This is a genomic window from Cupriavidus sp. 01L45 (assembly GCF_056399885.1).
This window is the reverse complement of record NZ_JBFTSG010000015.1, coordinates 55,673-112,351: the sequence shown is the minus strand read 5'-3', so window position 1 is coordinate 112,351 and position 56,679 is coordinate 55,673. Positions and strand designations below refer to the sequence as shown.

The 56,679-nt window shown below is 65.1% G+C and carries 54 protein-coding genes and 1 tRNA gene (1 of these 55 running past the window's edge); 47 read left to right on the top strand and 8 right to left on the bottom strand.

What is annotated here, in order from left to right:
- The 29 genes from AC1DT6_RS12755 to AC1DT6_RS12615 form a co-directional block, all read left to right on the top strand.
- A protein-coding gene (locus AC1DT6_RS12755) for a hypothetical protein (RefSeq protein ID WP_441630157.1) crosses the window boundary here: on the top strand, positions 1 to 141 show its 3' portion. Its footprint begins 66 nt before the window's first position; 141 of the gene's 207 nt are visible here — the last part of the coding sequence; its start codon lies off the left edge, out of view; the stop codon is at positions 139 to 141.
- A gap of 204 nt (positions 142 to 345) precedes the next feature.
- A complete protein-coding gene (locus AC1DT6_RS12750; protein WP_441630155.1) occupies positions 346 to 1,590 on the top strand; it encodes a branched-chain amino acid ABC transporter substrate-binding protein in 1,245 nt (414 codons plus the stop codon).
- Between the two features lie 202 nt (positions 1,591 to 1,792).
- On the top strand, positions 1,793 to 2,065 hold the full coding sequence (gene rpsO / locus AC1DT6_RS12745) for a 30S ribosomal protein S15 (protein ID WP_035868720.1): 273 nt from the start codon (positions 1,793 to 1,795) through the stop codon (positions 2,063 to 2,065).
- Positions 2,066 to 2,525: 460 nt separating this feature from the next.
- Positions 2,526 to 4,730 carry a polyribonucleotide nucleotidyltransferase gene (pnp, locus tag AC1DT6_RS12740; RefSeq protein ID WP_276285619.1) on the top strand — a complete coding sequence of 735 codons (2,205 nt, stop codon included), beginning with the start codon at positions 2,526 to 2,528 and terminating at the stop codon, positions 4,728 to 4,730.
- A gap of 190 nt (positions 4,731 to 4,920) precedes the next feature.
- Positions 4,921 to 5,925: an NAD(P)H-quinone oxidoreductase gene (locus AC1DT6_RS12735; protein ID WP_441630151.1), complete on the top strand. Its 1,005-nt coding sequence runs from the start codon at positions 4,921 to 4,923 to the stop codon at positions 5,923 to 5,925.
- Positions 5,926 to 6,085: 160 nt separating this feature from the next.
- Complete coding sequence (gene tpiA, locus AC1DT6_RS12730; protein ID WP_441630149.1) at positions 6,086 to 6,823, top strand: triose-phosphate isomerase; 738 nt, start codon at positions 6,086 to 6,088, stop codon at positions 6,821 to 6,823.
- Between the two features lie 46 nt (positions 6,824 to 6,869).
- Complete coding sequence (gene secG, locus AC1DT6_RS12725) at positions 6,870 to 7,247, top strand: preprotein translocase subunit SecG (protein WP_045238150.1); 378 nt, start codon at positions 6,870 to 6,872, stop codon at positions 7,245 to 7,247.
- A gap of 206 nt (positions 7,248 to 7,453) precedes the next feature.
- Positions 7,454 to 7,538: transfer RNA gene (locus AC1DT6_RS12720), tRNA-Leu, on the top strand.
- A gap of 164 nt (positions 7,539 to 7,702) precedes the next feature.
- Complete coding sequence (locus AC1DT6_RS12715; RefSeq protein WP_006156838.1) at positions 7,703 to 8,062, top strand: NADH-quinone oxidoreductase subunit A; 360 nt, start codon at positions 7,703 to 7,705, stop codon at positions 8,060 to 8,062.
- A gap of 6 nt (positions 8,063 to 8,068) precedes the next feature.
- The gene (locus tag AC1DT6_RS12710; RefSeq protein ID WP_006156837.1) at positions 8,069 to 8,551 is read left to right on the top strand and encodes a NuoB/complex I 20 kDa subunit family protein; all 483 of its coding nucleotides are present in this window, start codon (positions 8,069 to 8,071) and stop codon (positions 8,549 to 8,551) included.
- A 1-nt stretch (position 8,552) separates the two neighbouring features.
- Entirely contained in the window at positions 8,553 to 9,152 is a 600-nt protein-coding gene (locus tag AC1DT6_RS12705) for an NADH-quinone oxidoreductase subunit C (protein WP_045238149.1), read from the top strand.
- A 9-nt stretch (positions 9,153 to 9,161) separates the two neighbouring features.
- On the top strand, positions 9,162 to 10,415 hold the full coding sequence (locus AC1DT6_RS12700) for an NADH-quinone oxidoreductase subunit D (protein WP_441630146.1): 1,254 nt from the start codon (positions 9,162 to 9,164) through the stop codon (positions 10,413 to 10,415).
- A 200-nt stretch (positions 10,416 to 10,615) separates the two neighbouring features.
- Positions 10,616 to 11,110, top strand: coding sequence for an NADH-quinone oxidoreductase subunit NuoE (gene nuoE / locus AC1DT6_RS12695; protein ID WP_035868701.1), 495 nt, complete (start codon positions 10,616 to 10,618; stop codon positions 11,108 to 11,110).
- Position 11,111: 1 nt separating this feature from the next.
- Positions 11,112 to 12,407, top strand: coding sequence for an NADH-quinone oxidoreductase subunit NuoF (gene nuoF, locus AC1DT6_RS12690; protein WP_441630144.1), 1,296 nt, complete (start codon positions 11,112 to 11,114; stop codon positions 12,405 to 12,407).
- A 12-nt stretch (positions 12,408 to 12,419) separates the two neighbouring features.
- Positions 12,420 to 14,795 carry an NADH-quinone oxidoreductase subunit NuoG gene (nuoG, locus tag AC1DT6_RS12685; RefSeq protein WP_477114716.1) on the top strand — a complete coding sequence of 792 codons (2,376 nt, stop codon included), beginning with the start codon at positions 12,420 to 12,422 and terminating at the stop codon, positions 14,793 to 14,795.
- Positions 14,796 to 14,813: 18 nt separating this feature from the next.
- Positions 14,814 to 15,878: an NADH-quinone oxidoreductase subunit NuoH gene (nuoH, locus tag AC1DT6_RS12680; RefSeq protein ID WP_006156831.1), complete on the top strand. Its 1,065-nt coding sequence runs from the start codon at positions 14,814 to 14,816 to the stop codon at positions 15,876 to 15,878.
- 65 nt (positions 15,879 to 15,943) lie between these two features.
- Complete coding sequence (gene nuoI / locus AC1DT6_RS12675; RefSeq protein ID WP_017224316.1) at positions 15,944 to 16,435, top strand: NADH-quinone oxidoreductase subunit NuoI; 492 nt, start codon at positions 15,944 to 15,946, stop codon at positions 16,433 to 16,435.
- Between the two features lie 144 nt (positions 16,436 to 16,579).
- Positions 16,580 to 17,230: an NADH-quinone oxidoreductase subunit J gene (locus AC1DT6_RS12670; RefSeq protein ID WP_045238145.1), complete on the top strand. Its 651-nt coding sequence runs from the start codon at positions 16,580 to 16,582 to the stop codon at positions 17,228 to 17,230.
- 16 nt (positions 17,231 to 17,246) lie between these two features.
- On the top strand, positions 17,247 to 17,552 hold the full coding sequence (gene nuoK / locus AC1DT6_RS12665) for an NADH-quinone oxidoreductase subunit NuoK (RefSeq protein WP_006156828.1): 306 nt from the start codon (positions 17,247 to 17,249) through the stop codon (positions 17,550 to 17,552).
- A gap of 59 nt (positions 17,553 to 17,611) precedes the next feature.
- Positions 17,612 to 19,711 (top strand): NADH-quinone oxidoreductase subunit L, encoded by a 2,100-nt coding sequence (gene nuoL, locus AC1DT6_RS12660; RefSeq protein ID WP_477102671.1) that lies wholly within the window; start codon positions 17,612 to 17,614, stop codon positions 19,709 to 19,711.
- 13 nt (positions 19,712 to 19,724) lie between these two features.
- Complete coding sequence (locus AC1DT6_RS12655) at positions 19,725 to 21,191, top strand: NADH-quinone oxidoreductase subunit M (protein WP_441630137.1); 1,467 nt, start codon at positions 19,725 to 19,727, stop codon at positions 21,189 to 21,191.
- 18 nt (positions 21,192 to 21,209) lie between these two features.
- Positions 21,210 to 22,685, top strand: coding sequence for an NADH-quinone oxidoreductase subunit NuoN (gene nuoN, locus AC1DT6_RS12650; protein ID WP_035868681.1), 1,476 nt, complete (start codon positions 21,210 to 21,212; stop codon positions 22,683 to 22,685).
- Positions 22,686 to 22,707: 22 nt separating this feature from the next.
- Positions 22,708 to 23,016 carry a DUF2818 family protein gene (locus AC1DT6_RS12645; RefSeq protein ID WP_441630135.1) on the top strand — a complete coding sequence of 103 codons (309 nt, stop codon included), beginning with the start codon at positions 22,708 to 22,710 and terminating at the stop codon, positions 23,014 to 23,016.
- 51 nt (positions 23,017 to 23,067) lie between these two features.
- Complete coding sequence (locus AC1DT6_RS12640) at positions 23,068 to 23,691, top strand: NUDIX domain-containing protein (protein WP_477102670.1); 624 nt, start codon at positions 23,068 to 23,070, stop codon at positions 23,689 to 23,691.
- A gap of 1,039 nt (positions 23,692 to 24,730) precedes the next feature.
- Positions 24,731 to 25,177 carry a DUF1178 family protein gene (locus AC1DT6_RS12635; protein ID WP_441630131.1) on the top strand — a complete coding sequence of 149 codons (447 nt, stop codon included), beginning with the start codon at positions 24,731 to 24,733 and terminating at the stop codon, positions 25,175 to 25,177.
- Positions 25,178 to 25,272: 95 nt separating this feature from the next.
- A complete protein-coding gene (locus AC1DT6_RS12630; protein ID WP_035868668.1) occupies positions 25,273 to 26,475 on the top strand; it encodes an acyl-CoA dehydrogenase family protein in 1,203 nt (400 codons plus the stop codon).
- Positions 26,476 to 26,488: 13 nt separating this feature from the next.
- Positions 26,489 to 27,607: an acyl-CoA dehydrogenase family protein gene (locus AC1DT6_RS12625; protein ID WP_276288737.1), complete on the top strand. Its 1,119-nt coding sequence runs from the start codon at positions 26,489 to 26,491 to the stop codon at positions 27,605 to 27,607.
- 107 nt (positions 27,608 to 27,714) lie between these two features.
- Positions 27,715 to 28,164 carry a MaoC family dehydratase gene (locus tag AC1DT6_RS12620; RefSeq protein ID WP_441630128.1) on the top strand — a complete coding sequence of 150 codons (450 nt, stop codon included), beginning with the start codon at positions 27,715 to 27,717 and terminating at the stop codon, positions 28,162 to 28,164.
- 76 nt (positions 28,165 to 28,240) lie between these two features.
- The gene (locus AC1DT6_RS12615; RefSeq protein WP_035868658.1) at positions 28,241 to 28,720 is read left to right on the top strand and encodes a MaoC family dehydratase; all 480 of its coding nucleotides are present in this window, start codon (positions 28,241 to 28,243) and stop codon (positions 28,718 to 28,720) included.
- A gap of 77 nt (positions 28,721 to 28,797) precedes the next feature.
- Here the strand turns inward: AC1DT6_RS12615 and AC1DT6_RS12610 are convergent, their stop codons facing one another.
- Positions 28,798 to 30,099, bottom strand: a complete 1,302-nt coding sequence (locus AC1DT6_RS12610; RefSeq protein WP_441630125.1) for an MFS transporter — start codon at positions 30,097 to 30,099, stop codon at positions 28,798 to 28,800.
- A 205-nt stretch (positions 30,100 to 30,304) separates the two neighbouring features.
- Between AC1DT6_RS12610 and AC1DT6_RS12605 the strand changes: the two genes are divergently transcribed.
- The 15 genes from AC1DT6_RS12605 to AC1DT6_RS12535 all read left to right on the top strand — a co-directional run bounded on the left by AC1DT6_RS12605 (position 30,305) and on the right by AC1DT6_RS12535 (position 44,285).
- Positions 30,305 to 30,664: a hypothetical protein gene (locus tag AC1DT6_RS12605; RefSeq protein WP_441630123.1), complete on the top strand. Its 360-nt coding sequence runs from the start codon at positions 30,305 to 30,307 to the stop codon at positions 30,662 to 30,664.
- A 166-nt stretch (positions 30,665 to 30,830) separates the two neighbouring features.
- Positions 30,831 to 32,096: an urea ABC transporter substrate-binding protein gene (gene urtA / locus AC1DT6_RS12600; RefSeq protein ID WP_441630121.1), complete on the top strand. Its 1,266-nt coding sequence runs from the start codon at positions 30,831 to 30,833 to the stop codon at positions 32,094 to 32,096.
- Positions 32,097 to 32,286: 190 nt separating this feature from the next.
- The gene (urtB, locus tag AC1DT6_RS12595) at positions 32,287 to 33,924 is read left to right on the top strand and encodes an urea ABC transporter permease subunit UrtB (protein ID WP_477114715.1); all 1,638 of its coding nucleotides are present in this window, start codon (positions 32,287 to 32,289) and stop codon (positions 33,922 to 33,924) included.
- Positions 33,924 to 35,129, top strand: coding sequence for an urea ABC transporter permease subunit UrtC (gene urtC / locus AC1DT6_RS12590; protein WP_441630173.1), 1,206 nt, complete (start codon positions 33,924 to 33,926; stop codon positions 35,127 to 35,129). Before urtB ends, urtC begins: the two co-directional genes overlap by 1 nt.
- Positions 35,126 to 35,974 carry an urea ABC transporter ATP-binding protein UrtD gene (gene urtD / locus AC1DT6_RS12585; protein ID WP_441630117.1) on the top strand — a complete coding sequence of 283 codons (849 nt, stop codon included), beginning with the start codon at positions 35,126 to 35,128 and terminating at the stop codon, positions 35,972 to 35,974. The genes urtC and urtD overlap by 4 nt, the downstream gene beginning before the upstream one ends.
- A gap of 31 nt (positions 35,975 to 36,005) precedes the next feature.
- On the top strand, positions 36,006 to 36,698 hold the full coding sequence (urtE, locus tag AC1DT6_RS12580; RefSeq protein WP_035868638.1) for an urea ABC transporter ATP-binding subunit UrtE: 693 nt from the start codon (positions 36,006 to 36,008) through the stop codon (positions 36,696 to 36,698).
- Positions 36,699 to 36,909: 211 nt separating this feature from the next.
- A complete protein-coding gene (locus tag AC1DT6_RS12575; RefSeq protein WP_441630113.1) occupies positions 36,910 to 37,788 on the top strand; it encodes an urease accessory protein UreD in 879 nt (292 codons plus the stop codon).
- A gap of 55 nt (positions 37,789 to 37,843) precedes the next feature.
- A complete protein-coding gene (locus AC1DT6_RS12570; protein WP_035868631.1) occupies positions 37,844 to 38,146 on the top strand; it encodes an urease subunit gamma in 303 nt (100 codons plus the stop codon).
- A gap of 69 nt (positions 38,147 to 38,215) precedes the next feature.
- Positions 38,216 to 38,839 (top strand): HupE/UreJ family protein, encoded by a 624-nt coding sequence (locus AC1DT6_RS12565; RefSeq protein ID WP_441630111.1) that lies wholly within the window; start codon positions 38,216 to 38,218, stop codon positions 38,837 to 38,839.
- A gap of 19 nt (positions 38,840 to 38,858) precedes the next feature.
- Positions 38,859 to 39,164 (top strand): urease subunit beta, encoded by a 306-nt coding sequence (locus AC1DT6_RS12560; protein ID WP_441630109.1) that lies wholly within the window; start codon positions 38,859 to 38,861, stop codon positions 39,162 to 39,164.
- The gene (ureC, locus tag AC1DT6_RS12555; protein ID WP_477102669.1) at positions 39,164 to 40,882 is read left to right on the top strand and encodes an urease subunit alpha; all 1,719 of its coding nucleotides are present in this window, start codon (positions 39,164 to 39,166) and stop codon (positions 40,880 to 40,882) included. The genes AC1DT6_RS12560 and ureC overlap by 1 nt, the downstream gene beginning before the upstream one ends.
- A gap of 9 nt (positions 40,883 to 40,891) precedes the next feature.
- A complete protein-coding gene (gene ureE / locus AC1DT6_RS12550) occupies positions 40,892 to 41,521 on the top strand; it encodes an urease accessory protein UreE (protein ID WP_477102668.1) in 630 nt (209 codons plus the stop codon).
- 21 nt (positions 41,522 to 41,542) lie between these two features.
- Entirely contained in the window at positions 41,543 to 42,235 is a 693-nt protein-coding gene (locus AC1DT6_RS12545) for an urease accessory protein UreF (protein WP_441630103.1), read from the top strand.
- A gap of 47 nt (positions 42,236 to 42,282) precedes the next feature.
- Complete coding sequence (ureG, locus tag AC1DT6_RS12540; protein ID WP_035868617.1) at positions 42,283 to 42,912, top strand: urease accessory protein UreG; 630 nt, start codon at positions 42,283 to 42,285, stop codon at positions 42,910 to 42,912.
- Between the two features lie 353 nt (positions 42,913 to 43,265).
- Positions 43,266 to 44,285 (top strand): threonine/serine dehydratase, encoded by a 1,020-nt coding sequence (locus tag AC1DT6_RS12535; RefSeq protein WP_441630101.1) that lies wholly within the window; start codon positions 43,266 to 43,268, stop codon positions 44,283 to 44,285.
- 45 nt (positions 44,286 to 44,330) lie between these two features.
- Here AC1DT6_RS12535 and AC1DT6_RS12530 read toward each other — a convergent pair whose 3' ends face one another.
- Positions 44,331 to 44,717: a helix-turn-helix domain-containing protein gene (locus AC1DT6_RS12530; RefSeq protein ID WP_441630099.1), complete on the bottom strand. Its 387-nt coding sequence runs from the start codon at positions 44,715 to 44,717 to the stop codon at positions 44,331 to 44,333.
- Positions 44,718 to 45,177: 460 nt separating this feature from the next.
- Between AC1DT6_RS12530 and AC1DT6_RS12525 the strand changes: the two genes are divergently transcribed.
- A complete protein-coding gene (locus AC1DT6_RS12525; protein WP_441630097.1) occupies positions 45,178 to 46,011 on the top strand; it encodes a hypothetical protein in 834 nt (277 codons plus the stop codon).
- A gap of 43 nt (positions 46,012 to 46,054) precedes the next feature.
- Here the strand turns inward: AC1DT6_RS12525 and AC1DT6_RS12520 are convergent, their stop codons facing one another.
- Together AC1DT6_RS12520 and AC1DT6_RS12515 are read right to left on the bottom strand one after the other, a co-directional pair.
- Positions 46,055 to 46,747 (bottom strand): glutathione binding-like protein, encoded by a 693-nt coding sequence (locus tag AC1DT6_RS12520; protein WP_441630095.1) that lies wholly within the window; start codon positions 46,745 to 46,747, stop codon positions 46,055 to 46,057.
- Between the two features lie 157 nt (positions 46,748 to 46,904).
- On the bottom strand, positions 46,905 to 48,167 hold the full coding sequence (locus AC1DT6_RS12515; RefSeq protein ID WP_477114714.1) for an acyl-CoA dehydrogenase family protein: 1,263 nt from the start codon (positions 48,165 to 48,167) through the stop codon (positions 46,905 to 46,907).
- Positions 48,168 to 48,360: 193 nt separating this feature from the next.
- On the opposite strand from AC1DT6_RS12515, the gene AC1DT6_RS12510 reads away from it, so the two are divergent.
- Entirely contained in the window at positions 48,361 to 49,296 is a 936-nt protein-coding gene (locus AC1DT6_RS12510; protein WP_441630091.1) for a LysR family transcriptional regulator, read from the top strand.
- A gap of 45 nt (positions 49,297 to 49,341) precedes the next feature.
- Here AC1DT6_RS12510 and AC1DT6_RS12505 read toward each other — a convergent pair whose 3' ends face one another.
- The 3 genes from AC1DT6_RS12505 to AC1DT6_RS12495 all read right to left on the bottom strand — a co-directional run bounded on the left by AC1DT6_RS12505 (position 49,342) and on the right by AC1DT6_RS12495 (position 53,206).
- Positions 49,342 to 50,724 (bottom strand): hypothetical protein, encoded by a 1,383-nt coding sequence (locus tag AC1DT6_RS12505; protein ID WP_477102667.1) that lies wholly within the window; start codon positions 50,722 to 50,724, stop codon positions 49,342 to 49,344.
- Positions 50,721 to 51,341 carry an RNA polymerase sigma factor gene (locus AC1DT6_RS12500; protein WP_441636744.1) on the bottom strand — a complete coding sequence of 207 codons (621 nt, stop codon included), beginning with the start codon at positions 51,339 to 51,341 and terminating at the stop codon, positions 50,721 to 50,723. The genes AC1DT6_RS12505 and AC1DT6_RS12500 overlap by 4 nt, the downstream gene beginning before the upstream one ends.
- A 92-nt stretch (positions 51,342 to 51,433) precedes the next feature.
- Complete coding sequence (locus AC1DT6_RS12495) at positions 51,434 to 53,206, bottom strand: vWA domain-containing protein (protein WP_441636746.1); 1,773 nt, start codon at positions 53,204 to 53,206, stop codon at positions 51,434 to 51,436.
- 263 nt (positions 53,207 to 53,469) lie between these two features.
- Between AC1DT6_RS12495 and ggt the strand changes: the two genes are divergently transcribed.
- Positions 53,470 to 55,332: a gamma-glutamyltransferase gene (gene ggt / locus AC1DT6_RS12490; RefSeq protein ID WP_441636748.1), complete on the top strand. Its 1,863-nt coding sequence runs from the start codon at positions 53,470 to 53,472 to the stop codon at positions 55,330 to 55,332.
- Between the two features lie 101 nt (positions 55,333 to 55,433).
- Here the strand turns inward: ggt and AC1DT6_RS12485 are convergent, their stop codons facing one another.
- Positions 55,434 to 56,447 carry a Bug family tripartite tricarboxylate transporter substrate binding protein gene (locus AC1DT6_RS12485; RefSeq protein ID WP_441636750.1) on the bottom strand — a complete coding sequence of 338 codons (1,014 nt, stop codon included), beginning with the start codon at positions 56,445 to 56,447 and terminating at the stop codon, positions 55,434 to 55,436.
- Positions 56,448 to 56,679: the final 232 nt, after the last annotated feature.

Here is a 56,679-nt window from a genome sequence, read left to right as displayed (position 1 = left end):
CTCTGGCTCGAAGACCCGGTGGCGGAGCAGGGCAGCAAGAACGGTGCGTTTCGAAGCACGCTGGAGCCGATGACTCTCGCCCCCTTCGCGCAGCGCTTTCACTTCAACTGGACGAAGCACTGGCAAAAGCTCTGGTGCTAGCGTCCGCGCGCCGGTATGCGCCGGCTTGGGGCCGAATACAGGAGCCGGCGACCGCTGGTCCTGCGTTCTCCCCTTCAACTTCCTCTATTTTTGCCGCCGCTTGGGCTATTCTCGCTCAATTCCGCGTTTTGCCGCGAAGGTGCGCCCATTTGCCTCTGCCTGCTCCCTGGCTTACCATGCGGCGCTTTAGCGGGAGGTCTCTCGATGTGGTGTAAACGATGGCTGGCAGCTTGCTTGCTCGCGGTAGCGGCAGGGGCCGGCGCGCAGGAGCCGATCCGTCTCGGCATGATCGAGGGGTTGTCCGGTCCCTTTGCCAACGCGGGCGATGCCGTTGTGCGCAACCTGCGGATTGCCATCGATCGCGTCAACGCGCGTGGCGGCGTCAAGACTGCCGAGGGCCCGCGTCCCTTTGAACTCGTTACCTTCGATAGCAAGGGCAATGTCGACGAGAGCCTGATCCAGTTGCGCGGCCTGGTGGACAGGAATATCCCCTTTGTCCTGCAAGGCAATAGTTCGGCGGTGGCTGGCGCGCTGGTGGGCGCCATCAATCGGCACAACGCGCGCCAGCCCGAGGCGCGCGTGCTCTTTCTCAACTATTCCGCGGTCGATCCCGCGCTGACCAACGAAAGCTGCAGTTTCTGGCATTTCCGCTTCGATGCGAGTGCAGACATGCGCATGCAGGCGCTGACCGAGGTCATCCGCGCCGATACCAGCGTGCGGCGCGTGTACCTGATCGACCAGGATTACAGTTTTGGCCATCAGGTGGCTCGTTCGGCACGCGAGATGCTGGCCGCCAAACGCCCTGAGCTGCACATCGTGGGCGATGAGTTTCATCCGATCGGCAAAATCAAGGATTTCGCCCCATATATCGCCAAGATCAAGGCCAGTGGCGCGGACGCCGTGATTACGGGCAACTGGGGCAACGATCTCACGCTGATGGTCAAGGCAGCGCGCGAAGGCGGACTGAAAGCCAAGTTCTACACGTTCTATGGCAACGGCCTGGGCGCGCCGGCGGCCATGGGCGATGCCGGGGTCGGGCGGGTGCTGGCGGTGGCCGAGTGGCATCCGAACGTGGGCGGCGCGGCTTCGGATGCGTTCTACCAGGCGTTCCGGGCGCGCTACCCGGAGCCCAAGGACGACTACGTGCACCTGCGCATGCAGATGATGGTGGAGATGCTGGCCCGGGCGATCGAGAAGGCAGGGTCGACGGATGCCGTCAAGGTGGCGCGGGCGCTCGAGGGTATGCGCTATGTCAACGATTTTCATGAGGCGACTATCCGGGCCGATGACCATCAGGTGCTGCAGCCGCTTTATGTTTCCGTGATGGAGCGGCAGGGCGGGGATGTGCGGTTCGATAACGAAGGATCGGGGTATGGGTTCCGGACTGTCAGGAAGCTGAAGTCCGCCCAGACTACACTGTCCACCAGTTGCAAGATGGAGAGGTTTTAGCGGGGATTCGGCGGGGGCAACCAGCCCGCAACCGGGCAAATTCCATCCCCATCCCAATTTCCGCTATAATCGCCGGCTGTCACGGCCAACCGGTTGCTCAATCGGTCCGGCCAGGACGGAAATTGCCTGACAGCAACATCAAAGGCACGACGCATACGGCACATTCCGCGCTGTAGCGTTCGCAAGTGAAAAGGAAATCACCATGGCAGTAGCCGAAATCAACAGCAAGACCGAAGTCATCAAGCAGTTCGCACGCGCCGCCAACGACACCGGTAGCCCGGAAGTCCAGGTTGCCCTGCTGACCAACCGCATCAACGAACTGACCCCCCACTTCAAGGCCAACATGAAGGATCACCACAGCCGCCGCGGTCTGCTGCGCATGGTGAGCCGTCGTCGTCGCCTGCTGGACTACCTCAAGGCCAACGATGCCGACCGTTATCGTTCGCTGATCGAGAAGCTCGGCCTGCGTAAGTAAGCAGTCAGGATCGTCCGGATGGCAGCACGAATGGATGCACTGCACGCCTTCGCGTGAGCCACGAATGCCTGCGTCAGCCCCGCTGATGCAGGCATTTTGTTTTTGCGGCCGGAAGGTCGATGCCTTGAATCGCTTAAAGTGATTTTTATTTCACTTGATGGCGCCATGCCCCCCGGGCTGGCGCCCGTTGCGCCAAGACGTGCAACGGAGTAAGTTACTTCGTTCTTTAGCTTTTTCTGCAGTGATTCGTCTGCAGTCATTCAAATACCGGAGTCGGGCAAGGAAACGGGGTTTTGTGTCATTCCAGGGCGGTATCCACCTGAGCACCAACTGAGCAGGTGCCGCACTGGAATGGCATAGCACTTCCCTGCAACTGCGACCGACGATGATCCGGCAGTTCGCCCGCGGCTGCTAACGCGGGCGTTGCACAAGCGTGCAAGCGCGAATTAAAGGAACGCTCATGACCATGTTCAATAAGATCGTCAAGGAATTCCAGTGGGGCCAGCACAAGGTGCGCCTGGAAACTGGCGAGATTGCCCGCCAGGCTGGCGGTGCCGTGATCGTCGACATTGAAGACACCGTGGTGCTCGCCACCGTTGTCGCTGCCAAGTCGCCCAAGGCCGGCCAGGACTTCTTCCCGCTGACCGTCGACTACATCGAAAAGACCTACGCCGCCGGCAAGATCCCCGGTGGCTTCTTCAAGCGTGAAGGCCGTCCGTCGGAAAACGAGACGCTGACCTCGCGCCTGATCGACCGTCCGCTGCGCCCGCTGTTCCCGGAAGGTTTCTATAACGAAGTGCAAGTGGTCATCCACGTGCTGTCGTTGAACCCGGAAGTGCCGGCGGATATCCCCGCCCTGATCGGCGCGTCGGCTGCCCTGGCAGTGTCGGGCATTCCGTTCAGCGGCCCGGTCGGCGCAGCGCGCGTTGGCTACAAGGACGGCCAGTACCTGCTGAACCCGACCCGCTCGCAGATCGCCGCATCGGAACTGGACCTCGTGGTTGCCGGTACCGAGCGCGCCGTGCTGATGGTGGAGTCGGAAGCCCGCCAGCTGTCGGAAGAAGTGATGCTGGGCGCCGTGGTCTATGGCCACGAGCAAATGCAGACCGCCATCAACGCCATCCATGAGCTGGTGCGCGACGGCGGCAAGCCGGAGTGGGACTGGACCGCCGCACCGAAGAACGAAGCGCTGATCGCCAAGGTTGGCGAGATCGCCCTGCCGCTGCTGCAGGACGCCTACCAGCTGCGCCAGAAGTCGGCGCGCAGCCAGAAGCTCAAGGAAGTCTACGCCTCCGTGACGGCCAAGCTGGCCGAAGCCGGCGTGGAAGCCGACAAGGTCGAAGTGGGCAACGTGCTGTTCGACATCGAAGCCAAGATCGTGCGCAGCCAGGTGCTGTCGGGCGAGCCGCGCATCGATGGCCGCGATACCCGCACCGTGCGCCCGATCGAGATCCGTTCGTCGGTGCTGCCGCGCGCCCACGGCTCGGCCATCTTCACCCGTGGTGAAACCCAGGCGCTGGTGGTTGCCACGCTGGGCACCAAGGGCGATGAGCAGATCATCGACGCGCTCGCCGGCGAATACCGCGACCGCTTCATGCTCCACTACAACATGCCTCCGTTCGCCACCGGCGAAACCGGTCGCGTGGGCAGCCCCAAGCGCCGCGAAATCGGTCACGGCCGCCTCGCCAAGCGCGCGCTGATCCCGGTCCTGCCGAAGGATGACGAATTTGCCTACACCATTCGCCTGGTGTCGGAAATCACCGAATCCAACGGCTCGTCGTCGATGGCATCGGTGTGCGGCGGCTGCCTGGCACTGATGGACGCCGGCGTTCCGATCAAGGCGCACGTGGCCGGCGTGGCCATGGGCCTGATCCTGGAAGGCAACAAGTTCGCCGTGCTGACCGACATCCTCGGTGACGAGGACCACCTCGGCGACATGGACTTCAAGGTCGCGGGTACCGACAACGGCATCACGGCGCTGCAGATGGACATCAAGGTCCAGGGCATCACCAAGGAAATCATGCAGGTCGCGCTGGCGCAAGCCAAGGAAGGCCGCCTGCATATCCTGGGCAAGATGCAGGATGCGATGGGCCATGCGCGCACCGAGCTGTCGGAGCACGCACCGCGCATGATCACCATGAAGATCCATCCGGACAAGATCCGCGAAGTGATCGGCAAGGGCGGCTCGACCATCCAGGCGCTGACCAAGGAAACCGGCACCACCATCGACATCCAGGAAGACGGCACCATCACCATCGCCTCGACCTCGACCGATGGCATGGCCGAAGCCAAGCGCCGCATCGAAGGCATCACCGCGGAAGCCGAAGTGGGCAAGATCTACGCCGGCACCGTGCTGAAGCTGCTGGACTTTGGCGCCATCGTCAACATCCTGCCAGGCAAGGACGGCCTGCTGCACATCTCCGAGATCGTCAACGAGCGCGTCAAGGACATCAAGGATTGGCTCAAGGAAGGCCAGCACGTTCGCGTGAAGCTGATCCAGGCCGACGAAAAGGGCCGCCTGCGCCTGTCCCTGAAGGCTGCGCTGGCCGAAGAGGGTGGCAGCATCAGCCCGATCGCCAACACCAGCGAAGCACCTGCTGCTCCGGCCGCACCGGCTGCGCCGGCTGCGCCGACGACGCCTTCGGCGGATCAGCAACAGCAGTAAGCGTTTCGTAGTATCCGTAGCAGAGAAAGCGGCTGGCGATGTCCAGCCGTTTTTTTGTTTACACTGCCGCCAGTCCCGTCCGCCACCGGCGGCCCGCTCGGCCCGTTTGTAGTGCTGCGCGGCGGCAGAGCAGATCGATCCCCCGTCATGCGTGCGAGAGCCCGCCGCATGCGAAAAGCAAGGAGCAGCAATGCAAGCCATCGAAATCCGCGAATACGGCGCCCCCGAAGTCCTGCAACTGGCGCAACGTCCCGATCCCGTGCCCAAGGCGGGAGAGATCCTGATCCGCGTGAGCGCGGCCGGCATCAACCGCCCCGACGTATTCCAGCGCACCGGCAACTATCCTGTGCCGCCCGGCGCGTCCGACCTGCCGGGCCTGGAAGTGGCGGGGGTGGTTGCCGGCGGCGACCTGTCGCACACCGACAACCGCTTCGGCCTGAAGCTGGGCGATCGCGTCTGCGCGCTGGTGCAGGGCGGTGGCTACGCGGAGCTGTGCGTGGCCCCCGCGGCGCAATGCCTGCCGGTGCCGGCCGGCCTGTCGGATATCGAGGCGGCGGCATTGCCCGAGACCTTCTTCACCGTATGGAGCAATGTGTTCGATCGCGGCTACCTGGGCCGCGGCCCGCTGGGCAAGGATGAGACCCTGCTGATCCAGGGTGGCTCCAGCGGCATCGGCACGACCGCCATCCAGATTGCCAAGGCACTGGGCCACAAGGTCTTCGTGACGGCTGGCAGCGCAGACAAGTGCCGTGCCTGCGAGGAACTGGGCGCCGACCGCGCCATCAACTACAAGACCGAAGACTTCGTCGCCGAGGTCAAGGCCTTGACCGGTGGCCGCGGCGCGGACGTCATCCTCGACATGGTGGCCGGCCCCTACCTGGCGCGCGAGCTTTCCTGCGTGGCCGACGACGGCCGCATCGTGATCATTGCGCTGCTGGGCGGCGCAAAGGCGGAGATCCCGCTGGGCGACATCCTGCGCCGACGCATCACCGTTACCGGTTCGACGCTGCGTCCGCGCCCGGTTTCGTTCAAGGGTGAGATAGCGCAAGCACTGCACCAGCACGTCTGGCCGCTGCTGGCCGCGGGCAAGATCAAGCCGGTGATCCACCAGACCTTCCCGGCCGCCCAGGCGGCGGACGCGCATCGCCTGATGGAATCGAGCGAGCACATCGGCAAGATCGTCCTGACCTGGTAAGCGGGCGGAGCTGGGGCTGCGCGCCCCGGCGGGATGGCAGGGTAGGGCGGGCCCCGGGATCGCCTGGGCGCGGGAGCCTCCTGGCCGATTTCGGGCCCCTTCGGTGGCGTAGGGCCCTGGCCCGCGCTACAATAGCCGGTTTGATTGAGAGGGGCGCCCTGTGAGACAAAAGCTCGTCATCGGCAACTGGAAGATGCACGGCAGCCTGGCCGCCAACGCGGCCCTGCTGGAAGGTATCAAGGCTGTACCGGCACGTGCCCGCCTTGCGGTGTGTGCGCCGTTCCCTTACCTGGCACAGTGCCAGTCGTTGCTGGTCGGCTCCAATGTGGCCTGGGGCGCTCAAGACGTATCCGCCGAGGCGCGCGGTGCCTTCACGGGCGAAGTGGCGGCATCCATGCTGGCCGAGTTCGGTGTTTCGTACGCCCTCGTGGGGCATTCGGAGCGCCGCAGCTACCATGGCGAGAACGATGCCACGGTGGCGGCCAAGGCGCTGCGCGCACTCGAATTCGGCATCGTGCCGGTGGTGTGCGTGGGCGAGACCCTGGCGCAGCGCGAGGCCGGCGAGACCGAGGCGGTGGTTGGCCGTCAGCTTGGCGCCGTGCTCGAAGCGCTGTCGCTGGAGCAGCTTGGGCGTATCGTGCTGGCATATGAGCCGGTGTGGGCAATCGGCACCGGCAAGACCGCAAGCAGCGAGCAGGCCCAGGCCGTGCATGCCTTCTTGCGCGGCCAGGTGGCAGCGCGCGATGCAGGGGTTGCGGCTCGCATGGCCATGCTGTACGGCGGCAGCGTCAAGCCGGACAACGCGGCAGAACTATTTTCCATGCCCGACATCGACGGGGGGCTGATCGGAGGCGCCTCGCTGAAGTCGGACGATTTCCTCGCGATCGGCAACGCCTGAATGCCGGCCGCTCATAGGGTCTGATCAGGCAAGCGAATCGAACCAAATGGCAATTTTCAAAACTTTGTTGGTAGTGGCGCAGGTACTATCCGCGCTTGGCGTGATTGGCCTGGTGCTGCTGCAGCATGGCAAGGGCGCCGATGTCGGTGCGGCGTTCGGCTCGGGGGCCTCGGGCAGCCTGTTCGGCGCCACCGGCTCGGCCAACTTCCTGTCGCGTACCACCGCCGTGCTGGCGACGCTGTTCTTCATCTGCACGCTGAGCCTGACGCTGCTGGGCAACTATCGGCCGGCGGCATCGCTGGGTGTGATGGGCTCCGCGCCGCAGGTGGCACCGGCAGTGGCGGGGGCTTCGGCGCCTGCAGCCGCGGCTGCCGCATCGGGTGCCGCGGCCTCGAATTCGTCCGCGCCCGCAGTACCGAAATAATCAACCTGCCTTGTGTCTGATTCTTGAAGATTTTTGCAGTTGTGCATTGAACAAATCAGGAATTCTAGGTTAGAATACAAGGCTTGAAACGATCCCCCAGCGACGGGGCTCCAGCCAGGACAAAGCAGTCCCAGCCAGAGTTCCGAAGGGTGTAAAAACCCTGGGCCCTGAAAAGCCCGGCGCGAGGCAATATTGTTTCTCCCCCAGCCGACGTGGTGAAATTGGTAGACACGCTATCTTGAGGGGGTAGTGGCGAAAGCTGTGCGAGTTCGAGTCTCGCCGTCGGCACCAAACAACTTGATCGGGTTGTCCGTCCGGAGTGTATCCCGGATGGGCAGCCCGGCCAGTCCGCAAGGCGGCGTCGTAATTTCTACGGAATGGCGCTTGGGGTGGGCAACAGGACGCCGCTTACCGCTGGTGCTGTTGACAACATTCCAGATAAGGCTGGCCGTACCTTGAATCTCGAAGCCTACTTCCCCGTCCTCATCTTCATCATCTTCGGTGTCGTGCTCGGCATTGCACTGATGTCGATTGGCCGAATTCTCGGTCCCAACAAACCTGATCCCGCGAAGCTCTCTCCGTACGAGTGCGGCTTCGAAGCGTTCGAGGACGCGCGCATGAAGTTCGACGTGCGCTACTACCTCATCGCTATTCTTTTTATCCTGTTCGATCTCGAAACCGCCTTCCTGTTTCCCTGGGGTGTAGCCCTGCGGGATATCGGCTGGCCGGGTTTCTTCGCCATGGGCGTGTTTCTGCTGGAATTCATCGTGGGCTTCGTCTACATCTGGAAAAAGGGCGCGCTCGATTGGGAGTGATGTGATATGGCAATCGAAGGCGTTCTCAATGAAGGCTTCGTCACGACTACCGCTGACAAGCTGATCAACTGGACCCGCACCGGGTCGCTCTGGCCGATGACCTTTGGCCTGGCGTGCTGCGCTGTGGAAATGATGCATGCTGGCGCCGCGCGCTACGACATGGACCGCTTCGGCGTGATTTTCCGCCCGTCGCCGCGCCAGTCGGACGTGATGATCGTGGCCGGCACGCTGTGCAACAAGATGGCCCCCGCGCTGCGCAAGGTCTACGACCAGATGGCCGAGCCACGCTGGGTGATCTCGATGGGTTCGTGCGCGAATGGCGGCGGTTACTATCACTACTCGTATTCAGTGGTGCGTGGTTGCGACCGGATCGTGCCGGTGGATATCTATGTGCCTGGCTGCCCCCCCACGGCGGAAGCGCTGATCTACGGCATCATCCAGCTGCAGAACAAGATCCGTCGCACCAACACCATCGCGCGCAAGGGCTGACATGTCGAACCTCGATACTCTGAAGGCCGCGCTCGAAAAGGTACTGGGCAAGCGTATCCAGAAACTGGTGGAGGCGGTAGGCGAGATTACCCTTATCGTCAAGGCCGAAGACTCCGTCGAAACCGCGCTGATGCTGCGCGACGATCCGTCGCTGCGCTTCGAGCAGCTGATCGACGTTTGCGGCGTCGATTATTCCTCCTATGGCGACGGCGCCTGGGATGGTCCCCGTTTCGCCGCCGTGACGCACCTGCTGTCGGTGACGCACAACTGGCGTCTGCGCGTACGTGTGTTCGCGCCGGATGACGACGTGCCCGTGGTGCCGTCGCTGAATGACGTCTGGAACTCGGCCAACTGGTTCGAGCGCGAAGCGTTCGACTTCTATGGCATCGTGTTCGAGGGCCATAACGACCTGCGCCGCCTGTTGACCGACTACGGTTTCGTCGGCCATCCGTTCCGCAAGGACTTCCCGGTATCGGGCTATGTCGAGATGCGCTACGACCCCGAACAGAAGCGGGTGATCTACCAGCCCGTCACGATCGAGCCGCGCGAGGTAACGCCGCGCGTCATCCGCGAAGAGAATTACGGCGGCTTGCAGCACTGAGAACGCGCAATGGCAGATATCAAGAACTACACCCTGAACTTCGGCCCGCAGCATCCTGCGGCACACGGCGTGCTGCGCCTTGTGCTGGAGCTTGACGGCGAAGTGATCCAGCGCGCCGACCCCCATATCGGCCTGTTGCACCGTGCCACCGAAAAGCTGGCCGAGCAAAAGACCTGGATCCAGAGCGTGCCGTACATGGACCGCCTCGACTACGTGTCGATGATGGTCAACGAGCATGCCTACGTGATGGCCATCGAGAAGATGCTGGGTCTCGACGTGCCGGTCCGCGCGCAATACATCCGCGTGATGTTCGACGAGATCACGCGTCTGCTGAACCACCTGATGTGGATCGGCTCGCACGCGCTCGACGTGGGCGCGATGGCGGTGTTCCTGTACGCCTTCCGCGAACGCGAGGACATGTTCGACATGTACGAGGCGGTATCGGGCGCGCGCATGCACGCGGCCTACTACCGTCCGGGCGGCGTGTACCGCGACCTGCCGGACACAATGCCGCAATACAAGGCATCGAAGATCCACAACGAACGCGCCATCAAGGCCATGAACGAGGCGCGTTCGGGTTCGCTGCTGGACTTCATCGAGGACTTCACCAACCGTTTCCCGAAGTACGTCGACGAATACGAAACGCTGCTGACGGACAACCGGATCTGGAAACAGCGCCTGGTCGGCATCGGCGTGGTGAGCCCGGAACGCGCGCTGCAAATGGGCTTTACCGGCCCGATGCTGCGCGGCTCCGGCATCGAGTGGGACCTGCGCAAGAAGCAGCCCTACGAAGTGTATGACCGCATGGACTTCCAGGTCCCGGTGGGCGTGGGCGGCGATTGCTACTCGCGCTACCTGGTGCGTATCGAAGAGATGCGGCAGTCCAACGGCATCATCAAGCAGTGCATCGACTGGCTGCGCCGCAACCCCGGCCCGGTGATGACCGACAACCACAAGGTGGCGCCGCCTTCGCGCGTGGACATGAAGTCCAACATGGAAGAGCTGATCCACCACTTCAAGCTCTTTACCGAAGGCATTCACGTGCCGGAAGGCGAGACCTACGCGGCGGTGGAGCATCCCAAGGGCGAGTTCGGCATCTATGCGATCTCCGACGGCGCGAACAAGCCGTACCGCCTGAAGATCAGGGCACCGGGCTTTGCCCATCTTGCCGCCCTGGATGAAATGGCCAAGGGCCACATGATTGCGGACGCGGTAACGATCATCGGTACCCAGGACATCGTCTTCGGCGAGATCGACCGCTAATTGGTACCGCCGGCCCCGGACGACGATCCGGGCGCCCCTGGCAAGGACCCGAATCACGGTGTCCGGCCACGGGAAACCCGCGGTGGGCCCAGCATGCTGCGACATGCGGGCCGCAACGGCAGCGACGGCTGCAAACCTGCGGATGCGTGCCATGTGGCGGCGCAGTTCCGCAAATGACTCGGCGTATTACAGCAACGACCATGCTATCAGCAGAAGCTCTCAAGGAAATCGATCGCGCGATCGCCAAGTATCCGGCTGACCAGAAGCAGTCGGCCGTGATGGCGGCGTTGGCCGTGGCGCAGGGCGAAGTGGGCTGGGTCTCCCCGGAAGTCATGCAGTTCGTTGCCAGCTACCTCGACATGCCGCCGGTATGGGTCGAGGAGGTCGCAACCTTCTACAACATGTACGACACCAAGCCGGTCGGCAAGTACAAGCTGACCGTCTGCACCAACCTGCCGTGCGCACTCTCCGGCGGCGAACGGGCCGGCGACTACCTCAAGCAAAAGCTGGGTATCGGCTATAACGAAACCACCCCGTGCGGCACCTTCACCCTGAAGGAAGGCGAGTGCATGGGCGCCTGCGGCGACGCACCGGTGATGATCGTCAACAATACCCGCATGTGCAGCCACATGAGCGACGCCAAGCTGGACGCGCTGGTGGACGAGCTCAAGGGCACCGCCAAGGGGGACAAGTAACATGACCTCTCTGCACGACCGCCACATCAAGCCGCTGATCCTGGCCGGCCTCGATGGCAGCAACTGGCACTTCGAAGACTACGTCAAGCGCGGCGGCTATCAGCAGCTCAAGCGCATCCTGACCGAGAAGATCACGCCCGAGCAGGTGATCGCGGACGTCAAGGCCTCGGGCCTGCGCGGCCGTGGCGGCGCAGGCTTCCCCACCGGCCTGAAGTGGAGCTTCATGCCGCGTCAGTTCCCCGGCCAGAAATACCTGGTCTGCAACACCGACGAGGGCGAGCCAGGTACCTTCAAGGACCGCGACATCATCCGCTACAACCCGCATGCGCTGATCGAAGGCATGGCCATCGGTGCGTACGCGATGGGCATCACCGTGGGCTACAACTACATCCACGGCGAGATCTGGAACGAATACAAGATCTTCGAGCAGGCGCTCGAAGAGGCGCGCGCGGCTGGCTTCCTGGGTGACAACATCCTGGATTCGGGCTTCAACTTCCAGTTGCACGCCCACCACGGCTACGGCGCCTACATCTGTGGCGAGGAAACCGCGCTGCTCGAATCGCTGGAAGGCAAGAAAGGCCAGCCGCGCTTCAAGCCGCCTTTCCCGGCCAGTTTTGGCCTGTACGGCAAGCCGACCACCATCAACAACACCGAGACGTTCGCCGCGGTGCCGTTCCTGCTGTCGATCGGGCCGGAAAACTACCTGAAGATGGGCAAGCCGAACAACGGCGGCTCCAAGATCTTCTCGATTTCCGGCGACATCGAGCGTCCCGGCAACTACGAGATCCCGCTGGGCACGCCGTTCGCGACCCTGCTGGAACTCGCTGGCGGCATGCGCGGCGGCAAGCGCATCAAGGCAGTGATCCCGGGTGGCTCGTCCGCCCCGGTGGTGCCGGGCGACATGATGATGGCGTCCGACATGGATTACGACTCGATCGCCAAGGCCGGCTCGATGCTGGGCTCGGGCGCGGTGATCGTGATGGACGAGACGCGCTGCATGGTTCGCTCGCTGCTGCGTCTGTCGTATTTCTACTTTGAAGAATCGTGCGGCCAGTGCACGCCGTGCCGTGAAGGCACCGGCTGGCTCTACCGCATGGTGAATCGTATCGAACACGGAGAAGGGCGCCAGGAAGACCTGGACCTGCTCAATAACGTCGCTGAAAACATCATGGGCCGCACCATCTGCGCGCTCGGTGATGCGGCAGCGATGCCGGTCCGCGGCATGCTCAAGCACTACTGGAAAGAGTTCGAATATCACGTCGAACACAAGCAGTGCATGGTTCCGGCCTACTCTTAAGCGTGGCAGAACATGGTTGAACTCGAGATCGACGGCAAGAAGGTTGAGGTTGCTGAAGGCAGCCTGGTGATGGAAGCCGCCCGCCAGCTGGGCACCTACATCCCGCACTTCTGCTACCACCGTAAATTGTCCATCGCGGCTAACTGCCGCATGTGCCTGGTTGAGGTTGAGAAAGCGCCCAAGGCGCTGCCGGCCTGCGCCACGCCCGTTACCCCTGGCATGAAGGTCTTCACCAATTCGGAGAAGGCGGTCAAGGCGCAGAAGTCGGTGATGGAATTCCTGCTGATCAACCACCCGCTGGAWTGCCCGATCTGCGATCAGGGCGGCGAGTGCCAGCTGCAGGATCTGGCCGTGGGCTACGGCGCATCGGAATCGCGCTACAAGGAAGAAAAGCGCGTCGTCTTCCACAAGAACGTTGGCCCGCTGATCTCCATGGAAGAGATGAGCCGCTGCATCCACTGCACCCGCTGCGTGCGCTTTGGCCAGGAAGTGGCCGGCGTGATGGAGCTGGGCATGCTGGGCCGCGGCGAGCACTCCGAGATCACGACCTTCGTCGGCCAGACCGTGGATTCGGAACTGTCCGGCAACATGATCGACCTGTGCCCGGTCGGCGCGCTGACCAGCAAGCCGTTCCGCTACTCGGCCCGTACCTGGGAACTGGCTCGCCGCAAGTCGGTGTCGCCGCACGATGGCCTGGGCGCGAACCTGGTGGTACAGACCAAGAACCAGCGCGTAATGCGCGTGCTGCCGCTGGACAACGAAGCCGTCAACGAATGCTGGCTGTCCGACAAGGACCGCTTCTCGTACGAAGGCCTGAACAGCGCCGACCGTCTCACCAAGCCCCTGCTCAAGCAAGGTGGCGAGTGGATGGAAACGGACTGGCAGACCGCGCTGGAATACGTGGCCAATGGCCTCGCCAGCATCAAGCGCGACCATGGCGCCGACCAGATCGCCGCGCTGGCCAGCCCGCACAGCACGCTGGAAGAACTCCACCTGCTGGGTAAGCTGGTGCGTGGACTGGGCAGCGACAACGTTGACTTCCGCCAGCGCCAGACCGACTTCTCGGCCGCCATCAAGGGCGCGCCGTGGCTGGGCCTGCCGATTGCCGACGTCTCCGCGCTGCAGCGCGTACTGGTGATCGGTTCATCTCTGCGCAAGGATCACCCGCTGCTGGCCGCGCGTCTGCGCCAGGCCGGCAAGAAGGGCGCCCGCGTGGCAGTGCTCGGCGCCAGCGCCGATGACCTGCTGATGCCGCTGGCCGCACGCATCGACGCTGCACCGTCCGGCTGGACCGCAGCCCTGGCCGGCGTGGCCCGTGCCGTCGCCGCCGCCAAGGGCGTGGCCGCTCCGGCGGGCACCGATGGTTTCGACGGCGACGACAAGTCCAGGCTGGTAGCCGATGCGCTGCTGTCGGGCGAGCGCCGCGCCGTGTTCCTCGGCAACGAGGCCGTGCGTCACCCGCAATTCGCCGCGCTGCACGCGCTGGCACAGTGGATCGCCACCGAAACCGGCGCCACGCTGGGCTTCCTGACCGAAGCCGCGAACACGGTCGGCGGCCATATCGCAGGTGCGCTGCCGCAGAAGGGCGGCGCCAACGCGCAGGCCATGTTCGACACGCCGCGCCGCGCCTACGTGCTGCTGAACACGGAACCCGAGTTCGACGCTGCCAACCCGCGTCAGGCCCTGGCCGCGCTGGCCCAGGCCGGTACCGTGGTGGTGCTGTCGCCGTTCCGCTCGGAAGCCGCGCTGCAATATGCTGACGTGATCCTGCCGGTGACCCCGTTCACCGAAACCGCGGGTACGTTCGTGAACTGCGAAGGCCTGCCGCAAAGCTTCAACGGTGTCGTCCGTGCGCTGGGCGATTCGCGTCCGGCCTGGAAGGTGCTGCGCGTGCTGGGCAACCTGCTCGACGCGCCTGGTTTCGACTACGAGACTGCCGAAAGCGTGCGCGACGAAGTGCTGGCCAAGCCGGTCGCTCCGCAACTGAACAACGGCACCGACGCGGCCATCCGCGTGAGCGCCGCCGCGGGCGGCATCGAGCGCATCGCCGATGTGCCGATCTACCACGCGGACCCGATCGTGCGCCGTGCCGATTCGCTGCAACTGACCGCAGCCGCGCGCCGCGCCATGCAAGCCGGCCTGTCGGCCGACTTGTTCGCCTCGCTGGGCGTGCAGGCGGGCGACCCGGTGCGCGTGACGCAAGGGCAGGGCAGCGTGGTGCTGCCGGCCGCCCTGGAAGCCGCGTTGCCTGCCGGCACCGTGCGCGTGTCCGCCGGCACCGTTGCCGCGACCAGCCTGGGCGCCATGTTCGGTACCGTCACCGTAGAGAAAGCCATCGACCTGGCCGCCGCCGCGAAGGGCGCGGCCGAGCCGGCGGCCACGGCATAAGAAGAGCGAGAAAGAAACATGATCGACTGGATTACCTCGCAAGGACAGAATCTCTTCGGCGGCGCCTGGACGCCGCTGTGGATCCTGATTCGCGCCGTGGTCATTGTGGTGCCGCTGCTGTTGTGCGTGGCCTACCTGATCCTCTGGGAGCGCAAGCTGATCGGCTGGATGCACGTGCGTATCGGCCCGAACCGGGTCGGCCCGCTGGGCCTGCTGCAGCCGATCGCCGACGTGCTCAAGCTGCTGCTCAAGGAAGTGATGATGCCCACGCAGGTCAGCCGGGGCATGTACCTGGTTGCCCCGCTGATGGTGCTGATGCCCGCCGTGGCGATCTGGGCGGTGATTCCGTTCCAGGCCGAGGTGGTGATGGCCAACGTCAACGCCGGCCTGCTGTACGTGATGGCGATCAGCTCGGTTGGCGTGTACGGCGTGATCCTGGCAGGCTGGGCCTCCAACTCCAAGTACGCCTTCATCGGCGCCATGCGCGCCGCGGCGCAGATGGTGTCGTATGAAATCGCCATGGGCTTTGCCCTGGTGACTGTGCTGATGGTGTCGGGCAGCCTGAACCTGTCGGCCATCGTCAACTCGCAGAACACCGGCTACTTCGCCAACATGGGGATCAACGTACTGTCGTGGAACTGGCTGCCGCTGCTGCCCATGTTCGGCGTGTACTTCATCTCCGGCGTGGCCGAAACCAACCGCCACCCGTTTGACGTGGTCGAAGGCGAATCGGAAATCGTGGCCGGCCACATGATCGAATACTCGGGCATGGGCTTCGCGCTGTTCTTCCTGGCCGAGTACATCAACATGATCGTCATCTCCACGATGACCGCGCTGATGTTCCTGGGCGGCTGGGCGCCCCCGTTCGAGAGCTTCATCACGAACGCGGTGCCGGGTTTCTTCTGGCTGCTGATCAAAGTATTTTTGCTGCTGTCGGTGTTTATCTGGATCCGCGCTTCGTTCCCGCGTTACCGCTATGACCAGATCATGCGCCTGGGCTGGAAGATCTTCATCCCGCTGACGGTGGGCTGGCTGGTCATCGTGGCGATCTGGATCCGGTCGCCCTGGAATATCTGGCATTGAACGGCCAAAGCAGGGGCGCAGCCGCATTTGGCGGCGCCCCGTGGAATCATTAGGAAGCAATCGTCATGCTGCTCGCCATCAAGGACTTCTTCAACAGCCTGCTCCTGAAGGAACTCTTCAAGGGCATGGCCCTGACCGGGCGTTATCTCTTCGCGCGCAAGATCACAGTCCAGTTCCCGGAAGAGAAAACGCCGATGTCGCCGCGTTTCCGGGGTCTGCACGCGCTGCGCCGCTACCCGAACGGCGAAGAGCGCTGCATCGCCTGCAAGCTGTGCGAAGCGGTTTGCCCGGCACTGGCCATCACCATCGAGTCCGATGCACGCGTCGACGGTACGCGCCGCACCACGCGCTATGACATCGACCTGACCAAGTGCATTTTCTGCGGTTTCTGCGAGGAAGCCTGCCCGGTCGACGCCATCGTCGAGACGCATATTCTCGAATACCACGGCGAGAAGCGCGGCGACTTGTACTTCACCAAGGACATGCTGCTGGCCGTGGGCGACCGCTACGAGCCGCAGATTGCCGCGGCGAAGGCCGCGGACGCCAAGTACCGTTAATACGGCGCGATACAGGGCGCGTCCGCCGATTCTGGCGGACGTTGCCAACGAATAGTGAATCGGGCCCCGTGTGGGGCCAACGAAAAGGATGCCGCAAGGGCAGGCCACCAGGGGTGGCTTGTGCCAGAAGGCTCGACGAGGACCATGGAACTCACGACCACCATCTTCTATGTCTTTGCGCTGGTGCTGGTGCTCTCCGCACTGAAAGTCATCACCGCGAAGAACCCGGTGCACTCCGCACTGTTCCTCGTGCTGTCGTTTTTTACGGCAGCCGCGATCTGGATGCTGCTGAAGGCCGAATTCCTCGCCATCCTGCTGGTGCTGGTGTACGTGGGCGCGGTGATGGTGCTGTTCCTGTTCGTGGTGATGATGATCGATATCGATATCGAGCACCTGCGACGGGACTTCTGGACCTATGTCCCGATGGCTTCGGTGGTTGGCGCGCTGATCATCGCCGAGATGGCCACCGTGCTGGTGCGCAACTTCATCGGCACGACCACGCCGCTGAACAACGTCGTGCACGGCCCGGACTACTCCAACACCGCCGAGCTCGGCAAGCTGATCTACACCGACTACATCTACGCCTTCGAAGTGGCCGGCATCATCCTGCTGGTGGCGATCATCGCCGCCGTTGCGCTGACGCTGCGCCGCCGCAAGGACAACAAGTCGCAAGACGTGGGCGAGCAACTGCGTACCCGCCGCCAGGACCGCGTGCGCCTGGTCTCGATGCCCAGCGAAGCCCGTGCCGGCACCCAAGCCAGCCCGGATGCCGCGGCTGCCGCCAACAAGAACTAAAGCCCGGAGAAACGCTGTGCTCTCTCTCGCCCATTTCCTCGTGCTCGGTGCGATCCTGTTCGCCATCAGCATCGTTGGTATTTTCCTGAACCGCAAGAACGTCATCGTGCTGTTGATGGCGATCGAACTGATGCTGCTTGCGGTCAATATGAACTTCGTCGCCTTCTCGCACTATCTGGGCGACCTGGCAGGACAGGTTTTCGTTTTCTTTATCCTCACGGTGGCTGCGGCCGAATCGGCAATCGGCCTTGCAATTCTGGTCGTGCTGTTCCGCAACCTGGACACGATCAACGTGGACGACATGGACACCCTCAAGGGCTGATCCGAGTTTCTACGTTATGAACCAAGACCGTTCTCCGACCGCACACCACTAAGCGTCCTATGGCAACCACGCTCGACCCCAACCTGCTACTGGCGATTCCGCTCGCACCGCTCGCCGGTGCAGCGATCGCCGGCCTGTTCGGCACCAAGTTCTTCAGCACGTTCTCCTCGGAGACGCGCGCCGGCCGCACGCTGGCCCACACCGTGACGATCCTCGGTGTGGCGATCTCCTGCCTGCTGTCGATCATCGTGCTGATGGACGTCCTTGACGGCGCGAGCTTCAATGCCACCGTGTACGAGTGGATGACGATCGGCAGCCTCAAGATGGAAGTGGGCTTCCTGGTCGACTCGCTGACCGCGATGATGATGGTGGTGGTGACCTTCGTCTCGCTGATGGTGCACATCTACACCGTCGGCTACATGAGCGAAGACCCCGGCTACAACCGCTTCTTCGCCTACATCTCGCTGTTCACCTTCTCGATGCTGATGCTGGTGATGAGCAACAACTTCCTGCAGCTGTTCTTCGGCTGGGAAGCCGTGGGTCTGGTGTCGTACCTGCTGATCGGCTTCTGGTACACCCGCCCGACCGCCATTTTCGCCAACCTCAAGGCGTTCCTGGTCAACCGCGTGGGTGACTTCGGCTTTATCCTCGGCATCGGCCTGCTGCTGGCCTACAGCGGCAGCATGAACTACACCGAAGTGTTCGCCGCGCGCGACCAGCTCGCCACGGTGATCTTCCCGGGCACCGACTGGATGATGATCACGGTTGCCTGCATCTGCCTGTTTATCGGCGCGATGGGCAAGTCGGCCCAGTTCCCGCTGCACGTGTGGCTGCCGGACTCGATGGAAGGCCCGACCCCGATCTCCGCGCTGATTCACGCCGCCACCATGGTGACGGCCGGCATTTTCATGGTCGCGCGCATGTCGCCGCTGTTCGAGCTGTCGGACACCGCGCTGTCCTTCGTGCTGGTGATCGGCGCCATTACCGCGCTGTTCATGGGCTTCCTGGGCATGATCCAGAACGACATCAAGCGCGTGGTGGCGTACTCCACGCTGTCGCAGCTCGGCTACATGACGGTCGCGCTGGGCGCCTCGGCCTACTCGGTGGCCGTGTTCCACCTGATGACCCACGCGTTTTTCAAGGCACTGCTGTTCCTTGCGGCCGGCTCGGTCATCATCGGCCTGCACCATGACCAGGACATCCGCAACATGGGCGGCCTGCGCAAGTACATGCCGATTACCTGGATCACGTCGCTGGTGGGTTCGCTGGCGCTGATCGGCACGCCGTTCTTCGCGGGCTTCTACTCCAAGGACTCGATTATCGAGGCGGTGGCCGAATCGCATATCGCTGGCTCGGGCTTCGCTTACTTCGCGGTGCTGTCCAGCGTGTTCGTCACGGCGTTCTATTCCTTCCGCCTGTACTTCCTGGTGTTCCACGGGGAAGAACGCTTCGGCAAGGAAGATCACCACGCGCATCACGCGGGCAATCATGATGACGAGGAAGCGACCTCGGACCATCATCATGGCCTGGCTCCGGGCGAGAAGCCGCACGAGTCGCCGTGGGTTGTCACGCTGCCCCTGGTGCTGCTGGCGATTCCGTCGGTCGTGATCGGTGCCCTTACGATCAAGCCGATGCTGTTCGGCGACTTCTTCAAGCACGGCGTGGCCTTCAAGGACGTGATCTTCGTCGGCGAGAACCACCACGCCATGGAAGAGCTGGCCCAAGGCTTCCACGGCTGGGTGGAGATGGCGCTGCACTCGGTGACTACGCCGGTGTTGTGGCTGGCGATTGCCGGCGTGGTGCTGTCCTGGTTCTTCTACATGAAGCGCCCGGATATCCCCGCGGCCATCAAGCAGCGCTGCTCGGGCTTGTACACGCTGATGGACAACAAGTACTACATGGACGCAATCAACGAGGCTGTGTTCGCCCGCGGTGCCCGTCTGCTTGGCACCGGCCTGTGGAAGGGCGGCGACCAGGGCCTGATCGACGGCCTCGTGGTCAACGGCGCCGCACGTGTGGTGGGCTGGTTCGCGTCGGTGAGCCGTTACCTGCAATCCGGCTACATCTATCACTACGCATTCGCCATGATCCTGGGCATGCTGATCCTGCTGACGATGACGGTGTTCGGCACCTCGTTCGCCACGGTGAGCGCCAAGTAAGGAAAACAAGAAAATGGTTCTGTCTTTCGCTATCTGGCTGCCGATCTTTTTTGGCTTGCTGGTCCTTGCCTCGGGTTCCGACCGTAGCCCCGGCTACGTCCGCTGGATGTCGCTGTTCGGCTCCATCGCCAGCTTCCTCGTTACGCTGCCGCTGGTATTCCACTTCGACCGTTCCACGGCTGCCATGCAGTTCGTCGAGAAGTCGGAGTGGATCGAACGCTTCAACATCAACTACCACCTGGGTGTCGACGGCATCTCGATGTGGTTCGTGGTGCTGACCGCCTTCATCACGGTGATCGTGGTGATCTCCGCCTGGGAAGTGATCACCGAGCGCGTGGCCGAGTACATGGCCTCGTTCCTGATCCTGTCGGGCCTGATGGTCGGCGTGTTCTGCGCGCTCAACGGCATGCTGTTCTACGTGTTCTTCGAGGCCACGCTGATCCCGATGTACATCATCATCGGCGTCTGGGGTGGCCCGAACCGTGTGTACGCGGCCTTCAAGTTCTTCCTCTACACGCTGCTTGGCTCGCTGCTRACGCTGGTTGCGCTGCTGTATCTGTACAGCAAGACCGGTACCTTCGACATCCTCGAATGGCACCAGGCCAAGCTGTCGATGAGCGAGCAGACCGCGCTGTTCATTGCCTTCTTCCTGGCGTTTGCGGTCAAGGTGCCGATGTGGCCGGTCCACACCTGGCTGCCGGACGCCCACGTGGAAGCGCCAACCGGCGGCTCGGTGGTGCTGGCCGCCATCATGCTGAAGCTGGGCGCCTACGGTTTCCTGCGTTTCTCGCTGCCGATCGCACCGGATGCCAGCCATAGCATGGCCGCCTTCATCATCACGATCTCGCTGGTCGCGGTGATCTACATCGGCCTGGTCGCGCTGGTGCAGGCCGACATGAAGAAGCTGGTGGCGTACTCGTCGATCGCCCACATGGGCTTCGTCACGCTGGGTTTCTTCATCTTCAACGAGATCGGCATCGAGGGCGGCATCATCCAGATGATCTCCCACGGCTTTATCTCGGGCGCCATGTTCCTTTGCATCGGCGTGCTGTATGACCGCGTGCACTCGCGCCAGATCGCCGATTACGGCGGTGTGGTGAACACCATGCCGAAGTTCGCGGCGCTGTCGGTGTTCTTCGCCATGGCCAACTGCGGCCTGCCGGCTACCTCGGGTTTCGTCGGCGAGTTCATGGTGATCCTGGGCGCGGTCAAGTTCAACTTCTGGATTGGCCTGCTGGCCGCCACCGCGTTGATCCTGGGCGCCGCCTACTCGCTGTGGATGGTCAAGCGCGTGATCTTTGGCGACGTGGTGCACAAGCACGTGGCCGAACTGGTCGACCTGAACAAGCGCGAGTTCCTCATGCTTGGCCTGCTGGCGATCATGACGCTCTATATGGGCCTGTATCCGAAACCCTTCACCGATGTGATGCACGCTTCCGTGGTGAACCTGCTGTCGCACGTGGCGCAGTCGAAGCTGTAATCGGGGAGAGAAACAAACATGCAACCGTCCTCGACATTGGCACCTGTGGCGCCAATCATTTTCCTGGCGATCGCCATCGCCGCGGTCAACTGGATCGACCTTGCCCGGGGCAAGGGCCGCTCCAGCGTGGCCTATCCGCTGTCGCTACTCACCACGCTCGTGCTGACCGTCTGGTTTGGCCTGAACGCGGCCGCCGGCGACACGCACTACGCCTTCGCCAACCTGGTGGTGGTGGACCCGATGGCCAATGTGCTGTCGGCCTTCGCCTCCGGCGCGCTGTTCGTCACGCTGGTCTATACGCGTAGCTACCTGGCTGACCGCGACATGTACAGCGGCGAGTTCTACATGCTCGCGCTGTTCACGCTCGGCGGCCAGATCGTGATGATCACCGGCAACAACTTCCTGACCCTGTACCTGGGCCTGGAACTGCTGTCGCTGGCGTCCTACGCGCTGGTGGCCCTGCGCCGCGACAACCGCGTGACGTCCGAATCGGCCATCAAGTACTTCGTGCTGGGCGCGCTGGCGTCGGGTTTCCTGCTGTATGGCATGTCCATGCTCTATGGTGCGACCGGTTCGCTGAACCTTGGCGAAGTGTTCCGTGTCGTGGAGTCGGGCCGGGTCAACACCACCATGCTGGCATTCGGCGTGGTCTTCCTGGTGGCGGGCATTGCATTCAAGATGGGCGCGGCGCCGTTCCATATGTGGATTCCGGACATCTACCAGGGCTCGCCGACCGCGGTGACGCTGCTGATCGCCGGTGCGCCGAAGCTGGCAGCCTTCGCCATGGCGCTGCGCCTGCTGGTGGAAGGCCTGTTGCCGCTGGCGGTGGATTGGCAAGTGATGCTGACTGTACTGGCCGTGGCCTCGCTGGCCATCGGCAACCTGACCGCCATCGTGCAGACCAACCTGAAGCGGATGCTGGCGTATTCCACCATCTCGCACATGGGCTTCCTGCTGCTGGGCATGCTGTCCGGCGTGGCTGACGGCAAGGCCGATGGCGCGGCCAGCGCCTACGGTTCGTCGATGTTCTACGCGGTGACCTACGTGATCACCACCCTGGGCACTTTCGGCATCGTCCTGCTGCGCGCCGGCAAGGATTTCGAAGCCGAGACGCTGGACGACCTCAAGGGCCTGTCGCGCAAGAATCCCTGGTACGCGCTGCTGATGCTGGTGATGATGTTCTCGCTGGCTGGCATTCCGCCGACCATGGGCTTCTACGCGAAGCTGGCCGTGCTCGAGGCCGTGGTCCATAGCGGCATGACCTGGCTGGCCGTGGTGGCGGTGCTGTTCTCGCTGATCGGCGCGTTCTACTATCTGCGTGTGGTCAAGCTGATGTATTTCGATGCGCCGGCCGACGAGCGCAAGCTGGAATCGAGCTTCGGCCTGCGTTCGATGCTGACCCTGAACGGCGCGGTCATCATTGCCCTGGGCCTGTTCCCGGCAGCGCTGATGAACCTGTGCTACCAGGCCATCCGCGCCACGCTGGCGTCCTGATGCGCGACGGCGGCGTAGCGATATGAGTTCATCGACGGCGGGCTGGTTTGTCATCTTGCTGGCATTGGTTTGTGCCAACCTGCCGTTTGTCAACCAGCGATTGTTCGCGCTGATCCCGCTGCGCTTTGTCAAAAAGCCGCTGTGGATCAGGGCGGGCGAATTGTTTGCCTGGTATGTGGGGGCCGGTCTGGCCGGCTTCGCCGTGGAGGCTGGGCTGGGCAACGCCTTCCCGCAAGGCTGGCAGTTCTACGCCATCACCGGTTGCATGATGCTGGTGTTCGCCTTCCCGGGCTTCACTTGGCAGTATCTCGTCAAACATCGCGCGGCCTGAGGCCGGGTAGCGAAGGCGCCCGGGCCGGCCGCGTCCGGACCCGGAGCTTTCATGAGCGACAAGATTGACATGCTGGACGCCGGTGCTATCGCCGCTGGCGACGATCAGGGCCTGAAAGAAACCTGCGTGGCGTCCGCCACGCTGCACACAGGCAAATTCCTCACGCTCAAGCAGGACATCGTCAAGCTGCCCGACGGCAAGCATGCCGGGCGCGAATACGTACTGCATCCTGGCGCGGTGATGATGATTCCGCTATTCGACGATGGGACTGTGCTGTTGGAGCGGCAGTATCGCTATCCCGTTGGTGAAGTGATGCTTGAGTTTCCTGCTGGCAAGCTGGACCCCCAGGAGGGCGCGCAGCGCTGTGGCGAGCGCGAGTTGCGTGAGGAAACTGGCTATAGCGCGCGGCGTTGGGATTACCTCACTCGGATCCATCCCGTCATTTCCTACTCGACCGAGTTTATCGATATCTTCCTGGCTCGGGACCTGACCGCTGGGCCCGCCCAGCTCGATGAAGGCGAATTCCTCGAGACGTTTATCGTGCCGGCGGGGCAGGTGATCGATTGGGTGCGTTCGGGGCGGATTACCGACGTCAAGACGATCATTGGGGCTTTCTGGTTGGAGAAGGTGGTGTCGGGGATATGGGAGGCGGGGGAGCAGGTGTTGCCGGGGTAAAGGGGGATTGGGCGGGGGCTGGCTGAGGGTGGAGTCATCGGTTTTTGTTCCTTTGGTTTTTTCTTGAGCGGCGATGGCTCTTGCACCCAAGTGCGTACGACATCCCCCTGCGGGGGACGCCGGTCACTCTTCTTTGCCTCGGCAAAGAAGACTAACGAGAAGAAAGCCGACCCTGCCGGGAGCAGAGCAATAAGGCTTTCGAATATCGRTGGTTTCGTCGTACGGCCCGGAGTGCCGGCGGGCTTCTGCCGCTACCAGTTTGAGCGGCCACGAACCTGCCAATTTCCGGGAAGCGTGGTGCGGCCCCGGTAGCAAACATCACTTGCTTCAAGCCGTCTGTCGCTCGCGGAGCGGGCGGCCACGAAGTTGCAGGCGCGCCGGTTCCGTCGTGGGCGCGGTGGCACCGAGTGATATGCCTGAGGCCATCACCACCGCGCCCGCCCCACCACGAAACCATTGGCATGTGATGTGTCGTGGTAGGCCGCGCCGGTAACGGCAGATGTGAGAATGGTCACCGCACACGAGGTCAGGGGCACCACCACGAAACCCATGGGTCATGCTATTGCGATGCCGTACGGGCCGGTAACGGCAGATATCAGCAGAACCATTGGCCATACGACGAAACCAGCGCCCTTCGCACCCGCGATTGCTCTGCCCCCGGCAGGGTCGGCTTTCTTCTCGTTAGTCTTCTTTGCCGAAGCAAAGAAGAGTGACCGGCGTCCCCCGTAGGGGGATGTCGTACGCTGTTGGGTCCAAGGGCCATCACCGCTCAAAGAAACAGCGACCAGCCCCGCAAGATGATGTCGTACGGCTTTCGGGTGCAATAGCCATCGCCGCCCAAAGAAACAGCGCCCCAACGCATCCCACCCCCCATAAGCGTAAAATCCCTCTTTAGCCGTGTGATTGCAGCCATACCTCCTCACCCCCCCGCCCAAGGCTTTCCCACCAAGGGCCCCGTTATGGCCGCAAAAAAATTAGCACGACCGTTCACAAAATTCCGTTTCGCGGATACTATAGCTTTCGACGGGCTGGAAACATCATGAAGGTGCTCGACCTGCGCTGCGCGCAAGACCATCGTTTCGAGGGCTGGTTTGCTTCGGAGGACGATGCGCAATCGCAGATTTCGCAAAATCTCGTCCAATGTCCGGTCTGCGAGGACCATGCCATCACCCGGCTGCCCAGCGCGCCGCGCCTGAATCTTTCGGGAGCGGTCGCCGCGCCGGCTGGCAGGCCAGCCGAGGCGAAAGCCCCGGCGCCGGCAACGCTGCAGTCGCTTTACCTGAAGGCGGTAAAGCAGGTGCTGGCGCAGACCGAGGACGTGGGCGAACGCTTTGCCGAAGAGGCCAGGCGCATGCATTACGACGAAGCGCCGGAACGCGGGATCCGCGGAACGGCTTCGCCGGACGAAGTGCAGGCGCTTGCCGACGAAGGCATCGATACTTTCCAGCTCGTGGTGCCGGATGCGCTCAAGCAGACGGCTCACTGAATAGCGTCCTGTGCCCGAGGCAGTGCTCTTGCCGGCGCATGACGCGCTAGCTAGAACAATTTGCCGGTCTCACACCGGCATCACTGGAGACGGGCATGGATCTCAACTATTCGGCGTCCGACGATGCTTTCCGCGCCGAAGTGCGCGGCTGGCTGGAGGCCAACCTGCCGGCGGAAATCAGCAGCAAGATTCTGAACCACCGCCGCCCCAATCGCGACGATCTGGTGCGCTGGCACAAGCTGCTGGCCGGCCGCGGCTGGTCCGCGCCGCACTGGCCGGTCCAGTACGGCGGTACGGGCTGGAACGCCACGCAACGCCATATCTGGGACGAGGAAAATGCCCGCGTCGGCGCACCCGGCGTGCTGCCCTTCGGCGTGGCCATGGTCGCGCCCGTGATCATGAAGTACGGCAGCGAGGAGCAGAAGTCGTACTACCTCCCGCGCATCCTGGATTGCACCGACTGGTGGTGCCAGGGTTACTCGGAGCCGGGTTCGGGTTCCGACCTCGCATCGCTGAAGACCCGCGCCGAACTGACCTCGGACGGCAAGCACTACATCGTCAACGGCCAGAAGACCTGGACCACGCTCGGCCAGCACGCCGACATGATCTTCTGCCTGGTCCGCACCGATCCCGAAGCCAAGAAGCAAGAGGGCATTTCCTTCCTGCTGATCGACATGAAGACGCCGGGCATCACCGTGCGCCCGATCATCATGCTCGACGAAGAGCATGAGGTGAACGAAGTGTTCTTCGACAACGTCCAGGTGCCGGTGGAAAACCGCGTGGGCGAGGAGAACCGCGGCTGGACCTATGCCAAGTACCTGCTCGGCCATGAGCGCACCGGTATCGCCCGCGTGGGCAACTCCAAGCGCGAACTGGGTTTCCTCAAGCGCGTTGCCAAGCAACAGCAGAAGAACGGCCGCCCGTTGCTGGAAGATCCGCTGTTCGGCGCCAAGGTTGCCGCGCTGGAAATCGAACTGATGGCGCTGGAACTGACCGTGCTGCGCGTGGTGTCGAGCGAGAGCGCCGGCAAGGGCCCCGGCCCCGAGGCCTCGATGCTCAAGATCAAGGGCACGGAAATCCAGCAGATGCTGACCGAACTGATGGTGGAGGCCGTCGGCCCCTATGCCCAGCCGTTCGACACCGCCTACCTGGAATGCGAACACGAGCACGCGGTGACCGGCTATGACGATGCCGCGCCGCTCGCCGCTTACTACTTCAACTATCGCAAGACCTCCATCTACGGCGGGTCCAACGAAATTCAGAAGAACATCATCAGCCAGATGATCCTGGGGCTGTGAGGAGACACGCGATATGAACTTCAATCTCAGCGACGAACAGAAGCAACTGGCTGACGCCGTCCACCGCTTCATCGACAAAGACTACGATTTCGAAACCCGCAAGAAGGGCATCAAGGCCGAAGCCGGCCATAGCGATGCCGCCTGGGGCGCTCTGGTCGAGCTCGGCCTGACCGCGCTGCCGGTGCCTGAAGCGCAGGGCGGCTTCTCGGGCACGCCCGTCGACATGATGGTGGTGATGCAGGAACTGGGCCGCGGCCTGGTGGTCGAGCCGTACTTCGCCACCGTGGTTGCCGCATACGCGCTCAAGCTGGCCGGCGGCCAGGACGCGCTGCTGGAGCAGGTCGCCGCCGGTGAGCTGAAGCTGGCGGTTGCCTTCAATGAGCCGCATGCACGCTATGCGCTCAACGACGTGCGCGTGACGGCCAAGGGCGGCAAGCTCAACGGCCGCAAGGTCGTGACCATTCACGGCGCGCAAGCCGGCAAGCTGGTTGTCTCGGCTCGCACCAGCGGCGCCGATGCCGATACCAATGGCATTTCGCTGTTCCTGGTGGACCCGAAGGCAGCTGGCGTCAGCATCACCGACTACCGCACCATCGACAACCTGCGCGCTGCCGATATCACCTTCAAGGACGCGCCGGGCGAACTGCTGGGCACCGAAGGCGCCGCGTTTGCGCTGATCGAGCAGGCGGCCGACTACGCCGCCGTGCTGCTGTGCTCGGAAGCGGTGGGCGTGATGGATGCGCTCAATGCGGCGACGCTGGAATACGCCAAGACCCGCCAGCAGTTCGGCGTGCCGATCGCGCGTTTCCAGGCGCTGCAGCATCGGATGGTGGAGATGTTCATCCACGCCGAGCAATCGCGCTCGATCACGCTGCTGGCCGCCGCCAAGTTCGACGAGGCCAGCCCGGAAGAACGCCGGCGCTTCGCCTCCGCAGCCAAGGCACGCGTGGGCCAGGCGGCTCGCTCGGTCGGCCAGGAAGCGGTGCAGATCCACGGCGGCATGGGCGTCACCGACGAACTGCCGGCGGCGCATATGTTCAAGCGCCTGACGCTGATCAACACGACCTTCGGGGATGTCGATCATCACCTGGGCCGCTTTGCGACACAGCCCGGTTTCCTGGAAACGGTCTGATCCAGGTTGAGTAAAAGAACCGCGCCGGTTGTTCCAGGCGCGGTTTTTTGTTATGCATTGTCCTCGCTACATGGACATCGCCATAGCTTTCGTTGACGGAGCCATTCATGCCCACCCTCTATTTCGAAGACTTTAGCGTCGGCAGCAAGCGCGATCTGGGGTCCCACCTGGTGACCGAGGAAGAGATCCTCACCTTTGCCCGCCAGTATGATCCGCAGCCCTTCCATATCGACAAGGATGCCGCGCAGAAGAGCATCTACAAGGGCCTGATCTCCAGCGGCTGGATGACCTGCTCGATCATGATGCGCCTGCTGGTGGACAACATGACCAGCAAGGCGGCCAGCATGGGCTCGCCCGGTGTGGACGAAATCCGCTGGCTCAAGCCGGTTTACGCGGGTGACACGCTGAGCGTATCGCTGGTCGTGCTGGATGCGCGCGCCTCGTCGTCCAAGCCCGATCGCGGCGTGGTGCACACCCAGTGGGAAGCCACCAATCAGCGCGGCGAACTGGTCTGCACCGTCAAGGGCATGGGTATGTACGGCCGCCGCCCAGCCTGAAAGCGCTTGCACCGGGGCAGCACGCACCTCGATTGAATCCCGGCCATCCCGGCCATCACAACAACTAGGAGACACCATGCGTACCATCGCTTCGCTCGAAGAACTGGAAAGCCTGCAGGGCCAGGAAGTGGCCGTCAGCGACTGGATTGAAATCACCCAGCAGCAGGTCAACCTGTTCGCCGAAGCCACTGGCGATCATCAATGGATCCATGTCGACGTGGAGCGCGCCCGGCGCGAGTCTCCGTTTGGCGGCCCGGTAGCGCACGGCTTCCTGACCCTGTCGCTGCTGCCGGCCTTCATGCACAACGCGATCGACATGCCGGGCGTCAAGATGGGCGTCAACTATGGCCTGAACCGTGTGCGCTTTACCGCGCCGGTACCGGTGGGCAGCCGCCTGCGCGCCCGCGTGAAGCTGCTGTCGGTGGAGCGACTGGAGCCGCTGCCGAACGCGCCCGCGCTGGTCGGCGCCCAGTCGAACTGGGAAGTCACCGTGGAGCGCGAAGGCAGCGAGCGGCCGGTGTGCGTCGCTGAGTCGATCAGCCGGCGTTATTCGTAATCACTGAAGGCCACCGCCGCAACGGGTGCGCGGCGGCCGCTGCCTGGTGGGGTTTGCCCGCTGAGCGGGGGCCGGGCTCAGGCGGGCGAGCGCGCCGCCGTCATGTCATGCGTGGCCGCCGCCAGGGCCTTGGCCGAGCGCTCGGGATTCAGCCAGCACAGGCCGATCACGCCGGCCACCATCAGCAGCATGGCGTTGATCGTGAATCCCACTTCGAAGCCACCGATCATGCCGTGGCGCTGCACCAGTTGCCCCACCACGGCCGGGGCCAGGATGCCCGCCAGCGTGATCAGCGCCGTGTGGATGGACAGCACGCTCCCGCGCTGGGCCTCCGGTACGATCTGCGCCAGCATCGCCGGCGTCAGCGCGAAGCCCACGGGGGGCAGGCATGCCGCCACGGCAATCAGCAAGGTCTTCGGGACGGGGGCCAGCGTTACCGACGCGATCACCAGGTACACGCAGCCGCCCACCAGCGCGGCGATCGAGATGATCACGCCGCGCGCCAGCCGCGACGACGCGCCGCCGCGCAACATGCGTTGCGACAGCCAGCTAAGGATCAGCGTGACGGGCATGGCCGAGGCCACGATGGCCGCATACCAGCGCCCGGTGGTGACCGGGTCGAAGCCGAGGCCTTTCTCCAGGTAGGCCGGCAGCCAGGTCAGCCCCAGCGCCAGCGCCCAGTACGCGCAGAAGCCGATGGCCAGGCAGGAAAGCACGGTCGGGTCGCGGAAGATGCGGCGATAGGGCAGCCGCACGGGCATGGCCGCGGCGCCGGGGCGCCGGTCGCTCGCCTGCGCCAGCGGCCCCTCGCGTCCCACGCAGAGCCACATCGCACTCCATGCCGCGCCGATGGCGGCGAGGATCATGAAGTTGGCGCGCCATCCCCAATGCATCGTCACCAGCGGGATCAGCAAGCCCGCCAGCAGCAGGCCCGCCGTCGCGCCCTGGTTGACCACCGCCACCGGCAGATTGCGCTTGTGGTCGGGAAACCATTTGAATAACGCATGCACGGAGATCGGGAAGGCCGGGCCCTCGGCCGCGCCAAGCAGCATGCGGCACAAGAGAATGGTCATGGCCGAGGTGGCCAGCGCCAGCGGTATTTGCAGCAGGGCCCACGACAGGCCCATCGCCAGCAGCAGCCAGCGCGTGGCCACGCGATTGGACAGAAATCCCACCAGCACGGTGGACAGCGAAAACAGCCAGAAGAAGCTGCTGGCGATCAGGCCGAACTCCGCCGGCGGCAGCTTCAGGTCCGCCATCAGCGGCACGGCCACCATGCCCAGCACGATCTTGTCGAGGAAGTTGATCAGCGACAGCCAGGTCAGCATCGAGGCCATGGCCCAGGCGCTGCGTGGCTGGTATGACGGAAGTGTGGTCATCGGTTTGCCTGGAGGCGTTGCTGGTTGGGATGGGATGTTCAAAAAGCCGGCTTGATGGTTCCGTTCAATCCAGGTGCTGCGCGATCAGTGCCATAGCGGACGTGCCCGAGCGGGCCGAAGCGCTCGGGGATTTCCGGCTGTGGCAAGCATGCGCTGGACCGGTCCAGGCTTTGGCGCGAAGGAGAAGCGGTGCAGGCGGGAGGGAATGTCGCAGCCGCGGCCCGGACAGGTGTTGTCGCGCCAGGTGCCGCCCACCGTGCCGGCATTCCCGAAGACGACGAAGGTATCGATGCAGGCTTGCCTGAGCCGGATGCCCATGCACATGTCGGCCACACTCGCGCCGATGATGACGATCTGGTTCCCTGGCGCCGCTGACGCGTTCAATGGGTTGTCTCCGTCGTGCTGTTTTCTGCTTGTCTGCGCAATATGCGGCAAGGGCACGGCGCGCAAGCGAACGGCCACCATAGAGCCGATTCGGGATTCGGGCAAGTCACGCCGCAGCATGCGCGCCGGCGGATGCCCCAATCTGATTCAGCCGCTGACGCCGCACTGGCTTGGTGCGTGACGTATCCGCACTATCGTGGTGCGGCATGGCGCGTGGCCGCCGCCGGAGGCTCGCCAGGCGGTGTGTGCAACCATGTATACAAGCTTGTATGCCATGGCATGCTAGTTGCAGAAGGTGTACCCGGGGTGCGTTGTTCCTTATCCAACACGACAATCTGGGAGCTGCAATGAAAAGACGTGACATGCTGAAACTGTCGGCGGTAGCCGCCGCGGCATTCTTCGCAACGGCAGGTGTTAGCCCGCTGGCATTGGCGCAGTCCAAGGAGCCGATCAAGGTCGGTATCCTGCATTCGCTGTCCGGCACCATGGCCATTTCCGAGACGTCGCTCAAGGACGTGGCGTTGATGACGATCGACGAGATCAACAAGAGCGGTGGTGTGCTTGGCCGCAAGCTTGAGCCGGTCGTGGTCGATCCCGCTTCCAACTGGCCGCTGTTCGCCGAGAAGGCGCGCCAGCTGATCACCAAGGACAAGGTTGCCGTCACCTTCGGCTGCTGGACCTCGGTTTCGCGCAAGTCGGTGCTGCCCGTTTATGAAGAGCTGAACTCACTGCTGTTCTACCCGGTGCAGTATGAAGGCGAGGAGATGTCCAAGAACGTCTTCTATACCGGCGCCGCACCCAACCAGCAGGCCATTCCCGCCGTGGAATACCTGATGAGCAAGGAGGGCGGCGGCGCCAAGCGCTTCTTCCTGCTGGGCACCGACTACGTCTACCCGCGCACCACCAACAAGATCCTGCGGGCCTTCCTGAAGAGCAAGGGCGTGGCGGACAAGGATATCGAAGAGGTCTACACGCCGTTTGGCCACAGCGATTACCAGACCATCGTCGCCAATATCAAGAAGTTCTCGCAAGGCGGCAAGACCGCGGTGATCTCCACCATCAACGGCGACTCCAACGTGCCTTTCTACAAGGAACTGGGCAACGCCGGCCTCAAGGCCAAGGACGTGCCGGTGGTGGCGTTCTCTGTCGGCGAGGAAGAGCTGCGCGGCATCGACACCAAGCCGCTGGTGGGCCACCTGGCCGCATGGAACTACTTCATGTCGGTCAAGAACCCGGAAAACGAAGCCTTCAAGAAGCAATGGGCGGCATGGGTCAAGGCCAACAACCTGCCGGGCGGCGACAAGCGCGTGACGAACGACCCGATGGAAGCCACCTACGTGGGCATCCATATGTGGGCGCAAGCCGTGAAGAAGGCCGGCACCACCGATACCGACAAGGTGCGCGCCGCGATGTATGGCCAGACCTTCAAGGCGCCGGACGGCTTCACGTTGACCATGGGCGAGAACCATCACCTGTACAAGCCGGTGATGATCGGCGAGGTCAAGGGCGACGGCCAGTTCACGGTGGTGTGGAAGACGCCGAAGGCAGTGCGCGCGCAGCCGTGGAGCCCGTTCATCGCGGGTAACGAAGGCAAGCCGGACAAGGTGATGTAAGACCGCGGGCGGGCCTGCGTCGAGAAGACCGCGCCCGCAAGCTGTCCGGTGTTTGTTCTCCGCCTTCGGGAGAGGGGAGCAAACCGACTTTGTTTCACTGCCGCGGGCCGCTTCAGGGCCGCGGCGCAAAGCAAAACCCGTCACGCCGACCAAGGTGGTCGCGCGCTTCCTGCGCGCGATCGCAAACCTTATGCACCGACCCTTATCGTTCTCTTTCGCTTCACGGTTGCGCGCCATGCTGGCAGCGTTGCTGCTGCTCGCCGCGTGCCCGCTGTGGGCCGCGCCGCTGACGCAGGCCGACCTGAAGCCACTGGCCGAAGACGACTTCGATGCCAAGACTGCCGCCATCACCGCGCTCACCAAGGCGCCGGTGGCGGAGGCGGGCCCCATTCTCAAGGCGCTGCAAGACGATACGCTGCAATACGCGCCCGGCGTCGGCATGGTGCGCCAGGACGGCGACAAGCTGGTGGACGCCATCAGCGGCAAACCGGTCACGGTCAAGCCCGATGCGCTCGAAGCGCTGACCCTTAACAACAGCCTGCGCGCGCTGGTGGACAGTGCCGCCAGCAGCACGCTGCTGCAATCGCCCGATGYGGCGGTGCGCACGCAGGCCGTCAACACGCTGCTGGACCAGCCCGGCAGCGCCTCGCGCCCGGTGGTGGAAGCCGCGCGCAAGGCCGAGGCCGATGCCGGCCTGCGTGCCAAGCTCGATGTGATCTGGGCCAATATCGTGCTGGCCGAGGGCAATCGCGACGAACGGCTGGAAGCCATTCATATTCTCGGGCGCGACAGCAATCCGCAAAGCCGGCAGAAGCTGCAGCCACTGCTGGAGCGTGACGAAGCCGGCAAATACCGCGAGCCCGACGCCGAACTGCGAGGCGCCGCCCAGCAGGCGCTCGATGCCCTGCGCGGCGACCAGCGCCGCGCCGAACTCATCGGCAACCTCTTCGCCGGCCTGAGCCTGGGCAGCGTGCTGCTGCTGGCCGCGCTGGGCCTGGCCATTACCTATGGCCTGATCGGCGTCATCAATATGGCGCACGGAGAATTCCTGATGATCGGCGCGTACGCCACCTATATGGTGCAAGGCGTATTCCGGGCGCATTTCGCCGGTGCCTTCGACTGGTACCTGCTTTTTGCGCTGCCAGCATCGTTCCTGGCATCGGCCGTGGTTGGCTTCGTGCTGGAGCGGCTGGTGCTGCGCCATCTCTACGGCCGTCCGCTGGAAACGCTGCTGGCGACGTTTGGCGTGAGCCTGCTGCTGATGCAGGCGGTGCGCACGCTGTTCGGCGCGCAGAACGTGGAAGTGGCCAATCCCTCCTGGATGAGCGGTGGCGTTGAATGGCTGCCGGGGATGGTGTTGCCCTACAACCGCATGATCATCATCGTGTTCGCGCTGGCGGTGGTGGCGGTGGCATGGGCCGTGCTCAACCGCACCCGCCTGGGCCTGTTCGTGCGCGCCACCACGCAGAACCGCACCATGGCGGCCTGCGTGGGCGTGCGCACCTGGAAAGTGGATAGCTACGCTTTCGCGTTCGGTGCGGGCATTGCCGGGCTCGGTGGCTGCGCCTTGTCGCAGATCGGTAATGTGGGGCCCGACCTCGGGCAGGCCTACATCATCGACTCCTTCATGGTAGTGGTGCTGGGCGGCGTGGGGCAACTGGCGGGCACCATCATCGGTGCCTTCGGGCTGGGCCTTATCAACAAGTTCATCGAGCCGTTCTACGGTGYGGTGCTGGCCAAGATCTTTGTCCTGGTGCTGATCGTGCTCTTCATCCAGAAGCGCCCGCAAGGACTGTTCGCGCTCAAAGGGCGCAGCGCGGAGGCATGATGCAGACTTCAACATCGAAACAATCCGCGACCGGATTCCGGCTGGCGGTGCCGGAACGCCAGCCGCTGTTCTCGGGCCGCGGCTGGGCGGCGCTGCTGGCGATCGCGCTGGTGGCGGGCATCGGCGTGCCGGTGTGCGCGCTGCTGTTGCCCGAAGGCCATCCGATGCATCTGTCGGCCTATGCGCTGACGCTGATCGGCAAGATCATGTGCTTCGCGCTGGCCGCGATCGCGCTGGACCTGGTGTGGGGCTACTGCGGCATCCTCAGCCTGGGCCACGGGCTGTTCTTCGCGCTCGGCGGCTATGCCATGGGCATGTACCTGATGCGCGCCATCGGCCGTGAAGGTGTCTACAAAAGCGACCTGCCGGACTTCATGGTCTTCCTCGACTGGAAGGAGTTGCCGTGGTTCTGGCATGGCACCGAACATCTTGGCTACGCCATGCTGCTGGTGGTGCTGGTGCCCGGCGTGCTGGCGTGGCTGTTCGGCTTCTTCGCCTTCCGCTCGCGCATCAAGGGTGTGTACCTGTCCATCATCACGCAGGCCATGACCTATGCCGCGATGCTGCTGTTCTTCCGCAACGAGACCGGCTTCGGCGGCAACAACGGCTTCACCGATTTCAAGCGCATCGCCGGTTTTGCCGTGGCCGCGCCCGAAACCCGTACCGCGCTGTTCGTGCTGACGTTCCTTGCCTTGCTGGCCGGCTTTATCGCCTGCCGCTACATCGTCACCTCCAAGCTTGGCCGCGTGGTGACGGCGGTGCGCGATGCGGAGATGCGCGTGATGTTCTCCGGCTACAACCCGCTTGGCTACAAGCTCTTCGTGTGGACGTTCTCGGCGGTGCTATGCGGCATTGCCGGCGCGCTTTACGTGCCGCAGGTGGGCATCATCAACCCGGGCGAGATGTCGCCGGCCAACTCCATCGAGATGGCGGTGTGGGTCGCCGTGGGCGGACGCGGCACGCTGATCGGCCCGATCATCGGCGCCTTCCTTGTCAACGGCGCCAAGACGATGTTCACGGCTTATTTCGCCGAGTACTGGCTGTTCCTGCTGGGCGCGATGTTCGTGCTGGTCACGCTGTACCTGCCGGACGGCGTGATCGGCCTGATCAAGCGCGTGCGCGGCATGCGTGCCAGGCACCCGGTTGCACAAGGCACATCGGCCGGCGCGCCGGCCAACGTTACCCGCAGCGGAGGTGAAGCATGAACGCCGCACTCGGAGCGCAGCAGGCGGAAAGCGGGGGCACCACCGGCCTCGGCCGCGTGCTGGAGCCCGGCGTCATCGATGTCTCGCACGGTCCCATCCTTTACCTGGAAGACGTGACTGTGCAGTTCGATGGCTTCCGCGCGCTCAACCAGCTCACGCTGTCGATCGACCACGGCGAACTGCGCTGCGTGATCGGTCCCAATGGCGCGGGCAAGACCACGATGATGGACGTGATCACCGGCAAGACCGGGCCACGCAATGCCAATGTGAGCGGGCGCGTGTTCCTCGGGCAGAGCATCGACCTGATGCGCATGACCGAGCCCAAGATCGCGCAGACCGGCATCGGCCGCAAGTTCCAGAAGCCCACCGTGTTCGAGCAGCACGAGGTGTGGGAGAACCTGGAACTGGCGATGAAGGGCGACAAGCGCTGGTTCTCTTCCTTGCGGGCGCGCCTGGGGGCGCAAGGGCATCGCCGCATCGAGGAAACGCTGGCGTTGACGGGGCTGGAAGATGAAGCGTATCGCCCGGCCGGCATGCTGTCGCATGGGCAGAAGCAGCGGCTCGAGATCGGCATGCTGCTGATGCAGCAACCGCAGTTGCTGCTGCTCGACGAGCCGGTGGCCGGCATGACCGACGAGGAAACCATGCAACTGGCCCAGCTGCTGAACAGCCTGCGCGGCACCTGCTCAATGATGGTGGTGGAGCACGACATGGAATTTGTCGCGGCGCTGGCCGGCGATAGCGGCAAGGTCACGGTGCTGGCCGAAGGCAGCGTGCTGGCCGAAGGCACGCTCGACGCCGTCAAGCGCGAGGAGCGCGTGATCGAATCCTATCTGGGCCGGTAAGCGCGCACGCGTAGATAAAGGAAACCAAACCATGTTGCAGGTCAATGCACTCAACCAGTTCTACGGCGGCAGCCACATCCTGCGCAATGTCACCTTCGAGGTGCCGCAAGGCAAGCTGACGACCTTGCTGGGCCGTAACGGCGTGGGCAAGAGCACCCTGCTCAAATGCCTGATGGGCGTGGTGCCCACGAGGAGCGGCAGCATCAGCTGGGCGGGGCACGCGCTGGAAAAGAAGCCGCCGTACGAGCGCGTGGCATCCGGGCTCGCCTACGTGCCGCAGGGACGCGAGATATTCCCGCGCCTGACGGTGGAGGAGAACCTGCTGATCGGCGCCGCGAGCCTGAAGCGCCCGGCCGGCGTGCCCGACCGGATCTACCAGTTGTTCCCGGTGTTGCGCAGCATGCGCCAGCGCCGGGGCGGCGATCTCTCGGGCGGCCAGCAGCAGCAACTGGCAATCGGCCGCGCGTTGATGAGCGAGCCGGAGCTGCTGATCCTGGACGAGCCGACCGAGGGCATCCAGCCTTCCATCATCCAGGACATCGGCCGCGCGCTGCGGCTGCTGGTGGACGAGTTCGGCATGACGGTGCTGCTGGTGGAACAGTATTACGAGTTCGCCCGGCATCTGGCGGATCACTACGTCGTGATGAGCCGCGGTGAGGTGGTGGCGAGAGGGGAGGGGGCAAGAATGGAAGAGGAGGGGGTGCGGGAGCTGATCGCGGTGTAAGGGAGGTCGTGGGTTTGTCCGGCGAGAGAGCCGTGGCTGAACATAAAGCGGCTGCCGGGGCAGAGAGCTTGCGTCGGCAGTAGCGAAGAGCATGCCAATCCGCCAGATGCCGCGCGCCGACAATACCGCTTCCAGCCGCACCGACCCCGCGCTATGATGCCCGCATCGAGCGCGCCACGCATCACCGGCAGCGTCCGCCTTTCCATCGCCCATGCGTCATCCAGACTTTCCTTCGACCCTTGCCGTGCCGCCCGCATGGGAGGCCAGCCTGCGCCTGCGGTTTGCCGCGCGCGGCGAACGCAGTGTGCTGGCCGAGCGCCGCCACCGGGGGCCATTGCTGGTGCAAAAGCCGCTCTATCCAGAGGGCGCAGGGGGGGCGATCTGCCACGTGGTGATCCTGCATCCGCCCGCCGGCGTGGCCGGCGGCGACAGCCTGGAGATCGAGGTGACGGTGGAGGCGGGCGCCCATGCGGTGCTGGCGACGCCCGGCGCCACCAAGTGGTACAAGTCGCTCGGCCGCGAGGCCGCGCAACGCGTCACGCTGACGCTGCAAGCCGGCGCGCGGGTGGACTGGCTGCCGCAGGAAAACATCGTATTCGACGACGCGCACGCGCGCCTTGCCACCACCGTGACGGTGGCGCCCGGCGCCAGCGCGATCGGCTGGGATGCCGTCGTGCTGGGCCGCCAGGCCAGCGGCGAAACGTGGGCGCGCGGATCGCTGGTCATGGAGACCACGGTGAATGGCGGTACGCGCCCGCTGTGGATCGAAAGCGCGCAACTGGACGCCGGCTCCGCGCTGCGGCATGCGGTGGCCGGGCTGGATGGGCTCAATGTGATGGGCACGCTGTGGGCGGTGGGCGAGGGTGCCACGCAGGAACTGGCCGAAGCGCTTGCCGAACGGCTGCCGTATGGGCCGGACCTGCGTGCCGGCGTGACGCGGTTTGAGCAGGATGGCCAGTCCATGCTGCTGCTGCGCGTGCTGGGTGCGCAGATGGAGGCGGTCAGGCATCTGATGGTAAGCGCATGGAGCGCATTGCGCGAGCCCATCCACGGCGTTGCCGCCAGGCCGCTGAGGCTGTGGGCGACGTAGGCGCTTGCCGGCCGCGTACCGGACATGCAGAACAAGAAACTACGGGAATACCAAGATGGAACTGACTCCGCGAGAGAAGGACAAGCTGTTGATCTTCACCGCCGCGCTGCTGGCCGAGCGCCGCCGCGCGCGCGGGCTCAAGCTCAACTATCCCGAGGCGGTGGCCCTGATCACGGCGGCCATCATGGAAGGCGCGCGCGATGGCCGCACCGTGGCCGAGCTGATGCACGAAGGCACCACGGTGCTCACGCGCGAAGATGTGATGGAGGGGGTGGCCGAACTGATCCCCGAGATCCAGGTGGAAGCCACCTTCCCCGATGGCACCAAGCTGGTCACTGTGCATCATCCGATCGTCTGAGACGGGCGAGCGCTTTGCTTGCGCACGCCAGGCCTGCCGAACCACTGAACGAAAACACGAGGTCAAGACATGAACCGTTCCAATCGCTCGCGCGCCGCCAGGGCCGCCATGGCGGGTGTCCCGCTGGCGCTTGCCAGCGCCGCGGCCTTCGCCCATCCCGGCCACGATGCCGCCACGGTCGGCGCCAGCCTGTGGGCGGGCCTGCTGCATCCCTTCACCGGCATGGACCACTTGCTCGCCATGGCGGGCGTGGGCGTGTGGAGCGCGCTGGGAGCACGCTCGCCGCGCGAGGCGCTGCGCATGCCTTTTGTGTTCGTTGCACTGATGCTGGCCGGCGCGGCGCTCGGGCTGAGCGGCCTCGGCCTGCCGCTGGTGGAGCCGATGATTGCCGCATCGCTGCTGGTGATCGGCGTGCTGGTGGCGCTGCGTGCCAGGCTGCCGGCGTGGGCGGGCATGGCCATCGTCGGGGGCTTCGCCGTCTTTCATGGCTACGCGCATGGCGCCGAGCTGCCGGCCACGGCTGGCGCGTTGCCCGCGGTGGTGGCCTATGTCGGCGGCTTCGCTGTCGCCACCATGACGCTGCACCTGGCCGGCATCGGCCTGGGCGGCGCGCTGCGCCGCCAGGCCGGTTGGCTGGCACGGCTGGCGGGCGCCGGCGTGGCGCTCTATGGCGTCGGCCTGATGGTTGCCTGATCTCGACAAGGAAACCAGCATGATCCCCGGTGAACTGATGCCCGCAGAGGGCGAGATCGAACTCAATGCCGGCCGCCCCACGGTGAGCGTGACGGTGGCCAACACCGGCGACCGTCCGGTCCAGGTCGGCTCGCATTTCCATTTCTACGAGACCAATCCCGCGCTGGATTTCGACCGCGAGGCCACCCGCGGTTTCCGGCTCAATATCGCCGCCGGCACCGCGGTGCGCTTCGAGCCGGGCCAGAGCCGCACGGTGGAGCTGGTGGCGCTGGCCGGCGCGCGCATCGTCTACGGCTTCAACGGCAAGATCATGGGAGCGCTGTGATGAGCGTGAAAATCTCCAGGCAGGCCTATGCCGAGATGTTCGGCCCCACCACCGGCGACCGCCTGCGGCTGGCCGACACCGGGCTCATCATCGAGGTGGAGAAGGACTTCACCATCTACGGCGAGGAGGTGAAGTTCGGCGGTGGCAAGGTGATCCGCGACGGCATGGGGCAGAGCCAGCGCATGGCGAAGGACTGCGTCGACACCGTCATCACCAATGCGCTGATCGTCGATCACTGGGGCATCGTCAAGGCCGACATCGGTCTCAAGGATGGCCGCATCGCGTCGATCGGCAAGGCCGGCAATCCGGACATCCAGCCAGGCGTGACCATCGTCGTCGGTCCCGGCACCGAAGTGATCGCGGGCGAGGGCATGATCGTCACCGCCGGCGGCATCGACAGCCACATCCACTTCATCTGCCCGCAGCAGATCGAAGAAGCGCTGATGAGCGGCGTCACCACCATGATCGGCGGCGGCACCGGGCCCGCGACGGGGACGTTTGCCACCACCGTGACGCCTGGCCCCTGGTTCATGGAGCGCATGCTGCAGGCGGTCGAGGCTTATCCGATGAATATCGGCCTGCTCGGCAAGGGCAACGCCAGCCAGCCGGGGCCGCTGACGGAGCAGGTCGAGGCCGGCGCCATCGGGCTCAAGCTGCATGAAGACTGGGGCACCACGCCGGCGGCGATCGACACCTGCCTGGGCGTGGCGGATGCCACCGATACGCAGGTGGCGATTCATACCGATACGCTCAACGAGGCCGGTTTCGTCGAGGCTACGGTGGCTGCGTTCAAGGGCCGCACCATTCATACGTACCATACCGAAGGCGCGGGCGGCGGCCACGCGCCAGACATCATCAAGGTGTGCGGCGAGCCCAACGTATTGCCGTCGTCGACCAACCCGACGCGGCCCTACACCATCAACACGCTCGACGAACACCTCGACATGCTGATGGTGTGCCATCACCTGGACCCGTCGATCGCCGAGGACATCGCTTTCGCGGAAAGCCGCATCCGCCGCGAGACGATTGCCGCCGAGGACATCCTGCACGATCTCGGCGCCTTCTCGATGATCTCCAGCGACTCGCAGGCCATGGGCCGGGTCGGCGAGGTCATCATCCGCACCTGGCAGACCGCGCACAAGATGGCCGCGCAGCGCGGCAAGCTGCCCGGCGATCCCGGAGATGCGCGCGGCGGGCATGACAATTTCCGCGTCAAGCGCTACATCGCCAAGTACACCATCAACCCCGCGCTCACGCACGGCATCGCGCATGAGGTGGGCTCGATCGAGGTGGGGAAGTGGGCCGACCTCGTGCTGTGGAAGCCGGCCTTCTTCGGCGTCAAGCCGAGCCTGATCCTCAAGGGTGGGATGATCGCCGCGGCAGCGATGGGAGATCCCAACGCATCGATCCCGACGCCGCAGCCGGTGCACTACCGGCCGATGTTCGCCGCTGCCGGCCGGGCCCTGCACAAGTCTTCGCTGACCTTTGTCTCGCAGGCCGCGCTGGCAGCCGATGTGGGCGGCCGCTATGGACTGGAGAAGGTGCTTTCGGCGGTACGCGGTACGCGCACCGTCAGCAAGCGCGACATGGTGCACAATGACTGGCAGCCGAACGTCACGGTGGATCCCGAGACGTACCAGGTGGTGGCCGACGGCCAGTTGCTGATCTGCGAGCCGGCTACCGTGCTGCCGATGGCGCAGCGCTATTTCCTTTTTTGAAGGCCCCCTTTGCAAAAGATCGACAAACACCTCAGCGCCCCGCATGGCATCGCCGCCGTGCTGGTGCGCCGCGCGCCCAAGCTGGTGCTGCCTTTCGCCGAGCGCAGCAAGAGCCGCCTGCGCGCCACCCTCGATAGCGGAGAGGAAGTCGCCTTGTTTCTGCCGCGCGGCACCGTGCTGCGCGGCGGCGATCTGCTGGTCACCGAGAGCGGAGTCTTCGTCGAGGTGCTCGCCGCGCCGGAGTCCGTGCTGCAGGTGGGAGCCAGTGATCCGCAGGCGCTGATGCGCGCGGCCTATCACCTGGGCAACCGGCACACGCCGGTGGAAGTGGGGCGCGACTACCTGCGGCTGGAGTACGACCCGGTGCTGGCGGACATGCTGGCCCGCCTTGGCGTGCAGGCCGAGCGCGCCGAGCTGCCGTTCGAGCCCGAGGCCGGCGCCTACGGCGGCGGGCACAAGCACGGTCACGATGCCACTTTCGCCGAGGACTACGCCGCGGCGCAGGCGGTGTTTCATGAGCATCACGGGCATGAGCATGAGCATGACCACGGGCACGCGCACAGCCATGAACATGGTCATAAGCACGACCACGATCTTGCGCCGCATGTCCATGACGAGCATTGCGGGCACAAGCACTGACCTTCAGTGCGCAGTCGTTCCATGACCCAACTCTCCCAGCTCATCTCCCTGCTGCACCTGGCCTCCCCCGCGCTGCCGATCGGCGGCTTCAGCTATTCTCAAGGGCTGGAGGCGGCCATCGACTGCGGCATCGTGCGCGATGCCGGCAGCGCGGAGCAATGGGTGCGCAGCAACCTGCTGGATGTGCAGTCGCAGTGCGAGGCACCGGTGTGGCTGCTGCTCTATCGCCATTGGCGCACACTGGACGCGACGCGCCTGGCCGAATGGAACAACTGGTTCCACGCCACGCGCGAGAGCGCGGAGCTGCGGCTGGAGACCGAGCAGATGGGCTGGTCGCTGGCCCGGCTGGTGGCGCAGATGGAGTGGGGCGACGCCGCACTGCGCGCGCAGCTCGCGGTGCTGTCGCCGGTATGCCTGCCGACCGCCTTCGCCGCGGCTTGCGTGGCGCTGGACGTTGGCGAGCGCGACGGGCTGGCGGCCTATTGCTTCAGCTGGGCCGAGAACCAGGTGTCCGCCGCCCTCAAGGCGGTGCCGCTGGGCCAGGTGGCGGGGCAGCACATCCTGCGCCGGCTGCATCCCGCGGTGCTCGCAACCGTCGACGAGGCGGTGCGCCGCGCCGATGCCGAGCCGCCAATGCTGTCTACTTTTTCCCCGATGCTGGGCCTGCTGTCCGCGCGGCACGAAACGCAATACTCCCGGCTGTTCCGTTCCTGAGCGGGCCACCGCGGCAACCAGACGATTACCAGGACAAGACTCTCATCATGACCCAGGCCCGTACCAAGAAGAATCCCCCGTTGCGCGTCGGCGTGGGCGGCCCCGTCGGTTCCGGCAAGACCACCTTGCTGGAGATGCTGTGCAAGGCCATGCGCGAGCGCTATGACCTGGTCGCCATCACCAACGATATCTACACCAAGGAAGACCAGCGGCTGCTGACCATCTCCGGGGCCCTGCCGGCCGAGCGCATCATGGGCGTGGAAACGGGCGGCTGCCCGCATACCGCGATCCGCGAAGATGCCTCGATCAACCTGGAGGCGGTCGACCGCATGCTGGCGAAGTTTCCCGATGCCGATATCGTCTTCATCGAGTCCGGCGGCGACAATCTTGCCGCCACCTTCAGCCCGGAGTTGTCGGACCTGACCATCTACGTGATCGACGTGGCCGGCGGCGAGAAGATCCCGCGCAAGGGCGGCCCCGGCATCACCAAGTCGGACCTGCTGGTGATCAACAAGACCGACCTGGCCCCCTATGTGGGCGCCAACCTGGACATCATGGAAAGCGATGCGCGCAAGATGCGCGGCGTACGCCCGTTCGTGATGGGCAGCGTGAAGTCGGGGCAGGGGCTGGACCAGGTGATCGCCTTTATCGAGCGCCAGGGCATGCTGGGCGTGTAACGCGCGGCCGCCGCAATCGCGTCTTCAACGACGGCGCGTACCGCATGTCGGCGCGGCCCTGCTCCGTGTTTGCGGTGGCCACCGCTTGTGGCATACTGGCCGGTCCATGACGTCGACATCGCCCGCCCCTTCTTCGCATTGCCGCGACACCGCTACCGGTGGCGCCGCTGCATGCGCGGGCGCCGGGCAGCCCACGTCCCGCCTGTCCTCCTCCTTCTCGTTCTCCATTATTCGAATTATCCGGGGTCGCTGAGCTGCGGCTTTGGCTGGTGCTCGGTGGCCCGTGGTCCCTCCCTTGCCGTGCACGGCCATGGGGCCTGCACGCGACCAACCGATTCGATGGAGAACACCCGATGTCCGATCTTTCCGACCTGCGCGCGCACGCCCGCTATCCCAGCCTGCCCGACATCCAGGAGACCGCGCGCCGGCTCCAGGGCAAGGTGCTGGAGACGCCCGTGTGGCGCTGGCAGACCGGCGCCATGCAGCAGCTCGATCCCGCCACCGAGGTATGGCTCAAGCTGGAACTGTTCCAGATCACCGGCACCTTCAAGCTGCGCGGCGCGCTCAACAGTATCGAGCGCATGGACGGCGCGGCGCGCGCGCGTGGCGTGGTGGCGGCCAGTGCGGGCAACCATGCCATGGCGGTAGCCCACGCGGCAAAGGTGGCTGGCGTTGGCGCCAAGCTGGCGATGCCGGCCAGCGCCAGTCCGGCGCGCATGGCCGCCTGCCGCGAGGCCGGGGCCGAGGTGCTGTTGTTACCGGACATACACGCGGCCTTCGACCACGCGCTGCAACTGGTCGAGCAGGAGGGGCGCACCATGGTGCACCCGTACGACGGCCCGCTGATCGCGCAGGGCACCGCGACCGTGGGGCTGGAACTGATGCGCCAGGTGAGCGGGCTAGATGCGGTGGTGGTGCCGGTGGGCGGCGGCGGGCTGTGCGGCGGCATCGCCGCGGCGGTCAAGCAGATCAATCCGGCCTGCCGGGTCTATGGGGCCGAGCCGGATGGCGCCGATGCCATGAACCGCAGCTTCGAGGCCGGGCGGCCGCAGGCCCTGGAGCGGGTCAGGACGATTGCCGACAGCCTGGGCGCGCCGTATGCGCTCGATTACAGCTACGGCGTGTGCCGCCAGTTTGTCGACGGCATGGTGCGGGTATCCGACGCGGCGATACGTGACGCCATGCGCATCCTCTACCGCGACATGAAGCTGGCCACGGAGCCGGCTACGGCGGTGTCCACCGCGGCGTTGCTGGGGCCGCTGCGCGAAACACTGGCGGGGAAAAAGGTGGCGCTGATCGTGTGCGGGGCCAACCTCGACGCGGCACGCTTTGCCGAACTGCTGGCAGTGGATGCGCCGGCCGCCGCCGGCTGAGCCTGGCTGCCGCGCGCGGCCCGGGGCGCTCTGGGCGCCGGGCCGCTAGGTCTGCTGCATGGCCCGGACGGCGATTGTGCGCGCCACCGACGCGATCACATCCTGCTCGGTGTCGGTCATCAGTGCCATATGGCGCACGGTGACACGCTGCGCCGGCGTGATATTGAACTCGGCGCACTTCTGCTCCAGCACGAGGGCGCCGCTCTGGCCGTCACCGCTGTTGAAGTTGAGCATTTCACTGGCGCTTACGCCGAGCGTGCCTGCCAGCGCGCAGATATTGATCAGGGAAACGTTGCGCATCCCGCGCTCGATACCGCTCAGGTAGGAGCGTGCCATTCCGCTTTCGAGAGCAAGCTTCTCCTGCGACCAGCCACGCTGTTTGCGCAACTCCGCAAGGTGCAGTCCAAACAGCTTGAGAGGATCACCGACCATGGCTCTATGCGTAATGGAGAACGGGTCGAGGCTAAGTTATTGACCTCTTTGTGGCGACGCTTTATAGTAGGACGCACTATAGGTTACTGGGCGAGACACGCAGAGTGCTGGCATGGTCGATGGGCAGGAACGCTCGGTTTTGCCCCTCGTTTGAAGAGGTTTCGGCCGTTTTTTATCGCGGTTGCCATTGGCGAATACGTTGGCGCCTGCTGCAGGCGGCATGCGTTCGGAAAACCTGTGGATGATGCCCGCGAGTGCTCGGTAAAAGCTTTTCCGAGTGTTACGAACGCTGCCGGGCACCTGTGCGAGCCGATACCGGGCGGCCAGGCAGCGGCAAAACCAGAAAACCAAGAAACCAAGAAACCAGGCAACCAAAGCCTTGGGCATCACGACATCGGGGACTCCAACCCACGGGGAAGCGCGGCGCTGCATTTTTCCACTACGCGGAGAAGGAAGTGCCATGCGTATTTTTTCGTTGTTCGACGCACAGATGCGCGGCGAAATACTGGCGGGCGGAAGCGCTTCGCAGTTGCGCGTCGGTTTGCAGGTGAGGGTGGTGCCGGAGGCCGCCGGGCTGGGCAGCAGCGGCGACTACATCTTCCTGCCGGAGGGCGCGATGCAGTCAGGTATCGTCACCGCCCGTGCCGAGTGGTGGGCCTGTCTGTACGGCACCATCAAGCTGACGCCGGTGGGCGGCGCCCCCGTGCTGTTGTCCGCCGGCGGCTTGTACGCGCTGCGTCAGGCCGAGCGCCTGGATCTGGCGGTGCTGCAGGACGCCGTAATGATCCGCGCCATCCTGGATCCCAATGCCGTCGGGCTGGTGGGGGCGGGCATCACCAGCAGCTACGATGCGTTTGCCACGGGCCAGGCGGAGCGCTGGCGGGCTACACCCGGCGCCGAGACGATCGAGGTGAGCGGCGTGTCGGTGCGCTCGGGATGCTTCGCGCCAGGGCTGGCCGAAGGCCAGGCGCGTTCCGCGCCTGGCGTGCTGCGGGTCAACGCGGCCTTTGTCTCGCTTGGGGAGGGCGAGCCGGAATGGGCGATGCGCCTGCGCGCGGGCGGGCTGAACTGGGCGGCCTGCCATGAGGGGACGCTGTGCCTGCAGTGGCATTCGCCCTGGCCGCATGCCGAGCGCGAGGTGGCCTACCTGCAGCCCGGCATGGTCTTCGCGCCGGATCCCGATGAAACGTATCGGATCGATGCGCTCCATCCCGTGGCGAGCCTGCTGTGCTGCCTGCAGGCGCCGGCGCATGTGGTGGGCGAGGCCGCGCTGCGGTCCGTCTGTCTGCATTGACGCCACGCGCGCGCGGTCCCCCGGGGCTGCTTCGGGCGGATGCTCAGCGGCGCTGGTATTGCTTGGCGCCGAAGAGGACTTCCCGCGACTTCTCATCGCGGATGGGCTTGCGTTCCATGGCCAGCACTTCCACCCCGCGCTTGACCGCCGGGCGCTCGGCGATCTCGTTGAACCAGCGCTTGAGGTGCGGGTAGTCGTCCATTTCCACGCCCTGGTTCTGCCAGCTGCGCAGCCAGGGGAAGGTGGCGATGTCGGCCACGGAGTACGCGTCGCCCGCCAGCCAGGCATGCTCCGACAATTGCTTGTCGATGACGCCGTAGAGGCGGCGAGCCTCATTGGTGTAGCGGTTGATGGCGTATTCGATCTTCTCGGGCGCATACATGCGGAAATGGTGCGCCTGGCCCAGCATCGGGCCGACGCCGCCCATCTGGAACATCAGCCACTGCAGCGCGTCGTACTTGCCGCGCACATCTTCGGGCAGGAACTTGCCGGTCTTGCCGGCCAGGTACAGCAGAATGGCGCCGGACTCGAACAGCGAGATGGGCTGGCCGTCGGGGCCGTCGGGATCGACGATGGCCGGGATCTTGTTGTTCGGGCTGATCTTGAGGAAGTCGGCCTCGAACTGGTCGCCGGCGCCGATATTGACGGGGTGGACCTTGTACTCGAGGCCGCACTCCTCGAGCATGATGTGAACCTTGTGGCCGTTGGGCGTAGGCCAGCTGTAGACGTCGATCATCGGATGGGGCTCCTGGCTGCGAAGGGGTGACCGCCACGTCAACCACTGGCGTGGCACGTGGTGAACCGCGCGATTTAAGCACAGAAGAAAAAAACGCGCAGACAGGCTGCGCGTTTTCCATGTTGCCGGCAGGGCCGGCAACGGTGCGGGTTGCGGCTTAGAAACCGCGCGTGACCGGCATGTTGATCTCGTCCGAATTCACGCCCATGTGCTTGGCCAGTTCCAGCTTGGCGATGGCATTGCGGTGCACCTCGTCCGGGCCGTCGGCCAGACGCAGGGTGCGCTGGTGCGCCCACCACGTAGCCAGCGGGAAATCGTCCGAGACACCGGCGGCGCCGTGCACCTGGATGGCCCAGTCGATCACCTTCAGCGCCATGTTCGGCGCCACTACCTTGATCATGGCGATCTCGGCCTTGGCCACCTTGTTGCCCGCGGTGTCCATCATGTAGGYGGCCTTGAGCGTCAGCAGGCGAGCCATTTCGATCTCGCAGCGGGCTTCGGCGATGCGTTCGCGCGTCACGCCCTGGGCGGCCACCGGCTTGCCGAAGGCGACGCGCGACAGGGCGCGCTTGCACAGCAGTTCCAGCGCGCGCTCGGCCACGCCGATGCTGCGCATGCAGTGGTGGATGCGGCCCGGGCCGAGGCGGCCCTGGGCGATCTCGAAACCGCGGCCTTCGCCCAGCAGGATGTTGGCGGCCGGCACGCGCACGTCCTTCAGTTCGATTTCCATGTGGCCGTGCGGCGCGTCGTCGTAGCCGAACACTGGCAGGAAGCGCTTGATGGTGATGCCCGGCGTATCGGCCGGCACCACGATCATCGATTGCTGCTCATGGCGGCCCGCTTCCGGATCGGTCTTGCCCATCACGATGTAGACGTGGCAGCGGGGGTCGCCTGCGCCCGACGACCACCACTTGGTGCCGTTGATCACGTAATCGTCGCCGTCGCGGCGGATGCTGCAGCAGATATTGGTCGCGTCCGACGAGGCCACGGCCGGCTCGGTCATCAGGAAGGCCGAGCGGATCTCGCCGCGCAGCAGCGGCTCCAGCCACTTGTCCTTGAGGGCTTCCGAAGCGTAGCGCTCCAGCGTTTCCATGTTGCCGGTGTCGGGCGCGGCGCAGTTGAAGACTTCGGCCGACCAGGGCACCCGGCCCATGATTTCGCACAGCGGCGCGTATTCGAGATTGGACAGGCCTTCCGGGGCACGTTTGGAGTGGGGCAGGAACAGGTTCCACAGGCCGGCTTCGCGGGCCAGCGGCTTGAGTTCCTCGATCACCTTGGTCGGCACCCAGGCGTTGCCGGCCTGGCGATTGGCCTGGATTTCCGCGTAGAAACGCTTTTCGTTCGGATAGATGTGCTTGTCGAAGAAGGCCAGCAGGCGGGCCTGCATTTCCTTGACCTTGGGCGTGTACTCGAATTGCATGTTGTCTCCTCCACCTCAGAATGAGGCCGGTTTCCGGTGGGGCCGCAGCGGGTTGCTGCGCGCCGTTTCCGGCACCGGCGGACGCGGTTCGCGCCGACTGAAGAGGACTGTACCGTAATCCAGGTAATTAGAAAAATGAATTTTCTGGATTTGCCAGTATCAATGCGGTGCATTCCATGCCAGAATGCCTGCCATGCAGCTATCCCGGATCGACCTGAATCTCTTCGTGGTGTTCGACGCTATCCATAGCGAAGGCAGCATCACGGCCGCCGCGCGCCAGCTTAACCTGACCCAGCCCGCGGTCAGCCATGCGCTGGGGCGCTTGCGCAACCTGTTCGACGATCCGCTGTTCGAGCGGCGCGGGCAGGGCATGGCGCCCACGCCGCTGGCGCGCTCGCTGGCCGCCGAGGTGCGCACCGCGCTGCAATCGTTCGCGCGCACCCTGCAAGATACGCCGCATTTCGATCCGGCGGCCACCGTGCGGCGATTCACCATCGGCATGCGCGATGCATTGGAGTCGACCCTGCTGCCGCCCCTGATGGCGCGGGTGACCGCCGTCGCGCCGCAGGTGGAAATCGCGGCAATCCGCTTCGACCGGCGCGAGATGGAGTCCGAACTGCTGGCCGGCACGCTCGACGCCGCCATCGATATCCTGCTGCCGGTGTCGCCCGCGATCCACCACGCGCCCTTCATGGCCGACCCAATGGTGGTGCTGGCCCGCCGCGATCATCCGCTGGTGAAGAAGGAACTGACGCTGGACCGCTACCTGGCCGCCGAACACGTGCATGTGTCTTCGCGCCGGCGTGGTGCCGGCCTGGAGGACCAGGCGCTGCACCGGATGGGATTGACGCGCCGGGTGCGTCTGCGCTGTCAGCACTACGCCGCGGCTTGCCGCGTGGTGAGCTGCACCGACCTGCTGGCCACGCTGCCGCTGCGCTACGCGCGCATCGCCAACGAACCCTATGCCAACCGGCTGCTGTCGCTGCCCTTCAAGGTGCCCTCACTGGAGTTGCACCTTTACTGGCACGCGGGCGGCGAGAACGACGGAGCCAATCGCTGGCTGAGAGAACAGTTGATGGCCGTGATCACCTCGCTGGGCGGTGGCCTTGGCGAGGCGGCGCAGACCTGACTCCCTTTGCTGAGGGTGGCGCGGCCCGCCGCGCGGCGTTGCCCGTCAAGGCGCGTTATCGGCCTGTCGCTCGATGCGCACGGTGGCCGGGGGCAGCGTGCTGTCAGCCTGTACCGCGTAAGGCAGCGGCGGGCGGCGTTCGGCTGGCACGGCTTGCCATAGCCGTTCGACCCAGGCCCGGACCTCGGGGCTAGCGGGTGCCGCCGCTGTGATGCGCAGCGCAAGCGGCGCACCGGCGGCGGATCCGGTGCCTGGCGCATCCGACATCAGGCGCTCTACTGCCAACTGAGGTTCTTCCCGCAGGCTCATTGTCCATGCCGCCAGTTTTTGTCCCCTGGCCGCAGGTGCGCGCGCCGTCTCGGCCTGCGGTGCCGGGCTGGCTCGCAGCGCAAAGCGCGGCGGCTCGATGGCGGGAGCCGGCGCCGGCGGCGCGATAGGCGCGACCGGGGCCGGAGGCGCGACGGAAGCCATCGGCGGCATGGGTGCCATCGATGCCATCGGTGCCGGCGCGCGAATCACCGGCGCGGCAGCCGGGCGGTGCTCCGCCAGCATGTCGGACTCGCGCGGAGCGGTCCTGGCCTGCGCCTCCGCAGCGGGCGCGCGACTGGGCTGGGCGTTGGCCGTTGCGGCCGGGCTGGCTGCTGGCGCCTGGGCTGCCGATGGCCCGGGTGCGGCTGCCGGGGCTGGTGGCGCCTTGGCATCCGCCTGTGGCGATGCAGGCTGCCTGGCGGACGCGGCTTGCGTTGGTTCCGCTGCCGGCTTGCCTGCCTCCGCGTGCATTGCCGGCGCGGCAGGCGCACGCTTTGCGCTTTCCGTCGCGGGCGCTTTGGCCGGCAGCGTGATCTCGCCGTCGCGCAGGTCAAGCTGGCGCAACACGATCTGCAGCGACAAGACACCCACGCCGAGGGTGCCGGCGAGCACGCCCAGCGCGGGCCACCAGCGCCGGGCACGGCGTGCGCGCTCCGGCTTGGCCGCAGCCTGTTCGTCGGAAGCCTGTTGCGCGGCCTGCGCCTGTTCGCGCAGCCAGGCCTGTGCCGCCGCGCTAACCGGCGCGCCAAGCACGCTCTGCGGCGCGTCGCCGCGCCGGACTTCCTCCAGTACGGCGCTGCGGCGGGCGGCCTGTGCTACCTGCAGCCGCGCGGCTTCCGCCATGACCGATGCCTCCAGTCCGGCTGGCGGGCCAAATGCCAGTTCGTCATCGACGGCGGGGTTGTCGGCTTGCTCGGTGTAGGCCCGGACCCTGGCCGGCAAGGCGGCGGGCGGCAATGGCGCGGCCGCTTGCCGGGTCATCTGCCGGGCCGCTTGCTCGGCGCGCGCGGCGGCCATCACCGCAGCCTCCAGCGAGGCTGGCGGCACAAAGGCGGGCACCTCGCGCAGCAGTGCCGCGAGCCGGTCTTCGCCGGCAATGAGTCGTTCGTCCGCGCTCATGGCAGCCGCTCCTGCGACGCCGTGGCCGCCAGGCTATCGCGCAGCCGCGCGAAGGCATAGCGCAGCCGGCTCTTGATGGTCTCGAACTTCTCGCCCAGCGTCAGGGCGATTTCCTCCACGCTCATCTCGCTGAAAAAGCGCAGCACGATCACTTCGCGCTGCGCCGCCGGCAGCGCCAGCAACGCTTGCCGCACGCCTTGCAGGTTCTGCCGCAGCTGCGCCTCGGCCTCGGGGCTCAGGTCGTCGGACGGCAGGGCGAGGTGGCCCTCGTCGAGCGTGTCGCGCTGGCGCTCGTAGGCGCCGCGCAACTGGTCCAGCCAGGTATTGCGCGCGATCTGGAACAGGAAGGTGCGCAGGGCCGCGCTGGGCTGGTAGTCGCCGCAGCGGGTCATCAGCTTGACCCAGGTCTTCTGCGTCATGTCCTCGGCCTCGCCGGCATTGCCCTGGCAGAGCCAGGCCACATAGTTGTATAGCGCCGCGTTGTGGCGGCGAAACAGCTCGGCCACCGGCTGCTCGATCAGGCCGTTGGCGACCAGCAGCATCAGGTCGGTGTCAGGCAGCGCGGACAGTCCGGAGGGTGGGGTGGGCGGCGGGGCGCCAGGCGTGGAGGCATGCATGCGCGGCAGTATATGACAGCCCCGCCCGCTGTCGTGCGGGTCGGGATGTCCGTGCCGGGCGGCGCGCGCGGGCAGCCCGGCCGATGGCGGTTTCAGCGTGGCTGCCCCCTGGCAGGCCCGTCGTCCTGCGCCAGCGGCGCGCGCGTCGACAAGGACTGGGCCAGGTCGATCAGCTTGATGAACTCGCCGCGATAGCCGAAGCGGTCGGTGCCGCGCGCGCCCAGCGCCAGGGCCCGCGCGTCGGCGTAGGTCCAGCCGCCGACATGGTTGCCGCCGCGCAGCACCTGGCCAAAGCCCGCTACCGCCGTGGCAAAGCGGAAGGCATCGTCGGCCTGCGCCAGCGGCCGCACCGAAGCGGCCTGCACGGGCAGGTCCATCAACTCGCTGGCCTGGGCCTGCGGCAGCTTGTAGCGCAGCTTGATGTGGGCCAGCTCGCCGGCGGCGCCCTTGCCCGGCCTGGCGGTGGGGCTGGCCGGCTGGTAGCGCAGCGGGTCAAGCAGGCCGGGCTGGTCCGTCAGGGTCAGCTCATAGAGCGCGGTCACGGTGTGCCCGGCGCCGATGTCGCCCGCATCGACCTTGTCGTTGTTGAAATCCTCGCGCTTGAGCGCACGGTTCTCGTAGCCGATCAGGCGGTATTCCCTGACCGTGGCGGGGTTGAATTCGACCTGGATCTTGACGTCGCGCGCCACCGTGGCGAGCGTGGAACTGAACTCCTCCACCAACACCTTCTGGCCTTCCATCAGGTTGTCGATATAGGAGTAGGCGCCGTCGCCCGCATCGGCGAGCTGCTCCATCAGCTGGTCGTTGTAGTTGCCGGTGCCAAAGCCCAGCGTGGACAGCGAGACGCCCGACTTGCGCTTCTCGGCGACCAGCGACTTGAGCTGGCGGAAGTCGGTAATGCCCACGTTGAAATCGCCGTCGGTGGCGAGCAGTACGCGATTGATGCCACCCGCGATAAAGCTCTGCTGCGCGGCCTGGTAGGCCAGCGCGATGCCGTTCGCGCCGGCTGTCGAGCCGCCCGCGACCAGTGAGTCGATCGCCGCCGCGATGACGGCCTTGTCGCTGCCGGGCGTGGGCGGCAGGACGACGCGCGTGCCGCTGGCGTAAGTGACCAGGGTGATGCGGTCCTGCGGGCGCAGGACATTCGTCAGCAGCTTGAGCGAGGATTTCAGCAGTGGCAGCTTGTCGGCCGAGTACATCGAGCCCGACACATCGACCAGGAAGACCAGGTTGGCCGCCGGCAGGCTGTCGCGGGCCGCGTCGGCCGCCTTGATGCCGATGCGCAGCAGCACGTTGTGCGCGTGCCACGGCGCGGGTGCGGCGTCGGCGTGCACGGCGAAGGGACGGCCATCGCGCGGTTGCGCGTAGTCGTAGGGGAAATAGTTGACCATCTCCTCCACCCGCACCGCATCGGCGGGCGGCAAGCGGCCGGCGTTGAGCAGGCGGCGCACATTGCTGTAGCTGCCGGTGTCGACATCGATGCTGAAGGTGGAGACGGGCGCCTGCGCAACCAGCTGCACGCCGTTCTCGTCGATGGCGCCATAGCGCTCGCGATCCGGCTCGGCCTGGGGCTGCGGGTAGGGCATGGGGTGGGCCATCAGGGTCAGGGGCGCCGGCGGCTGGGCGCGCATGACGCGCGTATCGGCGACGGCTCCGGCGGCTGTCTCCCTGGCGTGCGTGGCGGCGTCGCCGGCCTTGCTCGCGGGCACGGGCTGGGCGGGCATGGCTGGCGGCGGCGCGAGCGGTTGGCTTGTGGCCGGTTCGGCGTTGCCGTCTCGCGTTGGCGAGGTCGGAGCAGTCGCCGGATGGCCGCCGCATGCGGCCAGTACAAAGGCAGTAGCCAGGACTCCCAGGCGCTTGAGCATTTCTTTTTCTCCTGAAGGGCCGCGCCGGCGATGCCGGCGGCAGGGCGCTGTCAGTGAAACGAAGCAGCCCGGCTGGCGGGGTTAAGTCGGGTGGAAAAAATTCAAAAGGGGACGGCGAGTGCAGATCGCGCCGCGCGGGACAGGCCGGCCCACGTTTGCCTGACGCGGTCCATCGGTGCTGTCCCTGAGGTGTGCGCCAAGGGTGCCGCAGCAGCGCCCGAGCGCCATACAATGAGCATTTTTCCCCCCAGGAGGACGATTGCATGGCACCCCAGGCATATTCATCGGCGCTATGGCGCGGCCCGCTCGCCGCCGCCGCGGCGCTTGCGCTGCTAGGCGCCTGCTCGACGCAGACCAGCGCGCCTCCCGTGGCCCCGGCTCCCGCCGCTACGGCGATGCCGCCCGCACCGGAAGTGTCGTCCGGCTACCGGCAGGGCATGACCACCACCTATGCCGACAAGCATATGGCCGCGGCCGCCAATCCCCTGGCTACCGAAGCCGGCCGCAAGATCCTGCGCGCGGGCGGTACCGCGATCGATGCCGCGATCGCCATGCAGGCTGTGCTGACGCTGGTGGAGCCGCAGGCCACCGGCATCGGCGGCGGCGCKTTCATCATGTACTGGGACGGCAAGCGCGTGCAGGCCTATGACGGCCGCGAGACCGCGCCCGCTGGCGCCGACGAGAATCTCTTCCTGCGCCCCGATGGCAAGCCCATGAGCTTCAGCGACGGGCAGATCGGCGGCCGCTCGGTGGGTACGCCTGGCGTGTTGCGCGCGCTGGAAATGGCGCATCGCCAGCACGGCAAGCTGCCTTGGGCCAAGCTGTTCGAGCCGGCTATCGCGCTGGCGGAGCAGGGCTTCCCGATTTCGCAGCGCCTCTATACGCAGATCGCGGCGGACAAATTCCTGCCGAACTCGCCCGAGATGGCGGCCTACTTCCTGACGCCCGACGGCAAGGCCAAGCCGGTTGGCACCCTGTTGAAGAATCCGGCGTTGGCCAAGACCCTGCGCGACATCGCCCGCCGCGGGCCGAATGCGCTCTATACCGGCCCCATCGCCAGCGAAATCGTCAAGCAGGTCAACGGCAGCGCCAACGCCGGTTCGCTGTCTCTGGCGGATCTGAGGGACTACAGCGCCAAGGAGCGCGCGCCCATCTGCAGCGACTACAAGCGCTGGAAGATCTGCGGCATGCCGCCGCCGTCGTCGGGCGGCATCGCGATCGCGCAGATGCTCGGGACCTTGCAGGCGCTGGAGGCGAAAGACCCGAAATACGCGCTTGCCGCGATGAAGCCTAAACAGGTGGCCACGCCTGCCGGCGTCGAGCCGGGTATCGAAGCCGTGCACGTTGTTTCCGAAGTCGGACGTCTGGCCTATGCCGACCGCGGCCTCTATGTGGCGGACTCGGATTTCGTGCCGGTCAACGTTGCGGGGCTGCTAAATCGTGACTACCTGGTGCAACGCGCGAGCCTGATCGGCGAGAAGAGTATGGGCAAGGCGGAGGCTGGCACGCCGCCTGGAAACACGCTGGCGCTGGCACCGGACCGTTCGCCGCCGCGCGTGTCCACCTCGCAGATTGTTGCCGTTGACAATACCGGCGGCGCGATTTCCATGACCACCACCGTGGAGAGCTATTTCGGTTCGCACCTGATGGTGCGCGGCTTCATTCTCAATAACCAGCTCACCGACTTCTCCTTCGTGCCGAGCGAAAACGGCAAGCCGGTCGCCAACCGGGTGCAGGCCGGCAAGCGCCCGCGCTCGTCGATGGCGCCGACGCTGGTGTTCGACCGCGAGACCGGGAAGCTGGTCGCCACGGTGGGCTCGCCGGGCGGTTCGCAGATCATCGAGTACGTATCCAAGACGCTGGTGGGCCTGCTGGACTGGAACATGGACGTGCAGGGGGCCATCAACATGCCCAACTTCGGCAGCCGCAACGGGCCGACGGAACTGGAAGCCGGACTGGTCAGCCCGGCCCTGGTGCAAGGCCTGAAAGACCGTGGGCATGAAGTGGCGCAGATCGAGATGACCAGCGGCACGCAGGCCATCATGCGCCGCCAGCGCCCCGACGGCACGTGGGCCTGGGCCGGCGGCGCCGACCCGCGCCGCGAAGGGGTTGCGCTGGGCGACTAGGCGTTTCGCCGGGTTGGCATGGAGCGTGCTCTGCCGGCGCTCCCGAAAAAATGAATGGCCGACTTCCGAGTCGGCCATTTTTTGTCCGGCGCGCGGCTGGCTCAATCGAGCCGCACGTCAGCCTGTTTCACCACCGCCGCCCACCGCGCACGCTCGCCGACGAAGAACTTGTTCGTTTCCGGCGGCGTCATGGTCACCACTTCGGCACCCTGGCCAGCCAGTTGCGCGCGCACTTCGGGCAGGCGGATGATGCGGATCAGTTCGCTGCTGATGCGCGCCACCAGGGCGTCGGGCATGCCGGCCGGCGCCATCACGCCTTGCCAGGTGCCCGATTCGAAGCCGGGCACGCCTTGCTCTGCGATGGTCGGCACTTGTCCCATCAGCGGCATGCGCGTCTTCTTGGATATCGCGATCACCTTCAGCTTGCCCGCCTGGACCTGCGGCAGCGTTGCCAGCATGCCGTTCATCAGCACCTGGGCGGTGCCTGCCACAGTGTCGGCCACGGCCTGGGAGCCCCCCTTATAGGGCACGTATTGCCACTTGGCGCCGGTCGACTGCGCCACCGCCACGCCAGCCAGGTGCGGCGCGCTGCCGATGGCCGTCACCGCGAAGTTGAGCTGAGTGCGCTTGGAGAGGTCCACCAGTTCCTTCAGGTTGCTGACCTGCACCGAGGGGTGGACTACCAGCAAATGCGGCGAGTAAGCCAGCATGGCGACGCCCTTCAGGTCCTTGCCCGGATCGAAGGAAAGCTTGGTGTAGACGGACGGGCTGATGGCCAGCGCGCCGATATCRCAGAGCAGCAGGGTGTGGTTGTCGGTGCCGGCCTGCGCGACCATCGCGGCGCCGATATTGCCGTTGGCGCCGGGACGGTTGTCGACCACGACGGGTTGGCCGAGCGCTTCGCCCAACTGGCGGCTGATCAGGCGGGCGATGATGTCGGAGGAACCGCCGGCGGAATAGGGGACTACCAGCTTGATCGGGCGGGTGGGCCAGTCGGTGGCGGCCTGCGCGGCGCGGGGGGAGATCAGGGCGCCGGCGGCGCCGAGGCCGCCCAGGGTGGCTGTCGCGCCAAGCGTGGAGAGTCGGGATAGAAAGGTGCGGCGGGTCGTCGGCATCTTGTTGTCTCCGGATTTGTATTGTGTTGTATGTTGTCGTATGTGTTGGATGATAGCTCGAAGTCTTGGGTGGGTCCAGGGCATTCTTCTGGAAGGGTTTTTGTGCGTTGACGCTAAAGGCCTTAAGCGCAACTTCACTACCACGACCGATCTTCCTGGCTGCTGAAATATGGATTACGGTGACTGGTTTGCCCCCCTTCCTCTGCGTGCGGGAGAAGGGCCGGGGGCGAGG

Coding starts and splice junctions, on each gene's coding strand:
- AC1DT6_RS12750 (WP_441630155.1), top strand. CDS start 346: ATGTGGTGTAAACGATGGCTGGCAGCTTGCTTGCTCGCGGTAGCGGCA.
- rpsO (WP_035868720.1), top strand. CDS start 1,793: ATGGCAGTAGCCGAAATCAACAGCAAGACCGAAGTCATCAAGCAGTTC.
- pnp (WP_276285619.1), top strand. CDS start 2,526: ATGACCATGTTCAATAAGATCGTCAAGGAATTCCAGTGGGGCCAGCAC.
- AC1DT6_RS12735 (WP_441630151.1), top strand. CDS start 4,921: ATGCAAGCCATCGAAATCCGCGAATACGGCGCCCCCGAAGTCCTGCAA.
- secG (WP_045238150.1), top strand. CDS start 6,870: ATGGCAATTTTCAAAACTTTGTTGGTAGTGGCGCAGGTACTATCCGCG.
- AC1DT6_RS12710 (WP_006156837.1), top strand. CDS start 8,069: ATGGCAATCGAAGGCGTTCTCAATGAAGGCTTCGTCACGACTACCGCT.
- AC1DT6_RS12705 (WP_045238149.1), top strand. CDS start 8,553: ATGTCGAACCTCGATACTCTGAAGGCCGCGCTCGAAAAGGTACTGGGC.
- AC1DT6_RS12700 (WP_441630146.1), top strand. CDS start 9,162: ATGGCAGATATCAAGAACTACACCCTGAACTTCGGCCCGCAGCATCCT.
- nuoE (WP_035868701.1), top strand. CDS start 10,616: ATGCTATCAGCAGAAGCTCTCAAGGAAATCGATCGCGCGATCGCCAAG.
- nuoF (WP_441630144.1), top strand. CDS start 11,112: ATGACCTCTCTGCACGACCGCCACATCAAGCCGCTGATCCTGGCCGGC.
- nuoH (WP_006156831.1), top strand. CDS start 14,814: ATGATCGACTGGATTACCTCGCAAGGACAGAATCTCTTCGGCGGCGCC.
- nuoI (WP_017224316.1), top strand. CDS start 15,944: ATGCTGCTCGCCATCAAGGACTTCTTCAACAGCCTGCTCCTGAAGGAA.
- AC1DT6_RS12670 (WP_045238145.1), top strand. CDS start 16,580: ATGGAACTCACGACCACCATCTTCTATGTCTTTGCGCTGGTGCTGGTG.
- nuoL (WP_477102671.1), top strand. CDS start 17,612: ATGGCAACCACGCTCGACCCCAACCTGCTACTGGCGATTCCGCTCGCA.
- nuoN (WP_035868681.1), top strand. CDS start 21,210: ATGCAACCGTCCTCGACATTGGCACCTGTGGCGCCAATCATTTTCCTG.
- AC1DT6_RS12645 (WP_441630135.1), top strand. CDS start 22,708: ATGAGTTCATCGACGGCGGGCTGGTTTGTCATCTTGCTGGCATTGGTT.
- AC1DT6_RS12640 (WP_477102670.1), top strand. CDS start 23,068: ATGAGCGACAAGATTGACATGCTGGACGCCGGTGCTATCGCCGCTGGC.
- AC1DT6_RS12635 (WP_441630131.1), top strand. CDS start 24,731: ATGAAGGTGCTCGACCTGCGCTGCGCGCAAGACCATCGTTTCGAGGGC.
- AC1DT6_RS12630 (WP_035868668.1), top strand. CDS start 25,273: ATGGATCTCAACTATTCGGCGTCCGACGATGCTTTCCGCGCCGAAGTG.
- AC1DT6_RS12625 (WP_276288737.1), top strand. CDS start 26,489: ATGAACTTCAATCTCAGCGACGAACAGAAGCAACTGGCTGACGCCGTC.
- AC1DT6_RS12620 (WP_441630128.1), top strand. CDS start 27,715: ATGCCCACCCTCTATTTCGAAGACTTTAGCGTCGGCAGCAAGCGCGAT.
- AC1DT6_RS12615 (WP_035868658.1), top strand. CDS start 28,241: ATGCGTACCATCGCTTCGCTCGAAGAACTGGAAAGCCTGCAGGGCCAG.
- AC1DT6_RS12610 (WP_441630125.1), bottom strand. CDS start 30,099: ATGACCACACTTCCGTCATACCAGCCACGCAGCGCCTGGGCCATGGCC.
- AC1DT6_RS12605 (WP_441630123.1), top strand. CDS start 30,305: ATGTCGCAGCCGCGGCCCGGACAGGTGTTGTCGCGCCAGGTGCCGCCC.
- urtA (WP_441630121.1), top strand. CDS start 30,831: ATGAAAAGACGTGACATGCTGAAACTGTCGGCGGTAGCCGCCGCGGCA.
- urtC (WP_441630173.1), top strand. CDS start 33,924: ATGCAGACTTCAACATCGAAACAATCCGCGACCGGATTCCGGCTGGCG.
- urtD (WP_441630117.1), top strand. CDS start 35,126: ATGAACGCCGCACTCGGAGCGCAGCAGGCGGAAAGCGGGGGCACCACC.
- urtE (WP_035868638.1), top strand. CDS start 36,006: ATGTTGCAGGTCAATGCACTCAACCAGTTCTACGGCGGCAGCCACATC.
- AC1DT6_RS12575 (WP_441630113.1), top strand. CDS start 36,910: ATGCGTCATCCAGACTTTCCTTCGACCCTTGCCGTGCCGCCCGCATGG.
- AC1DT6_RS12570 (WP_035868631.1), top strand. CDS start 37,844: ATGGAACTGACTCCGCGAGAGAAGGACAAGCTGTTGATCTTCACCGCC.
- AC1DT6_RS12565 (WP_441630111.1), top strand. CDS start 38,216: ATGAACCGTTCCAATCGCTCGCGCGCCGCCAGGGCCGCCATGGCGGGT.
- AC1DT6_RS12560 (WP_441630109.1), top strand. CDS start 38,859: ATGATCCCCGGTGAACTGATGCCCGCAGAGGGCGAGATCGAACTCAAT.
- ureC (WP_477102669.1), top strand. CDS start 39,164: ATGAGCGTGAAAATCTCCAGGCAGGCCTATGCCGAGATGTTCGGCCCC.
- AC1DT6_RS12545 (WP_441630103.1), top strand. CDS start 41,543: ATGACCCAACTCTCCCAGCTCATCTCCCTGCTGCACCTGGCCTCCCCC.
- ureG (WP_035868617.1), top strand. CDS start 42,283: ATGACCCAGGCCCGTACCAAGAAGAATCCCCCGTTGCGCGTCGGCGTG.
- AC1DT6_RS12535 (WP_441630101.1), top strand. CDS start 43,266: ATGTCCGATCTTTCCGACCTGCGCGCGCACGCCCGCTATCCCAGCCTG.
- AC1DT6_RS12530 (WP_441630099.1), bottom strand. CDS start 44,717: ATGGTCGGTGATCCTCTCAAGCTGTTTGGACTGCACCTTGCGGAGTTG.
- AC1DT6_RS12525 (WP_441630097.1), top strand. CDS start 45,178: ATGCGTATTTTTTCGTTGTTCGACGCACAGATGCGCGGCGAAATACTG.
- AC1DT6_RS12520 (WP_441630095.1), bottom strand. CDS start 46,747: ATGATCGACGTCTACAGCTGGCCTACGCCCAACGGCCACAAGGTTCAC.
- AC1DT6_RS12510 (WP_441630091.1), top strand. CDS start 48,361: ATGCAGCTATCCCGGATCGACCTGAATCTCTTCGTGGTGTTCGACGCT.
- AC1DT6_RS12505 (WP_477102667.1), bottom strand. CDS start 50,724: ATGAGCGCGGACGAACGACTCATTGCCGGCGAAGACCGGCTCGCGGCA.
- AC1DT6_RS12500 (WP_441636744.1), bottom strand. CDS start 51,341: ATGCATGCCTCCACGCCTGGCGCCCCGCCGCCCACCCCACCCTCCGGA.
- AC1DT6_RS12495 (WP_441636746.1), bottom strand. CDS start 53,206: ATGCTCAAGCGCCTGGGAGTCCTGGCTACTGCCTTTGTACTGGCCGCA.